Origin of the sequence: Vibrio wakamikoensis, from assembly GCF_050337275.1 — a bacterium.
GTDB classification, from domain to species: domain Bacteria; phylum Pseudomonadota; class Gammaproteobacteria; order Enterobacterales; family Vibrionaceae; genus Vibrio; species Vibrio chaetopteri.
Window position 1 is genome coordinate 1 of the sequence record NZ_JAKJST010000035.1, and the last position, 57,671, is coordinate 57,671.

Sequence of the window (57,671 nt, forward strand, 5' to 3'; positions counted from 1 at the left end):
GGGGTGAAAACCTTGAGCGAATGAGCGTCATACTCGCCTTTGTTGCCACAAGATTACTTCAACTACGCTTTATGAAATATGTTGAGCCAAAAGGTGATGTGATGAGTTGTGAAGTGGTGTTAGGTCATAAAGCGTGGAAGCTATTATGGTTCAAAACCGTAGGGAAGCCACTGCCAACCCAAGTACCAGATACCCATTGGGCTTATGAAAGCCTTGCTAGGTTGGGAGGGTGGAAAAACACCAAGCGAACAGGGCGAGCATCAGTCCAAGTGTTATGGGAAGGATGGTTCAAATTACAAACCATCCTTGAAGGCTATGAACTAGCGATGTCTCTTGAACGAGCAGACTTGTGATCAAGAGACAGGCACTTGGCTTCCTTTCTTAATTGTTTGGCGACTATTGATGAGAGGAGTGCTCTGCTAAGTACTTTGTCGCTTTTTGCTGCGCAACCGCAAGTTCAGCTTCACTCAGCTTTTGGGCTAAATCATCACGAAGTTTTTCAGCAGTCTTATAGCCATTTGTTGAAGCGACCGATGCCCAAGCATAGGCTTCAACATTATCAAGCCCTACTCCTTCACCAAGTGAGTATTTATAGGCGAGGTTTCGTTGTCCATAAGCGTAGCCATTTTCAGCCGAACGGCGATACCATTTTACCGCTTCCTCATCGTTCTTCTCAATGCCGAGCCCTTTTGCGTACATCACACCTAGGCTGTTTTGAGCAACATCAAAACCCTTCTCTGCCGCTAAGCGATAGTACTCGACTGCTTTTTCATTACTTTTGGGAACACCACGTCCCCATTTGTACATACCAGCCAAGTAGTACTGCGCTGTTACGCTGCCTTTTTGCGACGCTTTTTCGAACCAAGTTGCTGCTTCTTTCGCATCATAAGGAACACCGTGACCGTTATCGTACATCATGCCAAGCTTGTACATCGCCGTTTCGCTTTTTTGCGCTGCGGCCTTTCGGTACCATTCAACCGCAGTGATGTCGTCTTCTTCTACGCCATTGCCGGTCGCATAGCGGTCGCCCAACTCGATCTGAGCAAACAGGTCGCCGCGCTTGGCTTCCGTTGTCACTTCTTGGTTGCTTCGCTTTGACCAATCCTGAACAAACGCAAAGCTGCTTGCACTAAAACACAGACCACATAGTGAAACCGCTAACAGTGTTTTTCGCATTATCTTTTCCCATCCTTAAAGAATTCGTCAAATTCTGCCATATGATTATTAATGATCTCAGCAAATTATTGATAATTGTCGTTACTCTGACACAGAATCCCGACCAGATCACAAAATCTCTCCCTAAAGGTTACATTATAGACAGCACAATATGTCTCTATTGATTGTAAATCTTAGTAACACGAACACCGCATCTAAAACTGTAATCGTTTACAAATAGCACTCGTTTTCATTGTCGTTATTTTGTAGACTTAAACGCAATAACAACACGACCAAGCACACAACAAACACTGGAGTAATTATGGCGTCTAAATGGGCAAAACGATTTATTCAAATGGCTGAATTAGTTGGCTCATGGAGTAAAGATCCATCAACACAAGTAGGCGCAGTCATTACCAAGCAAAACCGTATCGTTTCTGTTGGCTTTAATGGCTATCCACATGGTATTTCCGATAGTGCTGAAGTGGACGAGCGAGAGACTAAATACCTGAAGACATTGCACGCTGAAGAAAATGCGATTCTATTTGCAAAGCGAGATCTTGGCGGTTGTGAGATTTGGGTAACACATTTTCCGTGCCCAAATTGTGCCGCAAAAATCATTCAAACAGGCATTTCTGTTGTCCACTGCCCTGCGCAAACTGACGATTTTCTATCACGTTGGGGCGAAAAAATTTCACTAAGCCAAGATATGTTCGATCAAGCTGGAGTAACCGTGGACTGGTTACCAATAGAAGATTAGCATTACCTCATTTATGAAACTGCATGCTTTACCAATAGTTTATTTTACCATCAACTTTGAACTTATTTGATTTTGGTGCCGTAAGCCTCTTTGCGAATAACATGAGCATAGAGGCTTACCATGAATATTATAAAAACATCCGTTATCGCAGCCGCAGCAATCACCATCGTCGGCTGTGGCAGCGATTCCGATCACCCTTCTAACCCAACCACTCAAGTTCGCGTGACACACGCCAGCGCTGATGCACCACTGGTAAACATCAAAGCGAATGGCGCTATTTTGAGTGGGTTAACAGACGTCGACTACCAGCAGGGTAGCGGATTGATAACTGTCGACTCAGGTACGTATGACCTGTCAGTCGAGGCTATCGGCACCGACGGTAGCGCTAGCGAAGTGCTTCCCGTACCTGGCGTAAACTTTGCTCCTGACATGCAGTATGATGTTTTTGCTCTCAACAAAACATCGGCACTGCAGGGAGTTATATTGGCACGTTCTGGAATCAAACCCGATAGTAATTCAGTCCGCATTGATGTTTTACATGCACACCCTGACGTTGGTGCGGTTGATATTCACCTGACCACCGATGCCAGTATCAGTACTGCTACAGTTGGCGTTTCGGGTTTAGCATTTGCGATAGATTCGGCCGACCTACCGATTACAGTCCCAGCCAGCACCTATCGAATACGCATAACTCCGACCGGCCAAAATACTGATGCAGACGTCGTATTCGACAGTGGTGAGTTAGATTTACCCGGCGGCACAGATTTGATGGTCACCGCTGTACCCAACGTAGTGAACAGTGCTATGGGTGACTCACCTGTGAATCTGTTAGTCGCAGACGGAAGTTCTGTCACAGTACTCAGAGACACTGATGAAAAAGCCATCGTGCGTGCCGGCCATGCCATTGAAGACGCGCCACCTGTAGATATTCTAGCAAATGGCGCAGCCGTTGCCGGACTGACCAATCTGACGTATGAGAACGTTGCTGGGACAGCGATTGCACCTGGAACGGTCGATGTTGCCGTTGCACCTACTGGTACAACTTCACCACAAGTCATCACCGTCCCGGGCGCCACCTTCTCCGCAGGTTCGGAAACTACCATTTTCGCCGTGGGACGTTTAAATGACAGCTCTCAAGAAGCTTTAATTATTGAAGACGACCTTCGCGGCATTGCAACCTATGCGAAAATCCGAGTAGTGCATGCTAACCCGACTGCAGCGGCAGCGCTCGTGGACATCCATGCGGTTGCTGACGGCGGTGCATTTTCAGCGGATACAGCAGTCCTTAAAGGCGTATCATTTAAAGATACTGCCGTTCTCAAAGTCGCGGCAGGAACTTATGATTTAGCGGTGGCAGAGGCAGGTACAACCAACATACTGCTTACCAACACAAACGTTCCGGCGCTAGCCAACGGTAATGTTGTTACGGCGTTCGCCACAGAAGATTCTATTGCGTTGAACATCGATAAATAACAGACGCCCTATGGTCAAAAGGTCGTGGTTTTAACCACGACCTTTTTTATGGTTAAAACTTCTTTCCATCAAGACTTTGCTCATCTACAATCCGCCAACCTATAATCTTGATGTATATCTTCAACCATTTTAAGTAGACACCCCTATGACATTTAATGCCAAATTTTCCCTAAAAGCGCTCTCATTGGCGGCGCTGTTGCTACCTAGCCTAGCTTCAGCGATAGAGCTACCACTATTCAAGAAAGAAGCTGAAGAACGAGGCTACACCCTGCCTGAAGCTTTTGGGTTAAGTCTTGGTTATATGAATGTGTCTCAAGGTATCAATGTCAACTCGATTGCTCTTACCGGTTTGCCTTCCCAAGTACAAAATTTGGAAATAGGCACACAAGGAGGTTATCAAGAATCCGAAGTTCTGACATTGAAAGCCGACGTTTGGGTTCTACCGTTTCTGAATTTCTACGCTATTGGCGGTAAACTCAATGGTTATTCAGAAACGACTATCACCTCCGTTAAAGGTGAGCTCGACCTCTTGCCTCCTCTGCCTGCTATCCCGATTGAAGTCGATAATTTGAACGAACCGTTTCGATTGGATCTTGACGGTTATACCTATGGTATAGGTACTGTGATTGCAGGTGGGTACGAAAGCTTTTTCGCGCTTGTAGATGCAAGTTACACGAAAACCAGTCTCACCGTAATTGATGGTGAAATTGACTCGATAGTTGTGTCACCGCGAATCGGATGGGATTTCTCCCGAAACAGTGATTGGCCAATTAGAGCTTGGGTAGGTGCGCAGTACCAAAACATAGAACAAACCCTAACAGGTAATGTCAAAGACTTACCGCTAGGCTCTATCGGTGCCTTGCCTATGTTAGATGACGCGAAGTTCACTGTGACGCAAAGCCTCGCCAACAACTGGAATAGTCTAGTCGGCGCGCAATATGAGTTCACCCCAAACTGGGTATTAATAAGTGAGCTTGGCTTCGGTCAACGTAAGAGCTTCTTCGTCACCCTAGATGCTCGTTTCTAACCCTTAAAGAGTTATCAAGCCCATTATTCAATGGGCTTTTTCTTTGTCACTTCTAGCAATAGTGGCAATAGCGTTAAACTAAACACCAAAATACAGCTCAATGCGATAGTAAGTACCAGCCCGATGGAATGCATCCCTTGGTGATCAGCAACGATCAAAGCACCAAATGTTGCTAGCGTGGTTAAACAACTTACTAGTGACGCCTTCGGTGTCGAGGTTTTAAAGAATGCCGCCAAGCTTCTCACCGCACGAAAACGCTTCACGATGTGTATGCCATTATCCACACCCAGACCAAAGATCAGCGGGATCACTATGATGTTGGCCATGTTCATCGATAACCCGAGCCAGTGCATCAACCCTAAAGTCGATAGTGACGCCAACGTCAGTGGAATAAAGATAAGTAACACATCACGTTTTTTCTCAACCGACCAAATGAGAATCAGTGCAATCCCAAACACCGACATCATGATTGCCGCTTGAAACGCATTCACAATAATGCTGCCCACTTCTTTTTCAGCAACAGCTCTACCTGTAGCATTCGGTGCGATTTGCTTAGACTCGGTAATAAACTTATCCAAAGCATCGACATTAGTCATATCTTCACTTGGAGAGATCACCACTAGCCACTCACCCTGCTGACTGATATAGCGCTCACTTAAATCGGTTGGCAGCGACTCAATAGTCACGGGTTCAAACTGCGTCAGTGTATTCAAGCTAGTTGATAGACCAGCAAATAGAAGCTCCGAGACAGAAGCGCTATCTATCGTATCAGGTAAGCGCTCGCTATCCTGCCAACGTTGAGTTTTCGCCATCTCCACAAATTCTGGATAGCTCATTGGCGTCGCTATGTCTGACTGCGTGAACAACGCTTGCAGCTGCTCGGTTCTCTTCTCAAGATCTTTAGGCAAAAAATCACTCACGACCCTAACCGAAGCCACCGAAGGTTGCTTTATCAAACTAGCCTGCCACTGCTCAGCTTGCTGCTGGTTTTTAGCAATGGCAAACAGCTGATAGCTTGAGCCCAATCCCTCTTGTTGCAATTGATTTAGAGCCAACACAGACTCTGACTGAGGGTTTTTCAAAACCAACGTTGAGAAATCAAACTTAAACTGTGTCGCGCCGTATCCCATGACGACCGTCAATGCTATCGCTACGCTAAACACCGTGCCTTTAAAGCGCATCAGTTGCTCTCCGAACCAAGCGAAACGGTGCGTATCTCGTTGATGACGAACTTTCGGATAGCCAAACAAAGTAAAGAACAGTGGGATAATGATAAAGGTTGCAGCAAGGCCAAGCACCATACCTAGAGCAGACACAACGCCCAATTCACCAAGCCCTGTATAAGCGGTTGGATAGAAACTTAAAAAGCCCAGTGCCGAAGAAAGCGCACACAGTGACAAAGGTCGAACCGAATGAGAAATCGCATCGCGCATCGCTAACGAGTCATTCTCTCCTTTTACCCTAAACTCTTGAATATGAAGACATAAGTGAATGGAAAAATCGACTGCAAGGCCAATAAACATCACCATAAATACAATAGAGATCGTGTTGTAGTGCCCAATAACAGCCAGACCTGCCGCAAATGTCCAAGCTAGACCAACTAATACCGTCAAGTAACATGCGACTATCACTCGAAGTGAGCGGATACCAATCGCCAAAATCAAAATAAGACCGACTAATGAAGCACTACCGGCTATAGCGATGCTGTTGTTGGCATCAGCAATTTCATCAAAATCGAGTGCCGCCTGACCAGTAACTTTAATGTCCACGTTTGATGGTAAATCCGCCGCTATAATGCTCTGGTGAATGGCCTCCATAATAGCGCGATTCGGTTCCGTCGCTGATGCGTCTGGTTCTGCAACTAACGTGATGGCATACGCCGTGGGCTTTGTCAGATTTTTCTGAGCCAGTTTTGCCCAGTCAACTGATTGGTTGTTTATTGCCTCTAAAAGCGGTGTTAAGTTCGGTTGTTCGCTTTGGGCGAGTTCGGCCAAATAAAGATCAAGACTGCCTGATTGAGCAGCAAGTGCAGCAGGCTTGATTGTGTCGCGGGTAAAGGCTTCGATACGTTCAAACTCGTCTTGAGTCACAAACCCTAACGGGTGCTCTTCAAACCAAGCCAATAATTGCGGAGCAAAGATCTCTTTAAAGATCTTTTGGTTACGCAGTTGTTTTTCTATTGAGACGACGTGCTCTTTTAGGTCTGAACCATCGGTAATAGTGACCAATACAGTGACATTACCGGATTCAGGAAACGTGTCGTTTAAATAGTTAAGATCGTCAACCCAAGCTCCATTTTGTTCTACTAATGAAGATAAATCGGCATTCATCCTAAAATGCTGCTGCCCATACCAGATAGCTACACTGGTAATGAGAGTGACAAAAAGAAGGACAAGCTTAGGAAAGCGCTGAATAAGAGAGAATAGACGGTTCACGAGGTTGACGTTAGATACAGAACAATAAAGTAATCATAACCTAATTTTGGGGTAACTATAGTTAGATTCCTGTTAGCAAGACATAAAAAAGGGGCATTTAGCCCCCTAATTGCAAAGCTGGATAGACTGAGTCAATTACTCTTGGTCAATCATCCACTTGCGAAATTCCTTGCGTTCAGTTTTCGACGCCTTTAAGTACAACGCTTGTAACTGTTCCATATTGCTGGATCTAGCATCACCCTTCACTGCTTGAGGTTTTTCAACCGCCTTCGGAGTAGATGCTGCAACAGCCGTTGTTGCTGTCGCCGCCACAGTAGCGGTTACTGAAGCCACTTCAGAAGCAGACTCACCGCCGAAAGTAATACCACGCTGCTCGTTGTAATCGGCAATCAGCTCATTCATACCAGAGTAAGGAAGTACACCTTCGCGTCCTTTCAGTTTTTCTGTCGTATAAGGTAGTGAATTTCCATCTTGAGTGATACGCCACTCTGGCTCTGGTAAACGAAATGCAGCGCTCGCTTCTTGCTTGCTTCGAGCGACTGGGTGGTTAATCTTCACCTCATCACCGGTGATATTAAATGTGATGACATAAGGTGCAGAAGTATAAACCGACTGGCTGCTGCCACGGCCTACTTTTTTATCCATGCGTACCACAACCTGAGTGGTTCCGGATTCGACATCGTTGGAACGTATTTTTGATTCAGACTCTTGGCCATTCACATACAGCAATGACACACCATTCATTGGCGTTAACGTGGCAGCACTTGCAGCGAAAGCAGAACTTGCTGCCAATAAAATCGTGATAACAGACTTCTTCACGTTATTAACTCTCCTTAATTAGGCCTTTACACCTATAAACACTCGGTACGCGTTCAATCATGCCACAGCAATTAGTTAACAAAAGCTTTTTTTACTTTTATTGAGACATAATTTGATCGAACGATCAAAAAAGCCACCCGATTGGGTGGCTTAAATAACCTATATCAAAGCTAGATTAGAATTCAGCTTTAAGGCCTACAGCAAAACCAGTTTGAGAGTCATCACCGTTGTTACCACCAACTTCAGCGTAAGCTGTTGTAGATGGAGCCAATGCGTAACCCGCATTTAGGAACCAGTTAACAACCTTGTCGCCTTCGTCTGGGTTAGTTTGGCTAACACCAGTTGCGAACTTCCAAGAGTTTAGAGTGTAATCTGCCGCAGCTGCAATAGAGCCGTCAGTTTGAGAATCAGCATCTTTAGGGTCAGCACCTAAGCTGTAGTAACCTAGTTCTAGGTTTAGGTTCTCTACGCCAGCGTAACGAGCTTCAAGAGCCCAGATAGTTTCTTTCAAACCATCGATAGCAACACCATCAGCGTCTGTTAGGCCTGCTTCTTTAAACTCTGCTTGACCAACAAAACCAGTGAAGTCAAAGTCAGCAACGCGAGCGCCAAGTTTAGCATCAAAGAAATTGCCGTTTTTGCCTAGGCCGTTATAACCTTGCTTGTCTTGCATGTAAGCTACAGTACCGTAGAAGTTACCTTTGTCTAACTCATACTTAACTACTTCGTGACCTGCGAAAGGAGTACCGTTGCTGAAGAAAGAAGAAACACCAAATTGGTAATCAGAACCGATACCAGCATCATCAAGAGCAGTAGCTGTCTTACCGAACTTGATTGAACCTACAGATTGAGAATAAAGACCCATGTATACGTCGCCAACAGATGCATCAGCATTTGTGTCAGCACCTGAGAATTCCCAAAACGCACCAACTTGTACGTCATCGTTCACTGCATAACGAGTGTCGAAGCCGAAGTCAGCATCTTGAATTTCTTGTTGGAACTCATCACCGTCAGTTGTACCTTTAACATAAACGATTTCTACGTCGCCAGTCATGTTAACAGTAACTTTGTCTTGGTTGTATAGTTCGATTGCTTGCGCAGAACCAGCTGCCGCTAGTACTGATAGCGCTACTAGAGTTTTTTTCATGATAATCCACTGCCTTTTCTTAGATGGGAATTCCTTTTCGGTTCCCTTTTTTAATATATGTGACGTCTAAATCTTCCAGAAGAACGACAACCTTTTGTCCTTTGGGTGACTTAGCGTCTTTAAATCTCGAAACCAAGAATGCAAAAGTTATAAGGACTTGTCAAACACTCTAAATAAAAAACTCAAAATTATATAAATACAACAAAATCAACAAGTTAAGGAAATGCGCGTGATGGAGTGCAAGTTTTTCGAACAGCATTCAATTGTAACTACAGAATCCTTTTCCAAGCCCAAACCTACACAAACCACCCCTAAACACACAATAACCAACCAATACACAGAATAAATAACTAGCAACATATATTTTTTGGAGTTTTATATTTTTTACAAAATAAAAAATATCCACTTAAGTAAAAGTTCACTCGGATTTTGTGATTTTGATCTAAATAACAGCTGTAAACGTGCGCTTATTTGCCGATATTTTTCACACCTTGAAGTGTGGTACACTCCCCGCTCGTCTAAGTAGGGCCCATCATGCTGACCAGTAAAATCCAAAAATCCATTCGCCAGAGTTATCAAAACCTTCAAACCCAACTCGATAACTTTGTTCCTAGGCGTGCTCAGAACTACCTTGTTTCAGAGATTGCTAAAACTCTGTGTGGTCAATATCACAAGTCAACACGCATGATCGTGGCAGAAGCAGGAACCGGAATTGGCAAAAGTCTTTCTTATTTAATGGCAACCATTCCTGTGGCGGTGCAAAACAATCGCAAAGTGGTGATTTCAACCGCAACCGTTGCCCTTCAAGAGCAGCTATTGAATAAAGATTTGCCGCTATTTAGGCGTATCACGGACCAAAGCTTCTCTTTTATCATTGCAAAAGGCAGACAGCGTTACTGCTGCACCGAAAAACTGGCCGTCGCTTGCGGCGCAGACGGCGGGCAAATGGCGATGTTTGAAACCAAGCCAAAAGCAGCGGATATCGCTCAATTGCAACTGATGTACGAGAAATTGGCTCAGGGTAAATGGGATGGTGATAGAGATTCTTGGCCAAAGCCTATTGATGACGCTATCTGGCAAACCATTGTCAGTGAAAAGCATAGTTGTAATAACAGTTTGCCTGCTCACAGGGGATGCCCATTTTCTAAGGCACGTTCAGAGCTGGATAAAAACGACGTCATTATTGCCAATCACAGCTTAGTAATGGCAGATGCCGATCTTGGTGGTGGCGTCATTCTTCCCGAACCAGAAAATACCATCTTTATCTTTGATGAAGCGCATCACCTTCCACATGTCGCTAGAGACCATGCCTCTGCTTCAGCGACATTAAAAGGTGCGGGTACTTGGCTAGAAAGGCTCAACCAATCAGCAAGTAAATTCTCAGGGTTAGCCGATGAAAAGCGTGTCGGTCGTTTTCGAAATGAACTACAAGACGCTATCCAGCAATTAATCCCCCTGCTTGGAGAGGTAAACACCTATTGCACAGGCCTCGCCTTTGAAGAAGATAGCTGTCGATTCGAAAACGGAGAGCTCCCTTCATGGCTGGAAGAGCAAGCTAAGGTACTCAAGCAATACTCACAGAAAGGAGCTCAGGCATCGGCAAAGATTGCAGACCTCATCTCTGAGCGATTAAAAGATGGTGAAATCGGTGCCAAGCTCGCAGAGCCTGCTTTGGCCGAGCTGGGCTTTTATATCCAGAGATTCGACAATCTAGCGGCCGTTTGGCGTCTAATGGCAGAGCCGCAAAAAGAGAAAGGTGCACCCCTCGCCAGATGGATTGAGAAAAGCAAAGAGCGTGAAGGTGACCACTTGGTCAGTGTTGCCCCTCTAGAAGTGGGCTGGCAGTTAGATCAACAGCTTTGGTCACGTTGTGTCGGTGCCGTACTCGTTTCAGCAACCATGCGCGCGCTCAACTCTTTCTCTTTTTTCTGCCACCAATCGGGGATCAGCCAAAAAGAGGATGATGGCGTTCAGTTCTTAGCACTCGCTTCACCATTTAATTACGCGGAACAAGCAGAACTAATCGTGCCAAAGATGAAAAACGAGCCACAAGCCCCGCAATTTACTGATGAGCTTATCGAGAAAATTCCAAACATTATCGAACAGGATAAAAGCAATCTGGTACTTTTCTCTTCCTATTGGCAAATGAACAAAGTGGCCGATGAACTGAGAACAAAATTTGCACTCAAAGGCTGGCACTTGCAGATTCAAGGCGAAAAATCACGCTCAGAAATTCTAAATAAACATAAAACCTTGACTCAAGGTGGAAAAACTAGCGTTCTTTTTGGTACAGGCAGCTTTTCTGAAGGATTGGATTTGCCAGGTGAACTGCTTGAAAACTTAGTGATTACCAAAATCCCTTTCGCAGTTCCAACATCGCCGATTGAGCAAGCGCATGCAGAATACATCGAGAGTAAAGGTGGCAATGCATTTCTCCAGATTACAGTTCCAGAAGCCAGTAAAAAGCTGATACAATCGGCTGGCCGTTTGCTGAGGAAAGAAAGGGACTGTGGCACCCTCTATATTCTGGATAGGCGAATCGTCACTAAAAGGTATGGCAAATCTTTGCTTGATTCCCTACCCCCATTTAAAAGAAAAATAGAATACTAAGGGTCATTCGTCTCGATGGAATTTATCGAACCAAGTATGTTGGTTATCTTGGCAATCGTGGCTTTTGCTGCGGGCTTTATTGATGCTGTTGCCGGCGGTGGTGGCATGTTGACCGTGCCAGCACTACTGTCATTAGGGCTTCCTCCTCATATTGCTCTTGGCACCAATAAACTTGCTGCGACCTTTGCTTCGTCGACGGCGGCTTTTACCTATTATCGAAAAAGACTGTTTAAGCCTGAATGTTGGCGCCGAGCTTTCGTAGCGACGTTATTTGGAGCGACACTCGGCACACTAGTTGTCGATATGATCAGCACCGAGTGGCTAGAAAAAGTGCTACCGCTGGTGATTCTAGCCGCGGCGCTTTACACCGTATTCCATCGCTCTCCTCAAGGAGAGCACAGCAAAGTTAACGTTGGCTGTCCTAAATTCAACCGCAAGCAGTATCTTCAAGGATTATCGCTTGGCTTTTACGACGGGGTAGCGGGACCTGGTACTGGTGCGTTTTGGACAGTAAGCTCAATGGCACTGTATCGCTTAAACATCTTGTTTGCTTCTGGCCTATCCAAAGCGATGAACTTCACCAGTAACTTTACCTCGCTGATAACCTTTGCGGTGCTCGGCCATATTAACTGGGTACTTGGTTTGACCATGGGCGTCTGTTTGATGGCTGGTGCGTATATTGGAGCGCATTCGGCAATTCGATTTGGTGCTAAGTTTATTAGACCTATCTTTGTAACGGTAGTGAGTATCCTAGCAATCAAACTTGCCTATGACGCATGGCTATAGGCCACGGCATTAGAGTATACGGCTGATGAAACTCGAGCAACTCAAGTCACGATTACGAATTCTCAAGCAAAAAGCCAAAGCGTTTGATGATTCAAATAAGCAGGAAAAAGTACGACTGTTTGATGAGCATCTGTTTCAATCAGGCGGCTTTCGTACCCTGCCTTGTGTCATTGAAACGACGTCCTTGCTCAACAAAATCGTAACACTCAGTCAGCACTCAACAAACCAAGGTACGTCTGAAGCACTGGTAGAGAAGTTTTCATGTCAGTTGGAAGCGCTCGAGAGAGTGCTCGCAGCGCCTCTCAACATTAAACAAGATCCCACTCAGCAGAAATCACTGGCTGAACTTAAAGCGTCACTTGCTCAGCATAAGGTTTGGGAGCAAAAACTGTGTCAGTTAGTTCGCGACAAAGAACAAAACCCGCATGATGAGCAATCACTCATAGAAACAGAGCAAAGATTGCAACGGTGCCGCAGCGCTATGAACCAGATTCAATACACGATCAATCAAAGGATGAAATTTATCTAATGTCGAATGAAACAGGCTTAGACAGTGCTCCAGAGGAAATCAAACTCGCCGTGGATCTGATTTTCTTATTCGAGAGCAATGAGATCGACCCAAAAGTCGCCTTAGAGGCACTTGAAATTGTGAAAGGCGATCTCCTCAAAAAGATCGACAGTGAGTAGGCCTCTAGGTAAAAACCGAAGCACCTTCGCTTCGGTTTTTCTTTATCACACCTTAGTGATTGGGAAACGCTCCATTGGATCCACCAACTCTTCCTGCGCCGCAATGGTTTGCAGCTCCCATTCATCTCTTTGCTGCGTTTCCTTAAGTACCGCATAACTCGCGTTATTGGCATGCTCAAATGCCCGCTCGGCCGACCAGCCTTTCAAAAGTCCGGCGGTGAATAGCGCAGAAATCAGATCCCCTACTCCCACTGGCTGCTTAGCAAACTTAAGATGAGGACGCTGCGCAATAAAGCACCCCGCTTCTGTCGCCAGCATCATGGTAAACTGGTCATCAGAAACACTATGTAGATGTTTTACCAACACCATTTTCGGTCCACGCGATAAAGCCTCATGGCAGGCAGCTACCGCAGTCTCTAAGTCAGTGATGTCCATATTGGTAAACTAAGCCAGCTCGAATTGATTCGGTACAATCACATCGGCACTTGGCATCACATCGTTGACTAGGTATTCAGTCGTCCCTTGTGGAACAATGCAACCCTTCTCCGGGTCGCCCATGACAGGGTCACACACATAAATTGCGTCAGGGTTTTTAGCTTTAACTTGTCGCACTGCATCAAGTACCGCAAGGCACTGATCCGCGCTTCCCTGATAACCTGACAGTAACGCTTGGCAGTTTTTAAGCTGCTCTATATTGGTAATGCCTGAGACTAACTCAGATATATCATCTGCGGAGAATGCCTTACCCTTCCAGCCTTGCTGATATTGAGTGTGATTCGAAAATTGAACCGTATGAATAGGCCAAACCTCAAACCCCATTCGTTGCATTGGGAAAACGGCCGAACTGTTGCCTGCATGCCCATACACGACATGAGACTGGATAGAGATGATACCTTTCATGAATGCTCCTCACAGCAGGATAGAATATTCTTATCACCCCTTAAATATGGGGTGGGTCTGACATGCAGACAAGTTTCAGATTAAAAACAAATTGAGTACTACAGATCCAAAAAATCCGATATTGGACACCAATATCGGATTTTGCTTACTGAATTAGAATCTAATCACTAAACCGTTGCTTGCTCAACGAGCTGTTCAGCATCTTCTAATCGCTTGTTCTCACCAAAGCCACGCAGACCCACTACATGTACATGCTCATGGTCTTTAAACACTTTACGCACAAGCTTATAGGTGGTGCCTTTTTCTGGGCTGATGTTTTCTGGCGCTGCAATCAATAGCTGCATACCCTGACGGTCACATAGCTCAAACAACGTCGCAATCGACTTAGCATCCAGACGCGCGGCCTCATCTAGGAACAGCAGGCGACACGGCAGAATGTCCTTGCTACGCAGACGACGAGACTCTTCTTCCCAGCTCTGCACTACCATCAACAGAATTGACTGGCCGGTACCGATCGCTTCACCTGTTGATAACGCGCCAGATTCCGCTTGCAGCCAACCGTCAGAGCCACGATTTACTTCAACGCTTAGCTCTAAGTAGTTACGATAATCAAGCAGCTCTTCACCCAATATTTGCGGCGAGCGCTGACCCATATCGATATGCGGGTTGACGCGTTGGAATAGCTTAGCCATCGCTTCCGAGAAGGTATAACGCGAGGTTTCAAACAGATCTTTGTGCTCACCCGTTAGCGCCACCAGCAACTGCTCATGACTTTCGCGGATCTTCACATTCAAACGAACGCCTTTAACCTGACCAAAGTGAATGTTCGACAAGCCTTGGTTTAGCATACGAATACGGTTCTGTTCACGCTGAATCGTCTTCTTAATGATGCTCGACACTGACTCAGAACTGATCGCAAGACGGTTTTCACGCTGAGTTAGCTCTTCTGTTAGGCGCGCTAGCTCCACTTCCATCTCTTCAATTGCTTCTACCGGATCGTCAGTACGGATGATGTCTTGACGAATACGCTCGCGAAGGTGTTGATAGACGGCAATGTAGAACAGAACTTTACGCTCTGGCTTCGAAGTATCTTCAGACTGACGAAGTGAATCGCGAAGATCTTCGTTATCTGCGACAGCAAGACGCAATGCACCCAAAGACTTATCCGACATAGAGCGAAGCTCGCCCGCGCTCATGTACGCCAGTTCGCGCTTATGCAGGCGGCGCTCAACATCGTTCGCTTTCGCCAGACGAAGTACGCTACACCAACCCGCTTTTGCGGCAACCACGTAGGTGCGCAGTTCAATGTATTCTTTCTGAACCTTCTTAAGACGCTTAGCCAGACCCTTCATCTCAAGCTCTGTCGACGTCATCGTCTTCTCATACTCAGACTTGCGAGTGCGAGAGGTTTGCAGTGCTAGGTGTAGCTCATCACGACGCTTCTCGGCACGTTCAAGCGCTGATTCGTCAGGGACAATGCCATACTCTTGAAGCTCAGCTTTGAACTCTTGAACCGTCTCTAACTTAGCTTGGTGCGAGCTCTTAAGTGACGCCAATACTTGGTTGTACTGGTTCGCTTGTTCTTGAACCTGCTTTAGCCCTTCACGTAGACGTGCACGACTAGCTTCCGCTTGCACCAGTTTCGCTTTGAGCTGCTCGCTCAATTCACTGCTTTGGTTGAGCATGTCCATTGAGTCTGCATAAGCAAAGTAAGGACGACGCTCAGCAAGATCCGCAACGGCAAAGATCTGTGCTTTTAGCGTTTGCAGGGCTTTATCGGCATTTTGATATTGGCTAGTCAGCGCATCAAATTGCTCTGGATCGCTGTCGAGAACATTGACTACCGCAGCCAGTTTTTCAGCCGCCGCGCCATGTTGCTGAATGTAGCTCTTAGCGCCATTGAGATCTTCAATTTGAGCTTGAAGCTCTTGATGACGCTCAACCAGAGTCTCATCAAATAGCACGTTCGCGCTGATAGATAGACGATCCAGCAAGGTCACACACTGCTTCGATTTCGACAGCTGCGCACTCGCTTGTTGCTCACGCTGTTTGTTGTCATTCAGCTCTCGTGCTACCTGACTGCGAAGCTCGCGTAAACGTGCCAGTTCCACTTCAGGATCCGCTTCAAACGCCAGCTGCATGTGCTCTGCTGCGAACGCATTGAACGCTTGGTATAGGCGCTGCATTTTTTGTGCATCAAACGCCGCTTTTGCGTGTTTTTCTACCGTTTCTTCACGTTGTTCACGTAGTAGCTCTAAGCGCTGTTCACGTGCTGCACGGCCAAACAATGGGATCTTAGGGAAGCGTGAATAACGTAGTTGACGTTCGTTAAGCTGAACACACACCGCACCATCAAGCTCATCCGCATCGAAAGAGCTGTCATCAAAGGCATCGATGTCACCTTCAATGATGTAAAGATCTTCTGGGCAATCATCAAGCTCAACCAGCTTTTCTTTGATGCCGTCGAGATTTGATACCACGATGGCATGACGCGCAGGGCCGTACATCGCGCTGAAGTAAGGTGCATCACCGATAGTGATATCATCATAAATCTCAGACAGCAGAACGCCACCAAGCGTGTCGGCAAGACCTTTCAAGCGAGGATCGTTCGAACCACCAGGGGAGGCAAGGCGTTCAATCTCAAGTTCTAGCTCTTCACGGCGTTTCGCCAGCGAGTCACGTTCGAAAGAGGTCTTACGCTCATTGTCATTAGTGGTTTGCATTGAGCTGATGACATCTGCACGATCCACCAGCTCCATGCCGCTTTGCTCGCGAAGATCTTCAAGCGCATTAAAAGACTTGATCCATTTCGGCGCATAACCTTCTAGCTTGCTGATCTCAGACACAAACTCTTGTTCGCGCTGCTTTGTTTCGCCAGATGCTTCACGAATCGCTTCAAGCTGCTGTTCACACTCAAGCACGCGCTCGCGTTGGCTCTCCGCTTCCATTTCGAGATCCGCTTCGCTATCAACACGGATTCCTGCATCACCAAGTTCGCTTGCAAGCTTCTGCGCTTGCTGCTGACGCTCAATGTTTTTCTCAAGTTCACGATATTGCGCGCGAAGCTGAGATTCACTTTTCAGTAGCTGACGATGCTCATCCGCTTGCTTGATCGCCGATTTCGCAACTTGGCTCGCTTCACTGCGCCCTACATCGCCCGCAATCTGCTTAACAAGCGACAGTGCTTGTTCAAACTGCTGTGCAGCGGCCGATGACATGTCAAGGCGGTGTTTAAGCTCAAGAAGCTCAGTAGTACTTTGTGATTCTTGCGATTTTAGTTGGCTCAGTGTTTCTGCTGCGCCATCTTGATTCAATGATTCGTTCTCAAGCAGGTTACGTGCTTTCTCAAGGGCTTGTACCGCTTGCTGATATTGCAGTGCACGCGTCTGCTGAACATCCAGCGCTTGCTGATAATCAGCGAGCTGAGTCTTAAGGCTATCCACCTCTTCTTCAGCAAATGTCGCTTGCTCTTCAGCGGTAAGCTTACGCTCAGTCGCTTCTTCTACGACCATCATCTGCTCTTCAAGACGCTCATTCAGCTCTTCAAGATCTTCTTGGTAGCGTTCAATCTTCTCTTGCTGACGAAGCGCGTTTTGTACCAACAATAGGTGGTCTTGCGCCGCTTGATGATCTTGCTCTAGACCCGATTCATTCTCAACTAACAGCGTCAGCTCTTGCTGAACTTTGTTGAGCAATTCGTTTTGCGCGATAAGCGTTTGACGAGAACCAAACAGCTCGCCACGAAGCTTCATCGTTGTCTCAAGCTTGTTACGACGCTCGTTAGCATGGCGCATATAGTCAGCTGCCACGTAATTGGTCGACTCGGTGATCAGATGCTTAAACAGATCACGGTCAGCTTGGGTGGTCTTGATCGCTTCTAGCGTTAAACGGTTTTCACGAAGCGCAGATTCCATATCTTGGAACGCTTTCTTCACGCCGCCGTTTTGTGGCAGTAGGTAGTCACGAAGTGAACGAGTAATTGCACTCGAGATACCACCGTAGAGCGAGGCTTCAATCAGACGATAGAACTTAGAACGATCGCTGCTGTTACGCAGTTTCTTTGGCAGCACACCAAACTCAAACATCTGCGCGTGGTAATCCACAATCGAGTTAAAGGCTTTAAAATGCACGCCTTCCATTGCGCTTACAGCGTCTTTGACTTCATTGATTGGACGCACGCGAGCGTGATTATCCGATACCGCTTCAATCAGAATGTCGGTCGGTTTTACGCTACTCGGCAAACCTTGAACAATAAATGGCTTAATATCCACTTTCTTATCACGACCTGCGACTTGTTGTAGCTTAACCACGAACAAAACGCGTTGGTTGCGTGAGTTCACCACATCCAGCGCAGAATAACAGGTACCAGGCTGAAGCTTACCGTACAAGCCCTTGTCGCGAGACGCCTGAGAGCTACCCGCTTCCGTGGTATTTCTAAAGTGCAGAAGGCTTTGGTCTGGAATCAGCGCCGTAATGAACGATGCCATAGTGGTGGATTTACCCGCACCATTACCACCAGAAAGCGTGGTGACTAGAGTGTCGATGTCAAAGGTACGCGCAAAGAAGCCGTTCCAGTTGACCATCGTCATCGATTGATACTTACCTCTTTCAATCATGCGTCCGCCTCCTGTTGATTGTTCTCTGTATCGTTGTCATTTGACTCAACCGAGTCGCTGCTTTCATCCGTTGGGATCAAGCTGCCTTGCGATGGTGCTTGTGTATGCACCACGGCTTCACCATCACGGATGAGACGAAGCTGCGCATCACGCATATCGTCACCAACACGAACGTCAGCGCCAAAGCGGAATACCGCTTCGCTGATACGGAATTTATCGGTATCACCAATGGAAATGGTCATCCCTAGACGACGTAAACGACGAAGTGAGGTACGTACTTTGTCAAACAGTTTCTCTTTGTCGAGATCCGAACCAGTCGCACGGTTAGTCACTAGGCGCATCAGCTTCTTTTCATCCGCAAGCGCTAGGATTTCTTCATAAAGCTCTTGGTTAGTAAAGATACCTTCATGCGCAAGACGTTCAGGGCTTAGGTAAAGGAAACACAGTACCTTACCTACCAGCATATCAAGTTCTGAAAGAACGCTTCGACCGATCAATGTCGTCGAGCGTGGGCGCAGATAGAAAAAGCCTTCCGGCGCTTTCACTAACTCGGTGTTGTAGCGCTGATAGAAACTGGCCAGCTCAACCTCAAAATCACAAAGTAGTGCGTGATTATCCAAGTCTTCAGATGAGATGTGCCTTCCCGCACGCAATGCACTATCCAGTGCTGGAAATAGCGGGTTGGTGATCGCTTTTGCCAGTTTCTCTGGCATGTATTCGTCAATATTTGTCGATAACATTTGCTTGTACCTTTGCGCCAAAATCGTTGATAGCTTGCCAGTCTGGCTGAATAGCCGAGTAATCGGACTGGGAGTAACCCAGTCGAACGGCTTGGTCTACAACAATTCTTGCGAGATCAAAATGGTGAGTATGTGGATGTGACGCGAGGTAGTCGCGTAGCACCAAGCCAAGATCGATTGGAGTGCCTTGTTCTTTATGTACTTTAAGCATGTCTCCAATGCGCTCAGCGAGCTCATCATTTACTTGTTCAAATTCTTCGTATTCCACTTCAAGTGGCACCGCACCCGTCACTTCTGCATTGCGAAGTACAAGGGCTTCGTCACGAAGATCGGTGAGCTTCTCGGCATCTGCATAAGTGAGATACCAAGGAGCGTCAAAATAATCTGTGACCGATTGGCGCAACCTTTGGCTAAAGGCGCGGTTTTGATCCATATCGATCGCAGTACGGATAAACTTATGCACGTGGCGGTCATAGCCGATCCACAAATCAATCGCTTGCTGACCCCAGCTAATTATGCGATCGAGTTTCATCTGCAAGCCGAACAAAGCTTCACCAACGAACTCGAGATCATCATCGCCATAGACGATTTCTTGAATGTCCAAAATCTGGGTTTGAAGCTCATCGCCCGCCGCTTGCAAAGTATCTTGCAGCTCACGTAGCGTTGCTGAAGTTTCCGAGAGCAGAGTCTCACAGTTGTTAATCGCTTCGCGCCAATCTTTGTTAAGCAGCTCTGCAATCTGAAGTTTCACCGACTGCTGCTGTTCATCCATTACGCGTTGGTTAAGATCGATTTGATCGAAAATCTCGCCAACCGAGTATTTCAACACGCCAAATACATTCTTACGCCAATGAGCAACCGTCCCGCCTTCTTGCGCGGCTTCAATGGCTTTTGCCATCTCACCTGCCACCATTGAAAGCTGGATTGAGAGTCGTAACTTGGAGAATTCGCGATGTCTGACGTAATAATCGGTGATACCGATGGCAAGAGGGCTGAGCCTATAAATGCTCGCCCCATCGTTGACTTCACTGGTAAAGCGGCTTAATAGGCGCTGCTTGACCAGTTCATTAATCGCATTGTTCGCACGAAACGCGGTGGCTTCGCCTGTTTGCTCAAACTGCCCGGTGACGATCTTAAATGCATCATGCAACTCGCCCTCGCCCAGCTCTTCATCAAATCTTTCATTACTCAACACCGCGATGGAGATGAGAAATGCCAACCGTTCAGTGGAAAGATTCAACGCAAAATCATGCTGTTTGACCCATCCGACTAGCTCGTCTATCGGTCGGTCATCAGCATTTAGAGTGTTATCACTCATGGTCTTTCCTGTTATTGTTTTTTCCTAGCCCATACATGTATGTATCGACCCATGGAGAGATAAGGCTCTTGGCGACACAGCTGTTGTTCCAGTTTTAGAACATCTTCAGCGGTGTAATCTCCCATGTATTGCATATTGCCAATATAATCACTGAATGAACGAATGCCAGATTTGCCACATATTTCAAACCCGGCTTCTTCAACCCACTGATACACGTCCTCAGGCTTCAACCCTTTTTGTGGCTGAAGCTTAAATCTTTTTCTATGCGGCATTCCATCTAATACATGAGGAATATTGCCACAAATGACATTCTTAAATACCAATCCATGATGATTGTAAAACATGACAGAAGCGATACCGCCAGGTTTCACTTGTTGTAATACCGCTTCGAGGGCCGGCCTTGGGTCAGCCAACCACTCCATCACTGCATGGAACAAAGTTAGGTCAACTTGCTGTTCCATGTGCTCAGCAATACGCTGTACTGGACTGTGGATCCAGTGATATTGCGAGAGTAACCCGTTTTTTTCAACCTCTGCTTTGGCTAACTTAAGCATTTCCGAAGAAAGGTCACACAAGGTGATATGGTGTCCGCGCTCAGCGATACGCTGCGAAACTTGACCTAATCCACCCCCCGCATCTAATACTTTGAGTGTTTTTTTAGTATCATCCAGCACGGCAAGAGCCTGGGTTAAATCTTCCCAAACAATAGTTTGGCGGATTTCTCCCTTCTCGGAGCCGTAAATATTTTTTGCAAATTTGTGGGCGATATCGTCGAAATTACGGTCTTGCATCACGGTTTATTGAGTTAAGATAACCAGTCGTACAGCTATTCTGTCATATAAGTGACAGGAATAAAGGGGCAAGTCCCTTTTTTAGCGTTAAGTGGTGTTTTTTCGGACTATTATTCTATGTTTGAGCTGAAAAAGCTGGTGTCTGCATTACTAATGCCTTTACCTGCTATGCTAATCCTTGGTTTCTTGGGATTGCTTCTTATCATGTTTACCGCAAGACGTAAGTTTGGAAGCTTGCTGGTTCTCGTATCGCTGTGTGGGACATTTCTTATTGCATTCCAGCCCCTCTCTAGCCGTTTATTGATGCCGCTTGAGCGTGAATACAGCGCTTTTTTACCCATTAATGAATCTATTGACTATGTGATGGTGCTTGGCGGTGGTCACGTGGTGGATGACGATATTCCTCCAACGTCAGCGTTATCTCGCACTTCTTTGATGCGCTTAACCGAAGGCATTCGCGTCATGCGCATGTATCCTGGAAGCAAACTGATTTTGTCCGGCTATGCCGGTGGCACTGATGTCAGTCATGCCAGAGTCATGGCGAAAGTAGCGCTCGCACTTGGCGTAGCAAAGCCCGATATTATTTTGCTTGAAGCTGCCAAAGACACGTGGGAAGAAGCAAGACAAGCATCGGCGTTTGTACAAAGCAAAAAGCTGGTCTTAGTAACATCAGCCAGTCATATGCAGCGAGCAATGTATGAGTTTGAGGCCGCCGGCCTTAACCCATATCCTGCGCCTACAAACTTTTTGGCTCAAGAGAACGTAGAGCAGGCTTGGAGTCGCTACACACCTCAAGCTCGTTATCTTGAACAGACTGAGCGCTATTGGCATGAAACCTTAGGTCAACTATGGCAGCGCCTACGAGATTGGGTTGCTAATGAGAGCATGCAAGATTTGTCATTTTCGGTCTCTGAGTTTGAAACCGAATCAGCAGAACCCGCGCAATTAGAACAGCAAGAAATTGAACAACAGCTTGCGCCAAATGACGAGTCCGAGAGCGATGAAGCAGCGGCTACCAGTCAGTAAGTTTTAAAAGTTCCCCTAAAAATAAAGAGCCTCATTGCGAGGCTCTTTTACTATGTCAAACTCACATATGTAGCCACCATTGGTGATTATCGTGCGTTCAATTGATCCAACTTCGCCTTCACCGGAACAGAGAAGTTGAAACCGTCGTGCTGATCCCAGTTGATCGACCAAGTCATAACACCGCCAAAGTTAGGCGAGGTTTTTGTAGGTACTATCGTTCCACAGCGATTCAGCGAGATCATACAGTCGAGCGCCGCTTCGATATTGGCAATTGGCGCTTGCCCTGAATTCGCACTGCTCGGTCCAGACGGCAATCCAATAGCGACTTGATCATCTCGAAGTGGCAGGAATTGGCTGCCATCTGCAAGCTCAAAACCTTCGGTGAGCATTCTCGATGCTGCTACCATCATATCTACAGACCCTTCAGGTGCGGCTCCTGTCGTATAAGGGTTAGCAAGCCCACCGTTATTGTAAAGTTGAACATGTAATAGATCGAGCGTGTCACGCACTTCATTGATAAGCGGAATATACGCGCCCCATATCCCTGAGTAAGCAACCATTCCACCTTGCACATAAGGATGCTCTGGCGCCATTGTCAGATACATATCACCGCCAATGTTCGTCTCAATCGCTTTTAATGCACGCGGCAAGCGAGTTTGGATCTGGCTACCATGAACAAGGTTCGAGCCACTTTCATAATCGACATCTAAACCATCAAACCCCCACTCTTTGATAATGGCCGTTAGACTCTCCACAAACGCTGCTTCATCAGTATCTGTATTTAGTGTAATAGTCCCCTCAGCCCCGCCAAGTGACAGAACAAAGATCTTACCCTCTGCTTGTAGCACCTTGATGTCTTGCTTGAACTGAACAGGATCTATTGGTGCACAACTCGAGCGAATATCGCCATTGTATAGGTTGAAATGGACTCTGCCGGTACTGTTGCGATCGTTGTCAGCAAACGCGATATCAATGATGTCCCAATCTTTCGACATTTGATTCAGTGGGATCGGACAGCCCGCGCCATTAACAAAGTTATGCCAGTAGCCAATCAGTTTGTGCCTAGGCTGCACCACGGATTTAGCTGATACCGTTACACTGGTTGAAGATGCTGAGTTATCCTGTGTATCTTTACCTGTCACACTGAGCTGATAAGAGCCTATAGCTGCTGGTGTCCAGCTAAATTGATAAGGAGCCGTATTATCCGTTGCAACTAACAAGCCATTGACGAAGAGCTCAGCACTGGAGACATCACTTTGTAGCGCGCTGACATCAGCAGTCACCGTGACCGCTTTGCCTACCGCGACAACGTCGCCTGAAGCCGGTGAAGTGATCTCGGTAACCAAAGGCTGGTCTGTTATTGACACAGTACGGTTAACTTGGCTGGTATTGCCTTCATCATCTGTCGCCACAACCGTAACGGTTGTTTCTCCAGAGCCGATTGCATTCCACGTCCATTGATAAGGCGCAGCGGAAAGTAGCCCTAATGAAGCGCCATTAACGCTCGCTTCGGCACTGACTACAGTACCATCAGCATCATTTATGCTAGCTTGAATGTTTACATCTGCACCTAGCAATAATGTTTGACCTTCACTTGGCGAGACAAGCGTAATTTCTGGAGCGGTTGCACAAGCCCCAAGGCTGTTCCACGCATCTTCCCAGTACAGGCCAGTTCCAGGCTCATACGCCCATGCCGAGTCGGATGAACACCATCCAGCCACCGAACATTGATACAAGCTGCCGTTATTAGTGACATTCTGTCCACTCTGATAACTAGTGCCAGCAATATAGGCCGCGGCATCAGCACATTTACCACCAGCAAATTCAATGGCTGATACGGTGACTGACGATGACTGAGAGCGAGCTCCGGCATTGTCGGTCGCGACAGCCTCGATAACATAGTCGCCGGCAGAAGCTGCACTCCAAACCGTTTGCCATGGTGGTGTGGTGACAGAATCAACGACGGCTCCACTTACCACAAAATCGACCTGAGTAATGGTGCCATCACTATCCGAAGGTGAAGCGGTCAAAGTCACTTGATCGCCTACGTTGACCTGAGAGTTAGAGGTTTGAAGCGTTACGCTTGGTGGCTGGTTAGTGGCATCAGCAACACTAAATGACTGAGAAGCTGCAGTCGTTGCGCCTTTATCGTCTGTTGCCGTTACCGTTAACTGGTAACTACCCAATTCTGTCAGCCAGTCAGTCGTATAAGGGGCACTTGTTAGCGTTGCCAAAGCAACCCCACCTAAAGCAAACACGACCTCAGTTACCGTGCCATCAGTATCCCCTGCCGTGGCAGAGAAGGTCACGACATTACCAACCGCTAGCTGTGCATTATTTTCTGGTGAGAGAATTGAAACAGACGGAGCGATATTCGCGCCGCCGCTGGAGCAATCACCAAGCTTCGACCACTCTTGGTAAGGCGCTGAATTTTGCTCGGGATCGACATTCACATTCCACCAATTGGCCTTATAAGCCGCAGACTGCCATTGAACCTCGTTGCCACCGTTGTACGTCGCAGAGGGATCCCAAACCGCCAACGCGCTGCATTGAAAAGCCATTGCAGGGGCTGTGTAAAGTGAACTTGCAGCTAACAAGGCCACTGCGGGTAATGCTGCAAACCTAAATCCCGCCGCTGGTTTGTGCGCAGCAGTAAGCTTGGGTTGAGAAATCACATTGGTCATAGAACATCCTTTTATTGAACCAAGTTTTAATGAAGTTGAGTTAGGTTCGATAAGACGCGCCAACCGTACACCAGCCCGACATTATCAAAGCAACCCTCTTCAAATTAGTTCAACAAATCCGTCAACTCGGGTTGCGAAAAAGGAAGAGAAACACTACGCGAGTCATCTAACAAAAAAATCGGCAACGGAGCAACATATCGCGGCAGAAGGCAAACTTGCTCCCATAAAAAAAGCTCCAGTTACCTTTTTGGTAACTGGAGCTAATACAAGGTGTTAACTGTCTATTAATGTTAATCGCCAGCGAACATGTACCCTTCACCATGAACGGTAATAAAAATCTGTGGATTCTTAGGATCCATTTCCATTTTCGCTCTCATGCGACGAATTAACACATCAATCGTTCGATCGTTTGGCGCATCTACTCGGTGGCTGATCATATTTAAAATCCGCTCACGGCTCAGCACTTGATTCGGATACGTCGAGAGTGCGACCAGAAGCTCATATTCCGCCTTCGTCAATTTAACCGGATCACCGTTATTGCTTAAAGAACGACGCTGCTTATCAAACGCCCATTCACCAAAGTGAATGACATGCTCATTTTGAGTGGATGACTCCAACACCGGCTGCTTACGCGCTAGCGCAATGCGCCACAGCAGGTTCTTCACTCGTACCAGCAGCTCACGCAGCTCAAACGGTTTGGTGACGTAATCATCCGCGCCCATTTCAAGACCAACGATTCTATCAATGCTGTCAGTGCGACCGGTCACCAAAATAATACCAATATCAGACTGACTTCTCAGTTCTCTAGTCAGCATTAAGCCATCTTCTTTCGGAAGATTGATATCAAGCATCACCAAGTCGATGCTCGACTCTTGCAGAACCTGACGCATTTCATTGCCATCTTGGGCTTCACTGACCAAATAGCCTTCATTTTCGAAATAGCCAGCGAGCTTACTGCGAGTGACTACGTCATCTTCTACAACCAAAACGTGATATTTCATATCTGTACTATCTCAATCTGTAATGACCGTGTCATTCTATTCATAACCATTCACAATTCTAGTCTACTACAGCATCGAACAGCACAAACCTACTTTTTTTTGATTCAAGACAACCAAAACCGTCGAATAGCATATGCAACAAAAACCAAATCGCACAAACATCTGACAAAGCACTATTTTTCATATTTTTTAATAAATTAACTTATTTATTCACACAACACGTTATTGCTATTCATCTTTATTAGCTAAAATAGAAGTATCATTTTTGGAGACAATACAAATGCAAGAAATCAAAGCATTTAATGAGCAACGTGCGGAAATCTATTGGTGGCTATCAAGCTTGTTTGCTTCTGAGCTGACCGACGATGAGCTAAGCAAATACCACAGCCCAGAAATACGTTCGTTTCTAACCGGACTTGGTGAAAACCCATCGCTGTCGGAGCCAATCAAAACCTTCACTGATTCGCTCAATAGATTGCAAGTACGTGAAGATGCTCAATTGGAGCTCTCTGCCGATTTTTGTGATCTGTTTTTAAAGACCGACAAGCATGGCGCACTGCCTTATGCCTCAATGTACATTGGTACTTCTGGCCTACTCAACGACCAACCTGCGCAAGAAATGGCAGATCTACTCGCCAAGTACGGTATTGCAGTAAATAAAGATCTCAATGAGCCAGCGGATCACCTTGCCATCGAACTCGATTTTCTAGGTAACCTTATCATCCGTTCGAACGAACTGGAGAACGACGCGCATATGAATGACGCACTGCACGAACAAGCGGACTTCATCAATACTCATCTCATGAGTTGGTTGCCTCAGTTTGTTAAAAAGTGCCAACAGTTTGATGAATTTGGCTTCTACTCTGCTGCTGCAAGCCTCTTGCACGCCTTCTGTCTGTTAGACCTGACCTACCTTGCGGATGAAAACGACTAACTCCGATTTCAACTGATAGGTGCGACACATACTAAAGGCGCAAACGTGGTTTTCAGTCATCTGAGTCAATTTTGCGCCTTAGTTATAAATTTGTGGGATAAATGATTGCCAGCTCACTAAGCTGCGACTACAATTCGCCGTTTAAATGCAATCGCCCATTGGTATTACAGAAAATCATCTCCACTTAGGTGGCAATATCGAGCTTTGAGCTCAATTTGTTGATTCTGCCTAGGCTTGCATACACTTGCCGGTTTCCGCTTTTACATCCGTTTATTCACAAAAGCGCTGGAACCACTAAAATTAAAGCGGCACAAACGTTTACTCACTAATTCAATAAGCCGCGACTAATAGGATATCACTATGGCAACCATTAAAGATGTCGCCCGACTTGCTGGCGTTTCCACGACCACAGTATCCCATGTAATTAATAAAACTCGTTTTGTTGCAGAAGCAACGCAAGAAAAAGTGATGGCGGCGGTCGATGAACTCAACTACGCGCCTAGTGCTGTTGCTCGTAGCCTGAAGTGCAATTCGACTAAAACCATTGGTATGTTGGTCACCCAATCGACCAACTTATTTTTCTCAGAAGTTATCGATGGCGTTGAAAGTTACTGCTATCGCCAAGGCTATACACTGATTTTGTGTAACACAGGTGGTGTTTACGAGAAGCAGCGTGACTACATTCGCATGCTGGCAGAAAAACGCGTCGATGGTATTTTGGTGATGTGTTCCGACTTGACTGAAGAGCTTCTTGAGATGCTTGACCGTCACGCAGACATTCCAAAAGTGATCATGGATTGGGGTCCAGAGAGCTCTCAAGCCGATAAGATCATCGATAATTCAGAGGAAGGTGGCTATCTAGCGACTAAGTTTTTGATTGAGAAAGGTCATACCGATATTGCCTGTCTAAGTGGTCACCTAGAAAAAGCGGTATGCCAAGAACGCATCATCGGCTATAAACGTGCACTGGCGGAAGCCGGCATTGAGATGAAAGAAGATCGTATTCTTGAAGGTAACTTTGAATGTGATACTGCGGTAATCGCCGCTAACCGCATCGCCGCAATGGAAGAGAGACCAACGGCCGTGTTCTGTTTTAATGACACAATGGCATTTGGACTTATGAGTCGCCTTCAACAGCTTGGTGTAAACGTACCTGAAGATATCTCTGTTATCGGTTATGACAATATTGAACTGGCTGAATACTTTTCGCCACCGCTGACAACGGTTCACCAACCGAAGCGACGTGTTGGTAAAAATGCCTTTGAGATTCTACTAGAACGAATCAAAGATAAAGGTCACGAAAAACGCATTTTTGAAATGCACCCAGAAATTGTAGAACGTGACTCTGTCAAAGCCCTAACCTAACGCTGACAAAAGTGCCGATTTCGGCACTTTTTTTTGATCTCTATTCAAAATTCCCCCCTACTGCTGTCAATTTTTTATTCACCTTGAAGCACAAATAACCAAACATTATTTGAACTAAGATCACATTTCCAAAGATCACATATCAATAACTTACGTAGTTTTCCTATATGCTATATGTGTCACGCACAGGGCAAACCATCTGAAAGGGTGGGACGCAAAGCCACCGGCCTAAACCAATTTTTATTGATAGGTAGCGGGGTTGCCGATGGCAAGGGCAAAGACTCAGTTATAGCAGTGGCTTAACAGAGCTCTGACACCCGTTTGCTATACTCTCGGACCTGATTTTGGTGACACAATCAATAACACCGAGAAAAGAATAAGCATGGATAATCCTATACTAAAAGATTCAATGCAGTTATTCGCTCAGCTTGGAAGAGTAAAGTCTCGATCCATGTTCGGCGGATTTGGCATCTTCGTAGACGATACGATGTTTGCATTAGCAGTGAATAACAAATTACATATCAGAACTGACCGTCAGACCATTTCCACCTTTAAAAAGCTAGGTTACAAACCATACGTTTATAAAAAGCGTGGATTTCCCGTGGTAACCAAGTACTTCGCACTACCAGACGATTGTTGGCAAGATCAAGACGCTATCTTGACTCATGCTAAACAGGCGCTCGCGTTTGCAAAAACTGAAAAAGAGCAGCAGTCTGAAGCGAAGCCAAACCGATTAAAGGATCTTCCTAATTTACGACTGGCAACTGAGCGTATGCTTAAAAAAGCCGGTATCGAATCTGTGGGCGATCTACAGCAGCACGGCGCTGTTGAGGCATTTAAAGCCATCCAAAGAACCCACTCTAGCTCAGTTGGGCTCGAGTTACTATGGGCACTAGAAGGCGCCATCAACGGCACTCACTGGTCTGTGATACCACAAACCAAACGAGAAGAGCTTGCTAGCTTAATCAACTAACCCTTGGTTTTCCCAATAAAAAATCAGCCTTATGGCTGATTTTTTTCGTATTAGATGAAAGGAAAAGGTCACACTCCCTTTCTACTACACTAATACTAAGACATTACAAAGGATATCGTCATGAGCAAGAAGCTAATACTTGGATTAGTACTGGTTGCCATCATCGTATTTTTAGGCGTTAATTTTGGTCAACATCTTACGCTCGAAAACGCCAAAGCGCAGCAAGCCGCACTGGCTGAGTACATCGATGCCAATTTTGTTACTGCGGCACTCACTTACTTTTTTGCCTACATCGCGATTACTGCGTTTTCGATTCCAGGCGCTGCAGTGGTTACCTTGCTAGGTGCTGCATTGTTTGGTTTTTGGACAAGTCTATTACTGGTTTCTTTCGCGAGCACTATTGGCGCGACATTGGCGTTTTTGAGCAGTCGATTCCTACTTCGCGACTGGGTGCAGAGTAAATTTGGTTCTAAACTCGATACCATTAATAAAGGGGTCGAAAAAGACGGTGCCTTTTACCTGTTCTCACTTAGGCTCATCCCAGTATTCCCGTTCTTTTTGATTAACCTATTGATGGGTCTGACGCCAATCCGCGCATCAAAATACTACTTGGTGAGTCAACTTGGTATGCTGCCTGGTACGGCCGTGTACTTAAACGCAGGTACGCAACTTGCCAACATTGATCGCCTGTCTGGCATTGTATCACCGACAGTATTGGCTTCCTTTGCACTACTTGGTTTGTTCCCGCTCATCGCTAAATGGATCATGGCGCGACTGTCTCGCTCACCGCAGGTACAAGAATAGATGAAGATTTTTATCGGCAACAACCCACCAGAAACTCACATCGTGCAGCAGCAACTGGCTTCAGAGGGCATACATTGCGAAGTGCGCGGAGAGGGAGTATTTGGGCTAAGAGGTGAAGTGCCTTTTGACGAAAGCTCACTGCCTTATGTTTGGCTGTTCGATACTGAGCAATCAATGATGGCAAAAGCCATTATCAAGCAGTGGCAGTTAAAAACCCAATATGCCAATCACGCAGATTGGCATTGCTTTGCATGTAATGAGCTCAATGAGGGACAGTTTGAGGTTTGCTGGAACTGTCAAACCCCAAAACAAGTTAAGATGCCACTGACTTGATGAAATCTATCGAGTGCTTATTGAACTCGTCTGGCCTTTCAACATTGCACACATGACCACAATCTTTAATCTCTAAAAGTCGGCTGGACTTGTGTTCAGCCACCATCTCTTTGACCGGCTTGATAAACATATAATCTTTATCACCCATCAAATACAAAGTTGGGATCGGCAACTCTCGATCTTTGAAGTAACGGTTAAGCGGATTCACTTCTGTTGTCAGTTGATACCAGCGCTTAAACTCTTTCTGACACAACTTCTTCGCTTCACGTACGAATAAGTGACGAGATTCTTTTTGACCCGGCTGTGGCATCACAATGTAAGCAAATAGGCTGTATAACCACATGTAAGGGATCATGTGCTTACTCCAGTTGCCTATCTTCACCAAGATCTGCGAACGCGTGTTAAAACGCGTTACAGCGCCACCTAGCACCATAGAGCGAACTCTTGAGTGCGCGAGCTCCGCAATATTGCGAACGATGATAGTTCCTAGAGACATGCCAACGAAATGTGCTGACTGAATTTTCAAATGATCCAATACGCGCACAATGTCCATTGTCACCTCTTTAAAGGTGTACTTATTGGACATGATGTCTTTTAGAAACTGATTCGACTTACCGTGGCCACGAAGGTCTATAAACAACAGATTGAAATGTTCACGATAAGCACGGATTTGTTTGAACCAGATATTTGAACTACCGCCGGCGCCATGCACAAAAACCACCCACTCGTTACTGGTAGGGTGTTGATACGTTTTATGAAACAGCAAACTCTCTGACATAGTACTCAATATTCTTGATGCAATTGGAAGTAAGTTACCATAATTCGCCTAACGACAGGCAAAAACTATCGATGAATTTGGTAAAAATGATTAATAAGTGTAGCTAAAAATGAAAAAAAGCGGCGATTGCCGCTTTTTAAAGTGAGCTTACTGCTGACTGAGTGCCAAGTCATACATCTTAATGTATTCCTTCGCTGATTCAGTCCAGCTAAAGTCCTTACGCATTGAACGTAGCTGCATTTCATGCATTTGTTCAGGGTGCTGCAGATAAAATAGCAGTGCACGTTGCAGAACAATCAGCAATGCATCATGGCAGGGTTCATCAAAACCAAAACCCGTTGCATTCACTGGATCGTCATCAAAATCAATCACTGTATCTTTAAGCCCGCCCACCTTACGTACGATAGGCAAAGTGCCATAAGCCATACTGTAGATCTGATTAAGACCGCACGCTTCAAACTCCGAAGGCATCAAGAAGAAATCCGAGGCAGCCTCAACTAAGTGAGCAAAGCGGTTGCTATAAGCTTCAACAAACTTGAGCTTGTCTGAAAACTCTTCAGCAAGGTCGTTCAAATGAGACGCGATTTGTGGCTCACCGGTACCGATAATCACTACCTGAACATCATTCTTTAGGAACTTGTCCAAAATTGGCAAGATATAGTGGAAACCTTTTTGGTGCGTTAATCGGCATACCATGCCCACCATAGGAACGTTGCGTTCAGGCAGTCCTAACTCTTGCTGAAGTGCTGTCTTAGAAGCGAGCTTCCCAGACAACATGCTTTCTAGCTCATCACCGTAGTTGGCAGGCAAGAACGCATCATGTTTTGGGTTCCACTCAGAGTAGTCACACCCGTTCACTATGCCATGCAAATCTTTAGAGCGATGAACAAAATCGTCAACAAGGCCATGAGAGCCTAGCGGCGTCACTAGCTCAGCGGCATAGTTTGGGCTAACCGCATTGATTTTGTCCGCAAAGGCAATACCCGCACGCAGCGTACTCACCCAACCTTCACCATATTGCAGAAACTCCATTCCAGAGAGATGGAGCTCTGGAATGATTTCCAGCTGGCTGTATGAAAAGATGCCTTTAAAGATGGCATTGTGAACCGTCAGTACCGATTTCGTACCATCAAAGCGCGTGTCTTCGCCATAACGCGTTCTTAGCAGAAATGGGATGAGGGCTGTATGCCAGTCGTTAGCATGCACAACTGCAGGTTTGATACCAAGCTTTGGTAGAACGTCTAAACTCGCAGCAGCGAAAAAACCAAAGCGCTCGCCGTTATCTGCGTATGCTCGGTTGTGCTCAGCGTAAAGCTCTGGGCGGTCGAAATAGCGATCGCACTCGATCACGTATACTTCTACCCCATCGAGATAGGTTTTTTTAACTTGATAAGGCGTATGAGGCCAATGCTCCAGCTCAGTGGCAAGCACAAACTCATACTGATCCTTATTAGGTAATTTCTGATAGCCAGGTAGCGTAATCGCTACCTCCTTGCCAAGTTCTTGAAGCGCTTTCGGCAGAGCCTTGGCGACATCCGCCAAGCCTCCACTTTTAATCAGCCCTTGAACTTCTGAAACTGGAAACCATACGTCTATGTTTCTCATTCTAGAATCCAACTTTTGTCCCTTTTTTGATGACAACAATGCCACCTGGAGACACATGGAAACGCTTCGCGTCTAGCTCGAGATCCTCGCCGATCACAGTTCCAGGGGCAATTTCAACATTTTTGTCTATGATTGCGCGCTTGATTGTACAACCCACACCAATCTTAACGTCACCTAGAATAACAGATTCACTCACTACAGAACCAGCAGCAATATTACTTCTAAAACCCAGTACCGATTTGTAGATAGAAGAACCACGAACGTAACTACCACCAGCAATTAAGCTGTCCGTCACTTTGATTTTTTGGTGCTCAGCATCGACAAACGTCGCAGGTGGCAAAGGCGGGTAATAAGTATGTAGAGGCCACTTACGGTTATAAAGCGAGAACTCCGGGTCTTCGTGGAGTAGATCCATGTGAGCTGCCCAGTAAGAGTCGATGGTACCTACATCGCGCCAATAAGTAGTATCCTTCTCACCACTAATTTTATTCGTAGAGAAATCATACACATAAACACTGCCTTCAGGGAACATCTTAGGAATGATGTCTTTACCGAAGTCATGACTTGAGTTTTCATTCTCCGCATCAATGCGAAGCTCATTACACAAACTCTCTGCTTCGAAAATGTAGTTACCCATAGACACAAGCGCCATGTCAGGGTGACCTGGTATCGATTTAGGGTTCTCTGGTTTCTCTTCAAAGCCGATCATTTTGCCATTTTCGTCCACTTCGATAACGCCAAACTCAGAGGCCTCGGCGAGTGGCATACGCAGAGCAGAAACGGTCAGCTTAGCTTCGGTACGTTTGTGGAAGTCCAACATCTGACGAATATCCATTTTATAGATATGATCAGAGCCGAAGATGCAGACATGCTCAGGGTTAGCCAGTTCAATGAATCGAACGTTTTGGTAGATAGCGTCGGCAGTCCCTTCGTACCAGCGCTTTCCGTCACGCATTTGCGCTGGGATTGGGTCAATAAATCTGTCGGTAATCCCCGTCAGATTCCAGCCTTTACGCATGTGTTGATAGAGAGATTGGGATTTAAATTGGGTAAGAACATAAATTCTCATCAAGTCCGCGTTAATGAAATTATTGAGCGCAAAGTCGATAAGACGGTAACTGCCTCCAAAAGGTACTGCAGGCTTACTGCGAGATTCCGTAAGAGGACGAAGGCGAGAACCCTCGCCACCAGCAAGGATCATTCCTAAAACACCAGCCATTGATTTCTCCGTTTTTATTTCAGCTTTCCATGTTGCTAGATACTTAGGTTATATATTGGGGGGTATCTAGCGTCGTTTTTAACGGATGACAATGTCGATTACTACACCGATCATTCAAACGTTGAATCTTGTATACAATTCGTTTGAGAGGCCTTATTTTGCTTGTTTTTTGGCCTTATTAGCTCCATAACTTTCGTATGGTTTTTCACTAAATTATCGTTTTGCGGCGAGATTACAATGGACTATCGCTCAATATTAAGCATTGAACCCAATTGCATTGAAACTCTTGTGCTTCGTCACAGAATGCCATACCGAGATTACCCGTTCAACACATAGAGTTAACATTGATTTTACCAAATCGCGTAAATTGATAAAACTTAATAAAAATCAGAGGGCTAAAGTGATATGACCAGTTAAAAAGTTTGAAAAGTGTTACATTTGATTAAAAAGCGGACTGGAGTTAATAAATTATGTATGAAATCAATACAAAAAAGCCCCAAGCGTTAATTGATACGCAAGGGGCTTTTTAAAGCGCAAAGCGCTTAATTTGTTACTCGTTGATTAACGAATGACTTCAAGATTAATGTACTTACCTAAATCTCGTTTCTTGCAGCCAGGTACATAAGGAATTTCACCCAGTTTCGGTGCGCCCATCGAGCTTTCCAGCATCTCAATGATCTCAGCATAATGCTCAACGCCTGGGTTAACACGATTCGCAACCCAACCAACCAGCTCAAGTCCATCCGCTTTGATGGCTTCAGCAGTTAACATCGCGTGGCTCAAGCAACCCAGCTTGATACCCACAACAAGCACGACTGGTAACTTCTCTTGCTTAACCCAAGTCGACAAGCAATCGTCTTTTGATACCGGTACGCGCCAACCACCTGCGCCTTCTACCAGCACAAAATCACTGTTTTGTTTATGTTGCTCTAGCACGTTAGAGAGTACTTGGTAATCCACTTCAACGTCATCAGCAATCGCCGCGATATGAGGTGATGCTGGTAGAGACAATGCATACGGGTTGACGAGATCGTAATCAACATTCAGATTCGCTGCCTGCTGGAGATGCAACGCATCCGAGTTACGTAACCCCTGCTCGGTCTTCTCACACCCTGCTGCTAACGGCTTATACCCTATCGTCGTTTTTCCTTGTGCACCAACAGCACTTAATATCGCTTTTGATACAACGGTTTTCCCAACTTCAGTATCCGTACCTGCAATAAATAGTGCTTTCATCATAATGCAACTGATCCTAAACAAATTTGATAACTGGCGGGTAATAGGCCGTTTTGATTTGCGTACTGCTTGTATTCCAGTTCGAGCATCTTCAATGCACCTCGACTGGTAAACCCTTTGGAGCGACCTTCAACATGCGTTGCTCCAATTCCTTTTAGGTCTTTCATCAAACCAAAAGCGGTTTCATACCACATAACTATTTTCGGCAAGTCTAGTTGATGGTGGATGCACTCAGATTGCGCTAACGCAATTTTTACCTGATTGAGAGAGGTAAAGTCGTTGACATGTTGATATGCATCAATTTTGCCCCATGAACGCTTCAGCTCCAGTAAAGAGCCATCAAGAAGCGTTGAAAAATGTAGGCTTCCACCGGGTTTTGTCACTCGCTTCATCTCACTAAGCGGCACAGCTAAATCACTGCACCACTGTAATGCAAGGCTTGATATCACGATATCAAAACGATTGTCTTCAAATGGCAGCGCCTCTGCGTCAGCGACTTGGTAGTGAACTCGCTCGACACCGCAGCGCTGTTCGGCAACAGCAAGCATCTCACTGGACAAGTCAGCACATACAACGTTCGCTCCCCGCTCCAACAACGCTTTAGAACAATACCCAGTACCACAGCCTAAATCGAGAACACGATATCTTGTCAAATCGTTTGGTAGCAAAGCCAATAAACGATCAGCGACCAAACGCTGAAGCTCGGCGTGCTGGTCATAAAATCTAGCAGCGCGGCTAAACGACTCCGATATCGCAGCTTTATTGGTCTGATAATTCACAAGATTTGCTAATACCTCTGACATTTAGCATCCCTCCGAATGTCGTTTTAAATTGAAAGCAAGTTTTTGAACGGCCTTCGCTTCATGGGCGGCTGATAGCGTAATCCTGAGTCGCGCCGAGCCTTTGGGTACCGTTGGCGGTCGAATGGCCGTCGTCCAACTCTGCTCACGCTTTAACGCAGCGCAAAGTGCTAAAACATCACTTTCTTCGCCAACCAGCCAAGGTTTAATTGGCGTTTTAGTGGCAACAAAACCTGCCGTTCCATTTAACGTTTCATCATAGATAGCGCCGAGTTCAATCAGCATTTCTCGACGCCATTGCTGCGTTTGAATCATCGCGACTGCTCTGGTAATCGCCACAGCATGGGCGGCTGAAAACGCTGTTGAGTAAACGTAGTGACGCGCAAATTGAGTTAGGTAATCTTTCATTTCTCGTGAGCACAATACAGCGGCACCATTAAGGCCAAATGCCTTACCAAATGTCACGACCAGAATATCTGCGCGTTTACTTGTCATTCCGACTGCGCCATTGCCCTGCTCGCCAATCACGCCGATACCATGAGCATCATCAATCATGGACAACGCACCCGCTTGCTTGCACAGAGAGACAAAGCCATCAAGATCGGCAATATCGCCATCCATACTAAACACACTTTCTGTTACTGCCATCATGGGCTTATCGGCCTGCAGCAACTGAGCAAGGTGCCCTTGATTGCAGTGACGATAGCGTTTCATTTCAGCGTCACACAGCATCCCTGCTTCCATCAATGATGCATGGTTTAGTTTATCTTGAAGCAGCAAATCGCCCTTTTGCAGCAATGCAAAAACAACGGCTTGATTAGCGGAAAATCCGGAAGAAAAGAACAGCGCACTGTCATACCCTAGCCATTCCGTTAATGCAGACTCGAGGCTTTGATGCTGATTTGAGTAACCCGTCACCAGCGGTGATGCTGCGCTGCCAACGCCATAGTCACTTACGGCTTGCTGATAGCAAAGTTTGAGCTCATCACTCGCCGCTAAACCGAGGTAGTCATTGGACGAGAAATTATCAAACCACTTACCATTGTTTTGAAAAACCGCTTGGTTACCCCTTTCTAAGGCGATGACAGAGCGTACTAAGTCGCTCTGCTTTCTCTCTTCCAGCGCCTTATGAATGCGCTGATTAAACGCTAGCGTCATAAAATAGGTCGTCTTTGGTAGGACGCGCAGCGACTCGGCTCACTACTTGGTCAAGAAGATCGTTTTCTTGCACCTCATCCGGTTTTTGTGAGGTTTCTTCACGGTTGATCCCGAGCTTTTTAAACAGCTGAAGATCTTTATCTTCATCTGGGTTTGGTGTGGTAAGTAGCTTACAACCATAGAACACAGAATTAGCGCCAGCCAAAAAGCATAACGCCTGCATTTGCTCGTTCATGTCTTCACGTCCTGCAGAGAGACGAACCGCTGAGTTCGGCATCATGATTCGTGCAATCGCGATAAGACGAATAAAGTCAAAAGGCTCGACATCATCCACTTCTTCAAGCGGTGTTCCCTTAACTTTAACCAGCATGTTGATTGGAACACTTTCTGGCTGAACAGGAAGGTTGGCAAGTTCCATAAGCAAGCCCGCGCGGTCATTGGCGCTCTCACCCATGCCAATAATTCCGCCTGAGCAGATTTTCATACCGGCATCACGCACGTGGCTGAGCGTATCTAAACGGTCTTGGTAAGTTCGGGTCGTGATGATATTGCCGTAAAACTCAGGAGAAGTGTCAAGGTTGTGGTTGTAGTAATCAAGACCAGCATCTGCAAGGTGCGTTGCCTGATCGGGCGTCAACATGCCTAGCGTCATACAGGTTTCTAGACCCATCTCTTTGACGCCTTTAATCATATCGGTGAGCAAAGGCATATCACGCTCTTTGGGGTTCTTCCACGCCGCCCCCATACAGAAACGTGTCGAGCCTGCATTTTTGGCTTTTTGCGCAGCATCAAGTACGCGCTCAACTTCCATCAAACGCTCTGCTTCAACATCGGTTTTGTAGCGTGCGCTTTGTGGGCAGTACTTACAATCTTCAGGGCAAGCACCGGTTTTAATCGATAACAGGGTGCTAACTTGAACATGGTTGGTTTGCTGATGTTGACGGTGTACAGTTTGCGCTTCGAACAATAGATCCATAAATGGCTTGTTCATCAGCTCTTGCACTTCGGCATGCGTCCAATCGTGTCGTACTTCCACAGTTAAATCCTTTGCTCTCATTGTTTTTAGTCTTGGCTAGTGTACCGACAAGCGATACACTGTCAACACCGACCACAAGCACAAGTTTACACTTGGTTAAAAGTTAAGCGACCGAATTTCATGGATTTAGATTTCGACAAAAAACACATTTGGCACCCCTACACTTCCACACTCAATCCCCTTAGTTGTTATCCCGTAGTATCCGCTAAAGGCGTTCATCTGACTTTGGAGGATGGAACAGAGCTCGTCGATGGGATGTCATCTTGGTGGTCGACCATTCATGGCTACAATCACCCTAAGCTCAATGCAGCACTGCAATCTCAGAGTGAACAAATGTCCCACGTGATGTTTGGCGGTATCACCCACCAGCCTGCCATTGACGTCAGTAAGAAGCTGCTTCAGCTTGCACCCGATAATATGGAGCACATCTTCTTGGCCGATTCGGGTTCGGTAGCGGTTGAAGTGTCACTGAAGATGGCGCTGCAATATTGGCACGCTCGTGGTGAGCGCAGGCCAAAGTTCCTCACTCTCTCCCACGGCTACCATGGCGACACGTTTGCTGCCATGTCAGTGACCGATCCGAATAATTCCATGCATAGCTTGTACAAAGGATTTTTGCCTGAGCATATCTTCGCTGACTCTCCAGAGATTGGTTTTTGGGACGAATGGATAGAAGCGGACATCAGTGATTTCAAATGCAAAATGGATACTCATCACTCTGAAGTCGCTGCGGTGATCCTTGAACCTATTGTGCAAGGGGCTGGCGGAATGCGTTTGTACCACCCTACTTTCCTGCAGCGTGTGAGAGAGCTCTGCGATAAGCATGGTGTCCTACTTATTCTTGATGAGATCGCGACTGGCTTTGGCCGCACCGGGAAACTGTTTGCCAGCGAACACGCCAACATCCAGCCAGACATCATGTGCGTCGGCAAGGCTCTCACCGGCGGTTACATGACACTGTCAGCCACGTTAACCAGTAAACACGTAGCAGACACAGTATGTGGCGGCGAAGCTGGCTGCTTTATGCACGGCCCGACCTTCATGGGTAACCCGCTGGCTTGCGCCGTGGCAAGCGCGAGTTTAGATATTGTTGCGAGCAATGAATGGCAGTCTCAAGTGAGCAGTATTGAATCCCTGTTTGCAGAATTACTGCCTAAACTAACACGCTATTCGAATGTAAAAGATGTGCGTTGGTTGGGCGCAATCGGTGTGGTCGAAACCCATAAAGCGGTGAATATGGAAGTGATTCAGAAACACTTTGTTGAGCAAGGAGTTTGGATACGACCATTTGGTAAGCTCATTTACATGATGCCTCCCTACATTAGTCAGCCAGAGCATATTGAAAGGTTGGTGGCAGCAATCGAGACGGCTCTTAAGAATGAAGAGTGTTTCAACTAACAGCAAAAAAGCGGCTGCTAACGCAACCGCTTTTCAATGCTTCTCCCAGACAAGCACTGCCTGAGCTGGCTGTCCTTGCTTCCTCTACGATTAAACAGAGCCTGTCGGTAACGATGATGTTCTTGGTTTGACTGACACTCAATACAGAGTCTCACACCTTTGATAGCGGTTCGCCTTGCTAGTGGAATAGGTTCCCCACATTCATCACAAAACTCGGCACTCACACCCTGGCTTGAAAGACTGCGAACCCTTGAAATTTCATCGTCTATGGTATTTTGAATTTGTTGGCTGACACTATCGTCATTTGCCCACCCTACGGCCATAACATCCCCTCCTCATTATGTGAGAAACAAACACGCTCCGCAGCAGAGGTGGGTATTATAGTTGTTTAAGCTGACTTGATAATCACATCAAATACATAAAGACTATTACAAATTGGTAATAATCCTATTGGTGATAGTCGAGAGATAAGAATCACAAGGCAAAAAAAAGCTCGGCAATGCCGAGCTTAGAAACTTGTGTATCGCTAACATTAGCCGATGTGCGTAGCGCCGCCCATGTACTTCTGTAGCGCAGTTGGGATAGCAATACGGCCGTCCGCTTCTTGGTTATTCTCAAGAATAGCTACCATAGTACGACCCACTGCAAGACCAGAGCCGTTTAGTGTGTGAACAAGCTCAGGCTTCTTCTCACCTTTACGACGGAAGCGAGCTTGCATACGACGTGCTTGGAAATCCCACATGTTTGAGCAAGAAGAGATCTCACGGTATGTCTCTTGCGCTGGAACCCAAACTTCTAGGTCGTAAGTTTTACGAGCACCGAAGCCCATGTCACCAGTACAAAGAACCACTTTACGGTATGGAAGCTCTAGCAGTTGTAGAACTTTCTCTGCGTGACCGGTTAGCTCTTCAAGCGCATTCATTGAATCTTCTGGCTTAGTGATTTGAACCAGTTCAACTTTGTCGAACTGGTGCATACGGATAAGACCACGAGTGTCACGACCATAAGAGCCTGCTTCAGAGCGGAAACATGGTGTGTGAGCCGTCATCTTAAGTGGCAGATCAGCCTCTTCAGAGATGGTATCGCGTACTAGGTTAGTTACCGGCACTTCAGCAGTTGGGATTAGAGACAGTTTACGTGGCTCTTCATCGCTTGCTTTTTCAGTCAGTGGCTCTGTATGGAACAGATCTTTACCAAACTTAGGTAGCTGACCTGTGCCAAATAGGCTGTCAGCGTTTACTAGATACGGTACGTACATCTCTGTGTAGCCGTGCTCTTCAGTATGAAGATCAAGCATGAACTGTGCGATAGCACGGTGCAGACGAGCGAACTGACCTTTCATGACGATAAAGCGAGCACCAGTGATCTTCGTTGCGCTGGCAAAATCTAGACCGCCACCCATTTCACCTAGGTCAACGTGGTCCTTTACTTCAAAGTCGTAAGTCTTAGGCTCACCCCAACGAGAAATTTCTACGTTGTCGTTTTCATCTTTACCTTGTGGTACATCGTCCGCTGGCAAGTTAGGCACAGAAAGTGTGATGTCTTCAAGTTGAGCCATTACCGCTGCTAGCTCTTCTTTCTTCGCTTCAAGATCGCTACCTAGTGTACCGATCTGCTTTTTGATCTCTTCAGCGCCTTCTTTGTCGCCAGCAGCCATCTTCTGACCGATCTGCTTAGAAATGGAGTTACGCGTGGATTGTAAATTCTCAACTTCTACTTGAATCGACTTACGTTGATCTTCAAGTTTACGGATAGTTTCTACGTCTAGCGCGAAGCCGCGACGTGCTAATTTTTCAGCTGTTTCATCCAGCTCTGTACGAAGTAATTTAGAATCCAGCATTGCCAATCCTATGCTTTATAGTTGTGAAGAACTCTGTCCCTGGTCAATTCCTAACCAAGGACAGATATTGATTTGTTAACCGAGTAAAGATAACGAAAAGCCACTACTTTTCATAGCGCTTTTGTGGGCTTTTTGCGTCTAAATCCGCCAGATAATCTAACTTTTCGCCAATTTTGGTTTCGAGCCCGCGATTTGTAGGCTCATAGTAACGGGTACCCGCCATTTCAGGAGGCAAGTAACGCTCTCCAGCGGCATACGCACCCGGCTCATCGTGTGCATAACGATACTCTGCACCATAGCCCATGTCTTTCATCAAAGACGTAGGGGCGTTTCTTAAGTGATGTGGTACTTCATACTCTGGGAGATTGTGGGCATCTCGCAGTGCTTGCTTCCACGCAGTGTAAACTGCATTACTCTTTGGTGCGCACGCAAGATAGACAATCGCTTGTGCAATCGCCCGCTCACCTTCAGCAGGACCTACACGAGTGAAACAGTCCCATGCGGATAAAGCAACTTGCATCGCTCTTGGGTCAGCATTTCCGACATCCTCTGACGCTATCGCCAATAAACGCCTCGCGATGTACAAAGGATCGCAACCTGCTGCTATCATTCTTGCTGACCAATACAGAGCGGCATCTGGGTTTGAGCCACGAATCGATTTGTGCACAGCAGAAATCAGGTCGTACCAAATGTCACCTTTGTTATCGAAACGATTAACCTTCTCTCCGGCGACTTCAGCAAGTAACGGCAGTGTAATGTCTTTCTCACCAGCCTCGTTCTCCTCCGCCATATCGTACAGAAGTTCAAGGTAGTTCAATGACATCCTTGCATCACCGTTTACCAACTCGGCAAGGCGATCAAGCACATTGTCATGGAACTTCGCGGCGATTGCGCCTAGGCCACGCCGCTCATCATTTTTTGCTTGTTCAAGTACCAGCAAAATATCAGCAGTATCGAGCGAGGTGAGCTTATACACCCTTGCGCGTGAAAGCAGTGCGTTATTGAGTTCAAATGACGGGTTTTCAGTGGTAGCACCAATAAAGGTGACCGTGCCGTCTTCGATGTGTGGCAAGAAAGCATCTTGCTGGCTTTTATTGAAGCGATGTACCTCATCGACGAACAAAATGGTGCGTTTGCCAGCGAGTTTGTTTTCTCGAGCACGCTCGATTGCCGCACGGATCTCTTTAACGCCGGAAGTCACCGCAGACACACGTTCCACTTCTGCGTTGGCATAATTAGCAGCAACCTCCGCGAGCGTTGTCTTACCGGTGCCAGGTGGTCCCCACAAAATCATTGAGTGCAGTTGCCCAGCCTCAAGCGCTCGTCTTAGCGGTTTCCCCACACTCAAAATATGCTGCTGACCAATATATTGCTCAACGGTTTCTGGGCGCATTCTAGCAGCAAGGGGACGAAAATCTTCGTCCCCTGAAAAATCAAAACTGAAATTACTCACGATAACGTCCTAGCTACCTAGTTCCGTTGGTCATCAATTTCGACACCATCCGGAACTACAAAGGTAAATCGGTCTGAGGCAGGTTTGCCCACTTTTATGTTATCGAAAACAAAGCGGCCTTTTTGGCCATCTTGCTCAATCACATTAAAGCCATGAACAATGCCTTTGCTATCGATATTGATTTGAAATTGGCCTTGCGTTGAGTCGACGGCCGTTGGGACTAAAGTAAATACATCGCCTTTTTGGTTGACGCTGTAGTTGTCCCAATCGCTAGCACGATTGCGTGTCAGTAACACGAATGGCGTCTGCTCTGTTGCTTGCTCTTGATTGTAAATACTGACCTGCTCGATAAATGGGCTGTAGTACCACAGGTTTTGTCCATCGGATACCAGAACGTTTTCATCAGGCAGTGTCGTCACCCAGCGAAACATGCTTGGGCGTAAAATATCGACATTGCCTTCCCCTTCCATAACAACATCCCCATCAGGACTGGTCACTTCTTGAGTAAAAGTCGCGCTAAAACCATCATTCAATTGAAGCCTTTCACTAAGCTCCTTTTGCGGCGTTGCAAAAGCCAGGGCTGAAAAACCTATTGCTGAAGCACTTAACATCGCGGCATTAAACCATTTCTTCATTTGATTTCCTCTTACCTCTTAAGGCGAATCGAAATTATTCTTTTGGTGGCGCTGGCGCGAGGACTTCGCGGTTACCGTTATGACCCGGTGCGCTTACGATACCTTGAGCCTCTAGCTGCTCGACAATACGCGCAGCGCGGTTATAACCAATCTTAAATCGGCGCTGCACACCTGAGACAGAACCTCGACGTGACTGAACAACATGTTCGACAACTTGATCGAACAGTGGATCCATGTCTTCGTCACCTTCCATCTTTTCACCTGGTAGCAACGTCTCTGGAGACTGCTCGCCATTGGTGATTTCATCAATATAGTTCGGCTTACCGCGTGCTTTCCAGTTATTCACCACGGCATGCACATCATCATCAGACGCAAATGCACCGTGTACACGAGTTGTATGACTAGAGCCCGGTGGCAGATACAACATATCACCCATACCAAGCAGGGATTCTGCGCCGCCTTGGTCGAGAATAGTGCGTGAATCGGTCTTGGTCGAAACCGTAAAGGCGACACGAGTCGGAATGTTGGCTTTAATCAAACCGGTGATCACGTCTACCGACGGTCGCTGAGTTGCGAGTATCAAGTGAATACCGGCAGCACGTGCTTTTTGTGCCAAACGCGCAATGAGCTCTTCTACTTTCTTACCCACGACCATCATTAGGTCGGCAAACTCATCGACAACAACAATGATGTATGGCAGTTTCTCAAGCAATGGCGGCTCTGGATCCATGCTGTCGCCTTCTTGCCACAAAGGATCATGAATAGGATGACCTGCGTCTGCTGCCATTTTCAATTTGTCATTGAAGCCCTTGATGTTACGAACGCCAAGCGCTGACATCAACTTGTAACGGCGCTCCATCTCACCCACACACCAACGAAGTGCATTCGAGGCATCTTTCATGTCGGTTACCACCTCAGAAAGAAGATGAGGAATACCTTCGTAGATGGAAAGCTCCAACATTTTCGGGTCAATCATGATAAAGCGTACGTCTTCAGGCGTTGCTTTATAAAGCATACTCAAGATCATGACGTTAACACCCACGGACTTACCTGAACCGGTTGTACCCGCGACAAGCACGTGTGGCATTTTCGATAGATCCGCCACCACTGCTTCACCTGCAATATCTTGACCGAGTACTACGGTAGTTGGTGATTTGGAATCGATAAACGCTTGGCTACCAACCACATCTGAGAAGAAAACGGTTTGACGTGTCATGTTTGGCAGCTCAAGACCAACATACGGCTTGCCCGGAATGACTTCCACTACACGAACCGCCATCGCCGACAGTGAGCGTGCTAAGTCCATTGAAAGGCCAGAAATTCGACTTACCTTTACACCAGGAGCAAGATCCAGCTCAAAGCGGGTAATCACTGGGCCTGGGAAAATATCCACCACTTCCGCTTTGATTTTGTAATCCGCCAACTTAGATTCAACCAAGCGAGCAATGTTTTCCAGCGCTTCTCGGTCAATAAAGTTCTCTCGCTTCTCTGGGTGGTAGAGAAGTTCTAGCGTTGGCATCGGCTCTACTGGTCTAGGTAAATTCTGATCCCGCTGAACCAAGAATGGATTCATTTTTGCCACTTGCGCTTTTTGCGCCTCGGCCACTATGTTTTGGAACGCCTCGACATCTTGATCAACAGGTTCGTTTTCGGCTTCTGCATCGATAGCATCGAAATCTACTGTCGGTTCAATATGTGATGTTGAAGACTCAACATCTATATCAGCAGTATCAACCCATGGAGGCGTAAAATCCTCTACCTCTTCAACTTCTTCATATATCGAAGGCTGAGGGTGCACCTGCTGCGTGGCTTCATCCATTGCATAGGCTGATGACTCTACTTGTTGGTTAATTGGCTGTTCACTAGCCAAAGGTTCAGGTTGAGGCTCATGAGCAAACATGGTCTGGTGATTACCTGGCTCTTCAAATGTTGGAGCCGCTGTTTGTTCTGCATTTGCCATTGCCGCAGCTGGAGCTGTTGCCGCCACTGACGCAGTAACACTCGACGCTGGCGACTCAGGCTCTTCTCCCTGATTCGCATAGTCATCACTAGAGCGAGCAGCATTTTCCAACTCTTCAATAGTCGCACCAAGCTGACGAGTGCGTTCTACCTGAGGTGGCTGAGATTGAAGAGAACCCGACACTACCGGTTCAACAGGTTGTACTGTTTCAACCGCGCTCACTTCTGATGGCGCTGACGTTACTTGCGGTGCGATTGATTCTTGTGAAGCAGTGTCGTCTTCTGGTTTTGCAAACAGTGGGTCATAGGCTGGTTCAGGCTCTGTCGCAACCGAAGGCGTCGACTCTGGAACATGAATATTGTATTGCTTCTTGCTGGTAGCCGGAGCCTCTTGTACTGCACTGTCTGCGCTAAAGCGTGGGAGCTCCTCTGTGTCATCGGACTCTTGGTCGTCAAGCACAGGCTCATATACTTCTTCTTTGGTACCACGAACCTTGTTGACCAATGCGGCACTCATCGATAGCACGCTATCACCGATCCACTCGACGACTCTTAGCCAAGAGATGCCAGTAAGTAGTGTAAAGCCCGCTCCCCAAAGAAATAGCAGCACCAAAGTCGTACCAAGCACATTCAGCGTTGGTAAAGACAGGCTGGTTAAAACATCTCCAATTACGCCACCTGAGGAGAAGTACCAGATATCATCAAAGTTGATGTCAGCAAGGCCACAGCTCGTCAGAATAAGAACGGTTAGTCCAAGTAAACGCGTACCCCAGATCATCAAATCAATCGGATCATCTTCGTCACGATTGCGGAAAAAGACCCAAGCACTCAACGCTATGATGAAAGGGATTGGGTATGCCAAAGAGCCGAAAACAAAAAATAGAGTATCCGCTAGCCACGCACCAACAAAGCCGCCAGCGTTTTGAATGTCACCACCCCATGCAGTCTGTGACCATGAGGGATCCGCCGGACTAAAGGTGAATAAGGCTACAGCGAGTAGAATAGAGGTAAGTACAGCTAAGATGAAACAGCATTCTCTTAACCGCTGAAATCCGTTTAGACGAGTCGCCTGAGGCTCTTCACTCGTCTTGATAATCGTTTCGACTCTTTTTTTGTCCTGTTTGAACATAACCAACATCTAATTATTGAAAACAGTCCGAGCGGCAAAAGCCGCTCGGTGTATTCATTGATTTAACCACAATGAGGATTAAAACCCAATCTGACTCGAGAATAAAGCATGCTTTATCATAACTTTAGTCAACTTCTTGTCAGACTTGGAAACGCCGTCTCTAGCGCGTTTTAATCACAAGCTGGTTAGTTTGTTTCACTTCTTCCATAACCACATAGGTTCGCGTGTCATTCACACCAGGAAGGCGAAGCAAAGTATCCCCTAAGAGTTTACGATATGCGCCCATATCCGACACCCTTGTTTTCAAAAGATAGTCGAAATCACCTGATACTAGGTGACATTCTTGAATATCGTCTAACTTCTGTACCGCTGTATTGAACTGTTCAAATACATCTGGCGCTCCACGGTTCAATGTAATCTCTACGAATACAAGTAGTGAAGCATCTAAGTACTGCGGATTTAAGAGTGCGGTGTAGCCCGTAATATAACCCTGTCTCTCCAAACGACGTACACGCTCTAGACATGGTGTAGGCGATAACCCTACACGTTTTGAGAGTTCGACGTTTGAAATACGACCATCTTTTTGCAACTCATTGAGGATGTTGCGATCGATACGGTCTAGTTCCTTGGACGGCTTCTTATAGTTGTCTGCCATTTTTTATTCCACCTTGTTACTTCCTTGCAAAAAAATATACTACAACTCTGTAATATACAGTATCAAATTTTGTGTATTAGCTTCTATACTAGACATTAATTCGACAATAACACCCTACAAACAGTTAATACAACCACATTATAATGAGGAGTCAGGATGATAATTGGCGTACCTAAAGAGATTAAAAACCACGAGTACCGAGTTGGTATGGTTCCGGCGAGCGTTAGAGAACTAATCTCACACGGCCACGAAGTTTACATTGAAACTCAAGCTGGCACCGGTATCGGTTTTTCAGACGATGATTACATCGCTGTAGGCGCATCCATTCTTCCTACCGCTGCAGACGTCTTCGCGAAAGCAGAGATGATTGTAAAGGTCAAAGAACCCCAAGCTGTCGAGCGTGCTATGCTACGTGAAGGACAAATTTTATTCACGTATCTCCATCTAGCACCAGATTTTCCACAAACTGAAGAGCTAATCAAAAGCAAAGCTGTCTGCATTGCCTATGAGACTGTAACAGATAATATGGGTCGTTTGCCACTACTAGCACCAATGTCAGAGGTCGCTGGGCGAATGTCTATACAGGCTGGTGCACAAACACTCGAAAAGTCCAATGGTGGACGTGGTCTACTACTTGGTGGTGTACCAGGTGTTGAACCGGCGAAAGTCGTCGTCGTTGGTGGCGGTGTAGTTGGCTCTAACGCTGCTCGCATGGCTGTTGGTATGCGTGCAGACGTCACAATCCTCGACCGCAATATTGATACATTACGCGTTTTGGATGAAGAATTCCAGGGTCGCGCAAAAGTTGTTTATTCTACAGAAGACGCACTTGAGAAGCATGTTCTAGAAGCAGATCTCGTAATCGGCGCTGTTTTAGTCCCAGGTGCTGCTGCACCTAAGCTCGTCACCAAAGAACACATCGCGAAGATGAAGCCAGGTGCGGCAGTGGTTGACGTTGCTATCGACCAAGGCGGTTGCTTCGAAACTTCTCACGCGACAACTCACGCAGAGCCAACTTACATTGTTGATGAAGTGGTTCACTACTGTGTCGCTAACATGCCTGGTGCGGTTGCTCGTACTTCTACGTTTGCACTGAACAACGCGACGCTACCTTACATCATCAAGCTCGCGAACAAAGGCTACCAGCAAGCACTTACTGAAGATAAAGGCTTCCTAGATGGTCTAAACGTGATTCACGGTAAAGTAACGTGTAAAGAAGTGGCTGAAAGCTTTGACCTTGAATACGTTGAGCCAGCAACGGCTATTGCGATGTTCAACTAATAGGTCTTTAACCACAAAGAACGACATCCAAATTGAAAAACGGGCTTATTGCCCGTTTTTTTGTGCCTGCGTTTTACGCTTAACTTATCTGACGCTATGACTTAAACGCGTGCAGCAGTATGTTACGCGGAGTAGTGGCAGTATCGCAAAAAGTCGACAAGCTCACCTGATAGCCGTGAGACTTCAAATACAAGGCTTTGTCCAGCGCTAGCCACACCTCAAGCGGACGACGAAACACACTTTGCACCAAGCTCAGCGCTTCCATCTTCCAAAAACGCGCCTGCCCAACCCGCTCAAAATGCTCGAAATCAACCTGGGGTATAGTGAGTGACTTCTGCGCTGCTGCCCAATGACAAAAATGCTCAAATCCATCAGAAAGCTGCGACTTTTTGATACTCGGTACCGGCTCATATCCCTCAGTAACCTGATTTTGCTGACAGAGCGCATCAAAGCCAAGCCTAAACACCATCTCTTGCTCTCTGTGACGTTTCACGCGTTCACCACCTGTGACGGTTTCCTGAAGGGGAATACGTAGCTCTTGCTTTGTTAATGACAGTTCGGCTTGCCTACCTAGCTCAGATAGAGGTTGGTATTGTTCGTCTTGAATTAAGTGATAGCAACAAGGTGACAAAGTGAGTGCTGGAAGCCTAGCACCTATAGCATGATGAATCAGCGTGACATGCAGATCACCACACGCATGCAATGCAACCGCATGTTGATTGGCATTGAATACCTGCTTAGAACTCTCATCAAATGCATCACCTTGTACGAACTGCATGCTTAAACCACGTCTGTTAGCTTCATGCTGCCCAGCGTCACAAAGGGCTTGCTGATATTCAAAGCTCGTCACCTTCTGCTCAGTTTGAGAGGAAAGAATACGCCCAAGAAAACCTTTACCAGAGCACCACTCTAACCACTCGCTACCATGATGGTTATTGATGCATGCAGAACCCATTTGGCGAATTTGTTCAAGCTTGCGCCCTGGTACGCCAGAATCGAGGCCACGGGGAAGAGTTAAATGGGAAGCTTCGCCGATCGAATCAATCACGGCAGCCTGTTGAAGCGCATGTAACTCGGGTATGAACGGGCTAAGCGCCTCTGCGCACTGTAACGGAGACTGCTTCAAGGTTTGGATGTGTTCTGGGGAGCATTCAGAAAGCCACTCAGATAAGGCTGGATGCTGTGATTGCCAAGGAAGCTGACCACTGACTATTTGAATAAAGGGATCATGCCGCCAATAATCTTGGTAGGCTTTGAGTATGGCGGTAAGTTGGTCAAATTGCTGGCGCACATTTCCCCCTATTCTTCAGGCAATGCGAAACTGCATGGATTGTAGGGGGAAGTGAGTACTAACAAAAGTACTTTGTGTTATCGAATCGGCAATTCGATATCTCTGAACATCTCTTCAATTTCGGTGTTCGACTTAAGTGATATCGCCTGTTCCACCACTGGACGGGTTAAATGAGGCGCAAATCGCTCCATAAAGTCGTACATGTACGAGCGCAAGAAGGTGCCTTTTCTAAACCCAATGCTAGTGGTGCTCGCTCCAAAGATATGGCTAGCGTCAATAGCAACAAGGTCCGTATCTTGAGAGTCATCCATCGCCATACTGGCAATAACGCCAACACCGATACCCATACGTACATACGTCTTGATTACATCGGCATCCGTTGCTGTAAAGACAACTTTTGGTGTCAGTCCTACTTTGTTAAATGCCGTATCTAGCTCTGAACGTCCAGTAAAGCCAAACACGTAGGTCACCAAAGAATAGGCCGCGAGATCTTCAATCGTTACGCGGTCTTTTAGTGCAAGTGGATGGTCTTTGGGTACCACAATAGAGCGGTTCCAGTGATAACAGGGTAGCATGATCGCGTCTTGGTAAAGGTGCAGCGCTTCCGTTGCGATAGCAAAGTTTGCAGTGCCTTTCGCAATGGCTTCTGACATTTGCGATGGCGTGCCCTGATGCATGTGCAGCGATACTTTCGGGTAACGAGCTGTAAACCCTTTGATGACTTCAGGGAGCGCGTAGCGCGCCTGCGTGTGCGTGGTTGAAATGTTCAATGTACCCATTTCAGGATGAGTATGTTCCCCTGCTACGGCTTTGATACTTTCAACTCGAGACAGAATTTCTTGAGAGATTCGAACGATATCTTCGCCGGCATTGGTCACCTGAGTTAAATGCTTACCGCTGCGCTCAAAGATTTGGATCCCTAATTCGTCCTCCAACAAGCGGACTTGTTTACTGATACCAGGCTGAGAGGTATAGAGACTTTCTGCGGTCGCGGACACATTTAGATTATGGTTCACCACCTCGACAATGTACTTTAACTGCTGTAACTTCATCTGCTCGTCTTCATCCTTGTCAAAATTCGGCTCAGCTCACCACCGCCAGCCTAAGCATATAATCAATAGTTATAACGAATTACTAAACAGATTAACAGTTTTTTTGGATAGGAATTGTTCTACCTCTCAAACCCGCTCAGAAAGTTTCCACGTTTTCCTCGGATTATGACCAATTCAACAACTTTGCAGTGTTGGTCAGTTAGCCTTTGGTGTATCCTGTCCCATTAGACTGTAGGGAAACTCACTGTAGATACAAAACGTTATGAATATTGGTTTAATTATTGCGCTCGTCGCCCTTTTGCTGGTTTTGGTACTGGGCTACAACATCATGCTGCAATACAAACTAAAAGCCGAAGCCACTAGAAGGCAAGAGTCGGCCAGATATGTTGCCTTGATTGATGCCACTGAAGAACTGATCAGTGGTGCGAGCTACTTGCCATACAGCAAAGAACTAATGCTATGTCTTCATAACCGCATTTTAGATGCCGTTACGAATATGCATGAGTTGGATCCTAAGAACAAACACTTAGTGCAACGCGTCGAGGCCGCAAAGACACAAATTCAGCAACTGCAAGAAAACTACGAAGGCAGTGAAGCCACATCGTTCAAAGTGCCAACCAGCGACAAGCAAGCGATCATTATGTTGAAACTGGTCAAACGCCTGCGCGATACCGTTCGCACTGAACACAACAAAGGACGTATGGATACCCAATCTTATATGGTTGAAAATGCGCGCCTTGAAACGATCCAGATCCGCATCAACATTGAGAACGTCGTCAAACGTGCTCATGATTCTATGGCCAAAGGACAGCCTGGTACGGCGGCACAGCTGCTGAAAAAAGGGATCGATGCGCTAAGCTCGAAGAACGACAACTACTCCATTCAAGCCAAAGAGAAGCTCACCGAGATGCTCGACAAGCTGCAAAACTCTCGCCAAGCCAAGGCTGAGGAGAAACAGCAACAAGCCAACAGCGAGCGAGACGACGACATCAATGCTCTGTTTGGTGAGAAGAAAAAGTGGTAGAGTTAACCAAGGTCGCAAGCGCGGCCTTTTTTAATTCAACAACAACGAAATTAGCCATGATCAGTCCCTCTCAAATCGACACCATTTTAGAACCCATCAATCAATTTCTGCACTGCTCGACTCCAGATGCTTGGGTGCAAGAGGCTAAACGCCCAGAAAACCTACCAGTGATCCTTATTGATCACCTATTGTGTGAGCTTAAAGCCGGCCAATCCGCAATGTACTTAATTCGCAAGTATGCCGTTGATAAACAGAGCAGCTCAGCACTGTTTGAATGGTTCAAGCCCTATGAAGACTTTGCGTATCGCCGTATTGGTGACATGGCTTCTTTGAAGGGCAAAAGTAATATTTCTAAGTCGATCATTGCTAAGTCTGATTCACCTTATAGCCAAGATTTGATCGACAAAATGGTTCTACTGATCAAAGAAGAGTTGCATCACTTCTATCAAGTGTTGGAAATCATGGAAAAGAAAGGTATTGCCTATGAGCCAATACCGGCAAGTCGCTATGCTAAGGGGCTGCTTAGCCACATGATAACGCATGAACCCAACACACTTATCGACAAACTGATCATTGGGGCTTATATCGAAGCACGCTCTTGTGAGCGTTTTGCCAAACTTGCGCCGTTTATGGACGATGATATCGCGAAGTTTTACGTGTCCCTGCTTCGCTCTGAAGCTCGTCACTATCAAGACTACTTGACGTTGGCAGAGCAAGTGGCAGGCAAAGACATCAGTGAAAGAGTTGCTTACTTAGGTAAGGTGGAAGCTGAGCTGATTTCCTCGCCAGATACCGACTTTAAGTTTCACAGCGGTATACCCGCTTAATACAACAATGCCAGAGCTGTTAAGCTCTGGCATTTTTAGTTTTACTCTATCGATTAACGTAGAGAGGCATTTAACCTAGAGAGGCGATTAGCTTAAAGAAGCATTGATCTCAGCAAGAACCTTAGCAGGATCCTCAGCTTGAGTGATTGGGCGGCCAATCACGAGATAGTCAGAACCGGCTTGGATTGCCATATCTGGCGTCATGATACGCTTTTGATCGCCCACTGCAGCGCCTGCAGGGCGAATACCTGGCGTCACCAACTTGAACTCTGTACCTAGCTCTGTTTTAAGCATGCTTGCTTCTTGCGCCGAACAAACCACACCATCAAGGCCGGCATTCTTTGTTAGATTCGCTAAGCGAAGTACTTGTTCTTGAGGTGCTACATCAATACCGATACCCGCTAGATCAGACTGCTCCATGCTAGTCAGCACCGTTACACCAATCAGTAACGGACGATCTTTACCGTAAGGCTCTAAGATCTCGCAAGATGCTGTCATCATGCGCTCGCCGCCACCAGCGTGAACGTTTACCATCCAAACACCCATTTCCGCTGCAGCGCGAACGGCTTTCGAGCAGGTGTTAGGAATGTCATGAAACTTAAGATCTAGAAATACTGAGAAGCCACGCTTGTGTAGCTCTCGAACGAACTCAGGACCAAATAGTGTGAACATCTCTTTGCCCACCTTCAGTCGGCAAGAACTTGGGTCAATTCTATCGACAAAAGCTAATGCATCGGCTTGGTTATCATAATCCAGTGCAACAATCACTTTTTGGTCAATCATTTTCGCTCCTCGTTTTACTCAAAAAAAGCAGCACCTAAGTGCTGCATTACAAATCTGTTTTGGTCTTGGCTACTCGCCGTCCAACCCTCGAATGGGCTTGATCGTACCCCATCCCTTACATGAAGGACAATGCCAATATAATGAATGCGTCGAGAAACCACATTTACGACATCGATAATGCGGCTTTGTCTTTAGCTGCTCACCTACCAGAGATTGCAACGTCGTCAAACTCTCTTTCGCTCTGCCTTCTTCAGCGTTGGCAAGGTGATAATCCATCAAACGATAGAAGCCCTTCATTGTAGGGCTGCGCACCAACTGCCTCGTTAATAGCGCTTGTGCGGCCTCTGTGCCGTCATGCTGGGCAACAAGCTGAGCAAGCATCAATTCTGCAGAGACCCCTGCCCCTTTATCGATGCTGGCTCTTAGAAACTCGACCAAACCTTGTTCTTGGCCAAGGTGGTGATAACACTCTGCTAAAGTAGGTAAAACTTCACTAATAAAATCTTTATCTTGCTCGAGCACCGACTCCATGTAGGAAATGGTTTTTGGATAATCTTCGTCTTCAAGACAGAGTTTACCCAATGAAATACTCGCTCGAGTACAACGAGGATCCACGGCCAGTGCTTTCTTAAAGTTCTGAATAGCCTTGTTGGTATTGCCATCGGCCTTCTCGATCATGGCAAGCTCACACCAAAAGTGGGCGATACTGTTTCTAATACGCTTTTTGCCCATTTTCAGCAGCGCATTCGCAACCTCGATCGCCTTATGCCACTCACTCGTTTGCTGATAGATAGCAAGCAGCTGAGTTAATGCTGCTTCGCGATGTTCGGGCTCATCGACCAGTTGAACAAAGATCTTCTCTGCTCGGTCTAGAAAACCAGACACCATGTAGTCTTTTGCTAGCTGCTGCAAAGCGAGGTTTTTCTGATCGATGGTAAGTCCTGATCGAGAAATGAGGTTTTGGTGAATACGGATAGCACGGTCAACTTCACCGCGAGAACGGAATAGGTTGCCGAGAGCAAGGTGGGTATCAATCGTTTCGTTGTCGACCTGAAGAAGCTCAATAAAGTGATCGACCGCTTTGTCTGACTGATCTGACAACAATAGGTTAAGGCCCGTCATGTATTGACGAGAGATCTGATGCGATTGCTCTTGGCGATCATGCTTAGCACTGCGCTGGCCCATGTACCAACCGTAGGCCGCCGCGATAGGCAAAAGCAAGAATAATAGCTCAAGCATTAATTAAATCGACCTTAACCCTTTATCTCATTAATTGCTGGTAGTCGCGACTTCTTTTGATTCAGAAGGCGTCTGTTTAGCCAGCTGCTTCTTTAGCTTACGCACTGTCATTTGAGACTTCAGGTGTAAGCTACCAAAAATTAACCAAGCAACCACGAAGCCAACCACGAATACACTGCCTAGCAGCGTCGAGAGATGGAAGTCACCTTGCGCTAACAAGTAGTTGAAGGTTACCACTTCCTGGTTTTGAGAACCCAGAGCTAGGGTTACCAGGAACAATGCGATGAGTACAATTATTTTTAGAATCTTCATATGCTCGTGCCATAGTTATTGGATAGCTCGATTATGCAGGAATTTGCCTCAGCGCACCATGGTCTAAGGCAATTATCTTGATAATCTAAGTGATATTTAGAGCAACTAGCCTATTCTTTATCCAAGCAATTGAAGCTCATCAAAGCCGCTCGCCTAAACGTAAAACGGCACACTAAAAAAGTATGCCGTTTCATCAAGATAGAAGCTCTATAGACTTTCGTTCACACGCTCACGAAGCTCTTTACCTGGCTTAAAGTGTGGTACGTACTTACCTTCTAGCTCCACTTTATCGCCTGTTTTAGGATTACGCCCAACTCGTGGCTCACGGTAGTGAAGCGAGAAACTACCAAAACCGCGGATCTCAATACGGTCCCCACTTTCCAGTGTAGAGGCCATATGTTCCAAAATATCTTTTACCGCATCTTCAATTTCCTTTGCGGATAAGTGAGTTTGCTCCGCGCAGAGTCTTTCTATCAGTTCAGACTTAGTCATAGGTAGTTACCCTCGTTACTCTTAATCTTTAGTGTCTCTATCTTCGATGTCTCATACTACAGCGGACAGCGGTCTACATATATTCTACATCAACAATGCACTAACTGCCTGTATAAATTGATAATAGTCTAAATTTCGCAAAGATAAAAACAAAAAAAAGGAGCCTTACGGCTCCTTTTTCACTAATGGCGTAAATTATTCGCCTTTAGCAGCTTTGAATGCATCAGCCATAGCATTACCGAACGCGCCTTCTTCTTGCTTGTTCAGTGAAGCCATTGCTTCTTGCTCGTCAGCTTCATCTTTAGCTTTGATAGATAGGTTGATTACGCGGTTCTTACGGTCAACACCGGTGAACTTCGCTTCAACGCTGTCGCCAACGCTTAGGATTAGAGACGCATCTTCGATACGGTCACGTGATACTTCAGAAGCGCGGATGTAACCTTCTACACCTTCTTCTAGCTCGATAGTAGCACCTTTAGCATCAACTGCAGTAACAGTACCGTTTACTAGAGTACCTTTCTTAGTGTCTGCAACGTAAGCATTGAATGGGTCATTTTCCATTTGCTTAACGCCTAGAGAGATACGCTCACGCTCAGCGTCTACTGCTAGAACAACTGCAGAGATCTCGTCACCTTTCTTGTACTCACGAACTGCTTCTTCACCAGCAACATTCCAAGAAATGTCAGATAGGTGAACTAGACCGTCGATGCCGCCTTCTAGACCGATGAAGATACCAAAGTCAGTGATAGACTTGATCTTACCAGTAACTTTGTCGCCCTTAGCTTGCATTTCAGCGAATGACTGCCATGGGTTAGCTTTACACTGTTTCAGACCTAGAGAGATACGACGACGTTCTTCGTCGATATCAAGAACCATAACCTCAACTTCGTCGCCAACATTAACAACTTTAGATGGGTGGATGTTCTTGTTAGTCCAATCCATTTCTGAAACGTGTACTAGACCTTCAACGCCTTCTTCGATTTCAACGAAGCAGCCGTAGTCAGTTAGGTTAGTAACACGACCAGTTAGCTTGTGACCTTCTGGGTAACGCTTAGCAATTGCTACCCATGGATCTTCGCCTAGTTGCTTAAGACCTAGTGATACGCGAGTACGCTCACGGTCGAACTTAAGAACTTTAACTAGGATCTCGTCACCAACGTTAACGATCTCAGATGGGTGCTTAACGCGCTTCCACGCCATGTCAGTGATGTGTAGAAGACCATCAACACCGCCAAGGTCAACGAATGCACCGTAGTCAGTAAGGTTCTTAACGATACCTTTAACTTCAGTACCTTCTTGTAGAGTTTCAAGAAGTTCGTCACGCTCAACACTGTTTTCAGATTCGATAACAGCACGACGAGAAACAACAACGTTGTTACGCTTCTGGTCTAGCTTGATAACTTTGAACTCTAGCTCTTTGTTTTCTAGGTGAGCAGTGTCACGGATAGGACGTACGTCAACAAGAGAACCAGGAAGGAAAGCACGGATACCGTTTAGTTCAACAGTGAAACCGCCTTTAACTTTACCGTTGATGATACCAACAACAGTTTCAGCTTCTTCGTAAGCTTTCTCAAGAACGATCCAAGCTTCGTGACGCTTCGCTTTCTCACGAGAAAGTTGAGTTTCACCGAAACCGTCTTCAACAGCGTCTAGAGCTACGTCAACTTCAGCGCCAACTTCAACTTCAAGTTCGCCAGCAGCGTTCTTGAACTGTTCAGCAGGGATAGCAGACTCAGACTTAAGACCAGCGTCAACAAGAACGTAACCGTTCTCGATAGCTACTACAGTACCTTTAACGATGCTGCCTTGTTGGAATTCTGTTTCGTTTAGAAACTCTTCAAAGAGTTGAGCAAAAGATTCAGTCATTATTTAATCTTCAATAAGTAAACGTCCATGGGCATCCTACCGCATGGGGTTGATAATTTAGTCGGTCATCATCCTTGCGACCAACAGCTCAAAGCCCACCAAGTCAGTGCCTATTAAAGGCTACTTAGTGAGTTTAGATTCGATATATTGTAGCGCTTTTTCCAACACTTGCTCGATGTTTAGCGAGGTTGAATCTAGCACAAGAGCGTCATCAGCCGG

General features: G+C 46.3%; 48 protein-coding genes, 2 pseudogenes and 1 riboswitch (1 of these 51 running past the window's edge). Of the genes and pseudogenes, 18 read left to right on the forward strand and 32 right to left on the reverse strand.

Annotated features, from left to right (window positions below; all coding sequences use genetic code 11):
* Nucleotides 1–353: pseudogene (locus tag L4C42_RS19735) on the forward strand (IS4 family transposase); the annotation flags it as partial.
* A gap of 43 nt (nucleotides 354–396) precedes the next feature.
* Here the strand turns inward: L4C42_RS19735 and L4C42_RS19740 are convergent.
* Nucleotides 397–1,176: a tetratricopeptide repeat protein gene (locus L4C42_RS19740; protein WP_353498351.1), complete on the reverse strand. Its 780-nt coding sequence runs from the start codon at nucleotides 1,174–1,176 to the stop codon at nucleotides 397–399.
* 301 nt (nucleotides 1,177–1,477) lie between these two features.
* Here L4C42_RS19740 and L4C42_RS19745 point away from each other — a divergent pair, with 301 nt between their 5' ends.
* The 3 genes from L4C42_RS19745 (at nucleotide 1,478) to L4C42_RS19755 (ending at nucleotide 4,415) form a co-directional block, all read left to right on the forward strand.
* Entirely contained in the window at nucleotides 1,478–1,915 is a 438-nt protein-coding gene (locus tag L4C42_RS19745) for a dCMP deaminase family protein (RefSeq protein WP_353498350.1), read from the forward strand.
* A gap of 120 nt (nucleotides 1,916–2,035) precedes the next feature.
* Nucleotides 2,036–3,388, forward strand: coding sequence for a DUF4397 domain-containing protein (locus L4C42_RS19750; protein ID WP_353498349.1), 1,353 nt, complete (start codon nucleotides 2,036–2,038; stop codon nucleotides 3,386–3,388).
* Between the two features lie 145 nt (nucleotides 3,389–3,533).
* Nucleotides 3,534–4,415 (forward strand): TonB-dependent receptor, encoded by an 882-nt coding sequence (locus L4C42_RS19755; RefSeq protein WP_353498348.1) that lies wholly within the window; start codon nucleotides 3,534–3,536, stop codon nucleotides 4,413–4,415.
* 23 nt (nucleotides 4,416–4,438) lie between these two features.
* On the opposite strand, the gene L4C42_RS19760 is transcribed toward L4C42_RS19755, so the two are convergent.
* The 3 genes from L4C42_RS19760 to L4C42_RS19770 form a co-directional block, all read right to left on the reverse strand.
* Complete coding sequence (locus tag L4C42_RS19760; RefSeq protein ID WP_429761656.1) at nucleotides 4,439–6,850, reverse strand: MMPL family transporter; 2,412 nt, start codon at nucleotides 6,848–6,850, stop codon at nucleotides 4,439–4,441.
* A gap of 135 nt (nucleotides 6,851–6,985) precedes the next feature.
* Nucleotides 6,986–7,669 carry a DUF2057 family protein gene (locus L4C42_RS19765; RefSeq protein WP_353498346.1) on the reverse strand — a complete coding sequence of 228 codons (684 nt, stop codon included), beginning with the start codon at nucleotides 7,667–7,669 and terminating at the stop codon, nucleotides 6,986–6,988.
* Nucleotides 7,670–7,844: 175 nt separating this feature from the next.
* Nucleotides 7,845–8,816 carry a porin gene (locus L4C42_RS19770; protein WP_353498345.1) on the reverse strand — a complete coding sequence of 324 codons (972 nt, stop codon included), beginning with the start codon at nucleotides 8,814–8,816 and terminating at the stop codon, nucleotides 7,845–7,847.
* Between the two features lie 534 nt (nucleotides 8,817–9,350).
* Between L4C42_RS19770 and dinG the strand changes: the two genes are divergently transcribed.
* Genes dinG through rsmS form a run of 4 tightly spaced genes read left to right on the forward strand, consistent with a single transcriptional unit; the run spans nucleotide 9,351 to nucleotide 12,899 of the window.
* Nucleotides 9,351–11,426, forward strand: coding sequence for an ATP-dependent DNA helicase DinG (gene dinG / locus L4C42_RS19775; RefSeq protein ID WP_353498344.1), 2,076 nt, complete (start codon nucleotides 9,351–9,353; stop codon nucleotides 11,424–11,426).
* A 15-nt stretch (nucleotides 11,427–11,441) separates the two neighbouring features.
* Nucleotides 11,442–12,212, forward strand: coding sequence for a sulfite exporter TauE/SafE family protein (locus L4C42_RS19780; RefSeq protein ID WP_353498343.1), 771 nt, complete (start codon nucleotides 11,442–11,444; stop codon nucleotides 12,210–12,212).
* Nucleotides 12,213–12,237: 25 nt separating this feature from the next.
* Nucleotides 12,238–12,741, forward strand: a complete 504-nt coding sequence (gene priC / locus L4C42_RS19785; protein WP_353498342.1) for a primosomal replication protein PriC — start codon at nucleotides 12,238–12,240, stop codon at nucleotides 12,739–12,741.
* Nucleotides 12,741–12,899 carry a pleiotropic regulatory protein RsmS gene (rsmS, locus tag L4C42_RS19790; protein WP_353498341.1) on the forward strand — a complete coding sequence of 53 codons (159 nt, stop codon included), beginning with the start codon at nucleotides 12,741–12,743 and terminating at the stop codon, nucleotides 12,897–12,899. The genes priC and rsmS overlap by 1 nt, the downstream gene beginning before the upstream one ends.
* 45 nt (nucleotides 12,900–12,944) lie before the next feature.
* Here the strand turns inward: rsmS and pdxY are convergent.
* The 5 genes and pseudogenes from pdxY to cmoM form a co-directional block, all read right to left on the reverse strand.
* A pseudogene (gene pdxY / locus L4C42_RS19795) lies at nucleotides 12,945–13,799 on the reverse strand (pyridoxal kinase PdxY).
* 167 nt (nucleotides 13,800–13,966) lie between these two features.
* Entirely contained in the window at nucleotides 13,967–18,415 is a 4,449-nt protein-coding gene (mukB, locus tag L4C42_RS19800; protein ID WP_418641584.1) for a chromosome partition protein MukB, read from the reverse strand.
* On the reverse strand, nucleotides 18,412–19,155 hold the full coding sequence (gene mukE, locus L4C42_RS19805; protein WP_353498338.1) for a chromosome partition protein MukE: 744 nt from the start codon (nucleotides 19,153–19,155) through the stop codon (nucleotides 18,412–18,414). Before mukE ends, mukB begins: the two co-directional genes overlap by 4 nt.
* The gene (mukF, locus tag L4C42_RS19810; RefSeq protein WP_418641585.1) at nucleotides 19,136–20,473 is read right to left on the reverse strand and encodes a chromosome partition protein MukF; all 1,338 of its coding nucleotides are present in this window, start codon (nucleotides 20,471–20,473) and stop codon (nucleotides 19,136–19,138) included. Before mukF ends, mukE begins: the two co-directional genes overlap by 20 nt.
* A gap of 11 nt (nucleotides 20,474–20,484) precedes the next feature.
* The gene (gene cmoM / locus L4C42_RS19815) at nucleotides 20,485–21,267 is read right to left on the reverse strand and encodes a tRNA uridine 5-oxyacetic acid(34) methyltransferase CmoM (protein WP_353498336.1); all 783 of its coding nucleotides are present in this window, start codon (nucleotides 21,265–21,267) and stop codon (nucleotides 20,485–20,487) included.
* Nucleotides 21,268–21,381: 114 nt separating this feature from the next.
* On the opposite strand from cmoM, the gene elyC reads away from it, so the two are divergent.
* Nucleotides 21,382–22,290, forward strand: coding sequence for an envelope biogenesis factor ElyC (elyC, locus tag L4C42_RS19820; RefSeq protein WP_353498335.1), 909 nt, complete (start codon nucleotides 21,382–21,384; stop codon nucleotides 22,288–22,290).
* An 86-nt stretch (nucleotides 22,291–22,376) separates the two neighbouring features.
* Here the strand turns inward: elyC and L4C42_RS19825 are convergent, their stop codons facing one another.
* Together L4C42_RS19825 and torR are read right to left on the reverse strand one after the other, a co-directional pair.
* A complete protein-coding gene (locus L4C42_RS19825; protein WP_353498672.1) occupies nucleotides 22,377–24,851 on the reverse strand; it encodes an Ig-like domain-containing protein in 2,475 nt (824 codons plus the stop codon).
* Between the two features lie 413 nt (nucleotides 24,852–25,264).
* Entirely contained in the window at nucleotides 25,265–25,975 is a 711-nt protein-coding gene (torR, locus tag L4C42_RS19830; RefSeq protein WP_353498334.1) for a two-component system response regulator TorR, read from the reverse strand.
* A 280-nt stretch (nucleotides 25,976–26,255) separates the two neighbouring features.
* Here torR and torD point away from each other — a divergent pair, with 280 nt between their 5' ends.
* The 5 genes from torD (at nucleotide 26,256) to L4C42_RS19855 (ending at nucleotide 30,384) form a co-directional block, all read left to right on the forward strand.
* On the forward strand, nucleotides 26,256–26,909 hold the full coding sequence (gene torD / locus L4C42_RS19835; protein ID WP_418641586.1) for a molecular chaperone TorD: 654 nt from the start codon (nucleotides 26,256–26,258) through the stop codon (nucleotides 26,907–26,909).
* A 360-nt stretch (nucleotides 26,910–27,269) separates the two neighbouring features.
* On the forward strand, nucleotides 27,270–28,274 hold the full coding sequence (purR, locus tag L4C42_RS19840; RefSeq protein ID WP_353498332.1) for an HTH-type transcriptional repressor PurR: 1,005 nt from the start codon (nucleotides 27,270–27,272) through the stop codon (nucleotides 28,272–28,274).
* A gap of 179 nt (nucleotides 28,275–28,453) precedes the next feature.
* Nucleotides 28,454–28,541, forward strand: a riboswitch (cyclic di-GMP riboswitch).
* A gap of 115 nt (nucleotides 28,542–28,656) precedes the next feature.
* The gene (locus tag L4C42_RS19845) at nucleotides 28,657–29,247 is read left to right on the forward strand and encodes a TfoX/Sxy family DNA transformation protein (RefSeq protein WP_353498331.1); all 591 of its coding nucleotides are present in this window, start codon (nucleotides 28,657–28,659) and stop codon (nucleotides 29,245–29,247) included.
* Nucleotides 29,248–29,367: 120 nt separating this feature from the next.
* Nucleotides 29,368–30,051: a TVP38/TMEM64 family protein gene (locus tag L4C42_RS19850; protein ID WP_418641587.1), complete on the forward strand. Its 684-nt coding sequence runs from the start codon at nucleotides 29,368–29,370 to the stop codon at nucleotides 30,049–30,051.
* Nucleotides 30,052–30,384 (forward strand): putative signal transducing protein, encoded by a 333-nt coding sequence (locus tag L4C42_RS19855; protein ID WP_353498330.1) that lies wholly within the window; start codon nucleotides 30,052–30,054, stop codon nucleotides 30,382–30,384.
* Here L4C42_RS19855 and L4C42_RS19860 read toward each other — a convergent pair.
* The 7 genes from L4C42_RS19860 to bioB all read right to left on the reverse strand — a co-directional run bounded on the left by L4C42_RS19860 (nucleotide 30,365) and on the right by bioB (nucleotide 38,216).
* Nucleotides 30,365–31,162, reverse strand: coding sequence for an alpha/beta fold hydrolase (locus tag L4C42_RS19860; RefSeq protein ID WP_112462002.1), 798 nt, complete (start codon nucleotides 31,160–31,162; stop codon nucleotides 30,365–30,367). The two genes, L4C42_RS19855 and L4C42_RS19860, sit on opposite strands and share 20 nt — an antisense overlap.
* Before the next feature lie 147 nt (nucleotides 31,163–31,309).
* A complete protein-coding gene (glgA, locus tag L4C42_RS19865; RefSeq protein ID WP_353498329.1) occupies nucleotides 31,310–32,767 on the reverse strand; it encodes a glycogen synthase GlgA in 1,458 nt (485 codons plus the stop codon).
* Nucleotide 32,768: 1 nt separating this feature from the next.
* Nucleotides 32,769–33,986, reverse strand: a complete 1,218-nt coding sequence (gene glgC / locus L4C42_RS19870) for a glucose-1-phosphate adenylyltransferase (RefSeq protein ID WP_418641588.1) — start codon at nucleotides 33,984–33,986, stop codon at nucleotides 32,769–32,771.
* Nucleotides 33,987–34,547: 561 nt separating this feature from the next.
* Nucleotides 34,548–35,225, reverse strand: a complete 678-nt coding sequence (gene bioD / locus L4C42_RS19875; protein ID WP_353498328.1) for a dethiobiotin synthase — start codon at nucleotides 35,223–35,225, stop codon at nucleotides 34,548–34,550.
* Complete coding sequence (gene bioC / locus L4C42_RS19880) at nucleotides 35,222–36,025, reverse strand: malonyl-ACP O-methyltransferase BioC (RefSeq protein ID WP_353498327.1); 804 nt, start codon at nucleotides 36,023–36,025, stop codon at nucleotides 35,222–35,224. The genes bioD and bioC overlap by 4 nt, the downstream gene beginning before the upstream one ends.
* Nucleotides 36,026–37,180 (reverse strand): 8-amino-7-oxononanoate synthase, encoded by a 1,155-nt coding sequence (locus tag L4C42_RS19885; RefSeq protein ID WP_429761657.1) that lies wholly within the window; start codon nucleotides 37,178–37,180, stop codon nucleotides 36,026–36,028.
* Nucleotides 37,164–38,216, reverse strand: coding sequence for a biotin synthase BioB (gene bioB / locus L4C42_RS19890; protein ID WP_418641590.1), 1,053 nt, complete (start codon nucleotides 38,214–38,216; stop codon nucleotides 37,164–37,166). The genes L4C42_RS19885 and bioB overlap by 17 nt, the downstream gene beginning before the upstream one ends.
* Before the next feature lie 120 nt (nucleotides 38,217–38,336).
* On the opposite strand from bioB, the gene bioA reads away from it, so the two are divergent.
* The gene (gene bioA / locus L4C42_RS19895; protein WP_353498324.1) at nucleotides 38,337–39,614 is read left to right on the forward strand and encodes an adenosylmethionine--8-amino-7-oxononanoate transaminase; all 1,278 of its coding nucleotides are present in this window, start codon (nucleotides 38,337–38,339) and stop codon (nucleotides 39,612–39,614) included.
* A 17-nt stretch (nucleotides 39,615–39,631) separates the two neighbouring features.
* Here the strand turns inward: bioA and L4C42_RS19900 are convergent, their stop codons facing one another.
* The 6 genes from L4C42_RS19900 to lrp form a co-directional block, all read right to left on the reverse strand.
* Nucleotides 39,632–39,937 (reverse strand): DksA/TraR family C4-type zinc finger protein, encoded by a 306-nt coding sequence (locus L4C42_RS19900; protein WP_429761658.1) that lies wholly within the window; start codon nucleotides 39,935–39,937, stop codon nucleotides 39,632–39,634.
* A 209-nt stretch (nucleotides 39,938–40,146) separates the two neighbouring features.
* On the reverse strand, nucleotides 40,147–41,454 hold the full coding sequence (gene serS / locus L4C42_RS19905; RefSeq protein WP_353498322.1) for a serine--tRNA ligase: 1,308 nt from the start codon (nucleotides 41,452–41,454) through the stop codon (nucleotides 40,147–40,149).
* A gap of 103 nt (nucleotides 41,455–41,557) precedes the next feature.
* Nucleotides 41,558–42,847, reverse strand: coding sequence for a replication-associated recombination protein A (locus L4C42_RS19910; RefSeq protein ID WP_418642290.1), 1,290 nt, complete (start codon nucleotides 42,845–42,847; stop codon nucleotides 41,558–41,560).
* Between the two features lie 77 nt (nucleotides 42,848–42,924).
* Nucleotides 42,925–43,542 carry an outer membrane lipoprotein periplasmic chaperone LolA gene (gene lolA, locus L4C42_RS19915; RefSeq protein WP_418641591.1) on the reverse strand — a complete coding sequence of 206 codons (618 nt, stop codon included), beginning with the start codon at nucleotides 43,540–43,542 and terminating at the stop codon, nucleotides 42,925–42,927.
* Nucleotides 43,543–43,576: 34 nt separating this feature from the next.
* Nucleotides 43,577–46,630, reverse strand: coding sequence for a DNA translocase FtsK 4TM domain-containing protein (locus L4C42_RS19920; protein WP_353498319.1), 3,054 nt, complete (start codon nucleotides 46,628–46,630; stop codon nucleotides 43,577–43,579).
* A gap of 160 nt (nucleotides 46,631–46,790) precedes the next feature.
* Nucleotides 46,791–47,285, reverse strand: coding sequence for a leucine-responsive transcriptional regulator Lrp (lrp, locus tag L4C42_RS19925; RefSeq protein WP_004734558.1), 495 nt, complete (start codon nucleotides 47,283–47,285; stop codon nucleotides 46,791–46,793).
* A gap of 156 nt (nucleotides 47,286–47,441) precedes the next feature.
* On the opposite strand from lrp, the gene ald reads away from it, so the two are divergent.
* Nucleotides 47,442–48,566, forward strand: coding sequence for an alanine dehydrogenase (ald, locus tag L4C42_RS19930; RefSeq protein WP_353498318.1), 1,125 nt, complete (start codon nucleotides 47,442–47,444; stop codon nucleotides 48,564–48,566).
* A gap of 94 nt (nucleotides 48,567–48,660) precedes the next feature.
* On the opposite strand, the gene L4C42_RS19935 is transcribed toward ald, so the two are convergent.
* On the reverse strand, nucleotides 48,661–49,857 hold the full coding sequence (locus L4C42_RS19935; protein ID WP_418641592.1) for a methyltransferase: 1,197 nt from the start codon (nucleotides 49,855–49,857) through the stop codon (nucleotides 48,661–48,663).
* A 77-nt stretch (nucleotides 49,858–49,934) separates the two neighbouring features.
* The gene (gene cysB / locus L4C42_RS19940; RefSeq protein WP_353498316.1) at nucleotides 49,935–50,909 is read right to left on the reverse strand and encodes an HTH-type transcriptional regulator CysB; all 975 of its coding nucleotides are present in this window, start codon (nucleotides 50,907–50,909) and stop codon (nucleotides 49,935–49,937) included.
* A 262-nt stretch (nucleotides 50,910–51,171) separates the two neighbouring features.
* Between cysB and L4C42_RS19945 the strand changes: the two genes are divergently transcribed.
* Nucleotides 51,172–51,933 (forward strand): DNA repair protein, encoded by a 762-nt coding sequence (locus L4C42_RS19945; RefSeq protein ID WP_353498315.1) that lies wholly within the window; start codon nucleotides 51,172–51,174, stop codon nucleotides 51,931–51,933.
* A 56-nt stretch (nucleotides 51,934–51,989) separates the two neighbouring features.
* On the forward strand, nucleotides 51,990–52,760 hold the full coding sequence (miaE, locus tag L4C42_RS19950; protein WP_418641593.1) for a tRNA isopentenyl-2-thiomethyl-A-37 hydroxylase MiaE: 771 nt from the start codon (nucleotides 51,990–51,992) through the stop codon (nucleotides 52,758–52,760).
* An 87-nt stretch (nucleotides 52,761–52,847) separates the two neighbouring features.
* On the opposite strand, the gene pyrF is transcribed toward miaE, so the two are convergent.
* The 6 genes from pyrF to cmk form a co-directional block, all read right to left on the reverse strand.
* On the reverse strand, nucleotides 52,848–53,543 hold the full coding sequence (pyrF, locus tag L4C42_RS19955) for an orotidine-5'-phosphate decarboxylase (protein ID WP_429761659.1): 696 nt from the start codon (nucleotides 53,541–53,543) through the stop codon (nucleotides 52,848–52,850).
* Between the two features lie 69 nt (nucleotides 53,544–53,612).
* Nucleotides 53,613–54,782, reverse strand: a complete 1,170-nt coding sequence (gene lapB / locus L4C42_RS19960) for a lipopolysaccharide assembly protein LapB (protein WP_353498313.1) — start codon at nucleotides 54,780–54,782, stop codon at nucleotides 53,613–53,615.
* Between the two features lie 30 nt (nucleotides 54,783–54,812).
* Nucleotides 54,813–55,094: a LapA family protein gene (locus tag L4C42_RS19965; RefSeq protein ID WP_112461991.1), complete on the reverse strand. Its 282-nt coding sequence runs from the start codon at nucleotides 55,092–55,094 to the stop codon at nucleotides 54,813–54,815.
* 207 nt (nucleotides 55,095–55,301) lie between these two features.
* Complete coding sequence (ihfB, locus tag L4C42_RS19970; RefSeq protein WP_237484779.1) at nucleotides 55,302–55,586, reverse strand: integration host factor subunit beta; 285 nt, start codon at nucleotides 55,584–55,586, stop codon at nucleotides 55,302–55,304.
* 195 nt (nucleotides 55,587–55,781) lie between these two features.
* On the reverse strand, nucleotides 55,782–57,452 hold the full coding sequence (gene rpsA, locus L4C42_RS19975; protein WP_353498312.1) for a 30S ribosomal protein S1: 1,671 nt from the start codon (nucleotides 57,450–57,452) through the stop codon (nucleotides 55,782–55,784).
* 120 nt (nucleotides 57,453–57,572) lie between these two features.
* On the reverse strand, nucleotides 57,573–57,671 hold the 3' end of the coding sequence (cmk, locus tag L4C42_RS19980; RefSeq protein ID WP_112478152.1) for a (d)CMP kinase. It continues 582 nt past the right edge of the window; 99 of the gene's 681 nt are visible here — the last part of the coding sequence; the start codon falls outside the window, past its right edge; it ends in the stop codon at nucleotides 57,573–57,575.

Bases quoted from the DNA above. Each gene is read 5' to 3' on its own strand.
- L4C42_RS19740 (WP_353498351.1), bottom strand. From the start codon at position 1,176: ATGCGAAAAACACTGTTAGCGGTTTCACTATGTGGTCTGTGTTTTAGT.
- L4C42_RS19745 (WP_353498350.1), top strand. From the start codon at position 1,478: ATGGCGTCTAAATGGGCAAAACGATTTATTCAAATGGCTGAATTAGTT.
- L4C42_RS19750 (WP_353498349.1), top strand. From the start codon at position 2,036: ATGAATATTATAAAAACATCCGTTATCGCAGCCGCAGCAATCACCATC.
- L4C42_RS19755 (WP_353498348.1), top strand. From the start codon at position 3,534: ATGACATTTAATGCCAAATTTTCCCTAAAAGCGCTCTCATTGGCGGCG.
- L4C42_RS19770 (WP_353498345.1), bottom strand. From the start codon at position 8,816: ATGAAAAAAACTCTAGTAGCGCTATCAGTACTAGCGGCAGCTGGTTCT.
- dinG (WP_353498344.1), top strand. From the start codon at position 9,351: ATGCTGACCAGTAAAATCCAAAAATCCATTCGCCAGAGTTATCAAAAC.
- L4C42_RS19780 (WP_353498343.1), top strand. From the start codon at position 11,442: ATGGAATTTATCGAACCAAGTATGTTGGTTATCTTGGCAATCGTGGCT.
- priC (WP_353498342.1), top strand. From the start codon at position 12,238: ATGAAACTCGAGCAACTCAAGTCACGATTACGAATTCTCAAGCAAAAA.
- rsmS (WP_353498341.1), top strand. From the start codon at position 12,741: ATGTCGAATGAAACAGGCTTAGACAGTGCTCCAGAGGAAATCAAACTC.
- mukB (WP_418641584.1), bottom strand. From the start codon at position 18,415: ATGATTGAAAGAGGTAAGTATCAATCGATGACGATGGTCAACTGGAAC.
- mukE (WP_353498338.1), bottom strand. From the start codon at position 19,155: ATGTTATCGACAAATATTGACGAATACATGCCAGAGAAACTGGCAAAA.
- mukF (WP_418641585.1), bottom strand. From the start codon at position 20,473: ATGAGTGATAACACTCTAAATGCTGATGACCGACCGATAGACGAGCTA.
- elyC (WP_353498335.1), top strand. From the start codon at position 21,382: ATGTTTGAGCTGAAAAAGCTGGTGTCTGCATTACTAATGCCTTTACCT.
- L4C42_RS19825 (WP_353498672.1), bottom strand. From the start codon at position 24,851: ATGGCTTTTCAATGCAGCGCGTTGGCGGTTTGGGATCCCTCTGCGACG.
- torR (WP_353498334.1), bottom strand. From the start codon at position 25,975: ATGAAATATCACGTTTTGGTTGTAGAAGATGACGTAGTCACTCGCAGT.
- torD (WP_418641586.1), top strand. From the start codon at position 26,256: ATGCAAGAAATCAAAGCATTTAATGAGCAACGTGCGGAAATCTATTGG.
- purR (WP_353498332.1), top strand. From the start codon at position 27,270: ATGGCAACCATTAAAGATGTCGCCCGACTTGCTGGCGTTTCCACGACC.
- L4C42_RS19845 (WP_353498331.1), top strand. From the start codon at position 28,657: ATGGATAATCCTATACTAAAAGATTCAATGCAGTTATTCGCTCAGCTT.
- L4C42_RS19850 (WP_418641587.1), top strand. From the start codon at position 29,368: ATGAGCAAGAAGCTAATACTTGGATTAGTACTGGTTGCCATCATCGTA.
- L4C42_RS19855 (WP_353498330.1), top strand. From the start codon at position 30,052: ATGAAGATTTTTATCGGCAACAACCCACCAGAAACTCACATCGTGCAG.
- L4C42_RS19860 (WP_112462002.1), bottom strand. From the start codon at position 31,162: ATGTCAGAGAGTTTGCTGTTTCATAAAACGTATCAACACCCTACCAGT.
- glgA (WP_353498329.1), bottom strand. From the start codon at position 32,767: ATGAGAAACATAGACGTATGGTTTCCAGTTTCAGAAGTTCAAGGGCTG.
- glgC (WP_418641588.1), bottom strand. From the start codon at position 33,986: ATGGCTGGTGTTTTAGGAATGATCCTTGCTGGTGGCGAGGGTTCTCGC.
- bioD (WP_353498328.1), bottom strand. From the start codon at position 35,225: ATGATGAAAGCACTATTTATTGCAGGTACGGATACTGAAGTTGGGAAA.
- bioC (WP_353498327.1), bottom strand. From the start codon at position 36,025: ATGTCAGAGGTATTAGCAAATCTTGTGAATTATCAGACCAATAAAGCT.
- L4C42_RS19885 (WP_429761657.1), bottom strand. From the start codon at position 37,180: ATGACGCTAGCGTTTAATCAGCGCATTCATAAGGCGCTGGAAGAGAGA.
- bioA (WP_353498324.1), top strand. From the start codon at position 38,337: ATGGATTTAGATTTCGACAAAAAACACATTTGGCACCCCTACACTTCC.
- L4C42_RS19900 (WP_429761658.1), bottom strand. From the start codon at position 39,937: ATGGCCGTAGGGTGGGCAAATGACGATAGTGTCAGCCAACAAATTCAA.
- serS (WP_353498322.1), bottom strand. From the start codon at position 41,454: ATGCTGGATTCTAAATTACTTCGTACAGAGCTGGATGAAACAGCTGAA.
- L4C42_RS19910 (WP_418642290.1), bottom strand. From the start codon at position 42,847: ATGCGCCCAGAAACCGTTGAGCAATATATTGGTCAGCAGCATATTTTG.
- lolA (WP_418641591.1), bottom strand. From the start codon at position 43,542: ATGAAGAAATGGTTTAATGCCGCGATGTTAAGTGCTTCAGCAATAGGT.
- L4C42_RS19920 (WP_353498319.1), bottom strand. From the start codon at position 46,630: ATGTTCAAACAGGACAAAAAAAGAGTCGAAACGATTATCAAGACGAGT.
- lrp (WP_004734558.1), bottom strand. From the start codon at position 47,285: ATGGCAGACAACTATAAGAAGCCGTCCAAGGAACTAGACCGTATCGAT.
- ald (WP_353498318.1), top strand. From the start codon at position 47,442: ATGATAATTGGCGTACCTAAAGAGATTAAAAACCACGAGTACCGAGTT.
- cysB (WP_353498316.1), bottom strand. From the start codon at position 50,909: ATGAAGTTACAGCAGTTAAAGTACATTGTCGAGGTGGTGAACCATAAT.
- L4C42_RS19945 (WP_353498315.1), top strand. From the start codon at position 51,172: ATGAATATTGGTTTAATTATTGCGCTCGTCGCCCTTTTGCTGGTTTTG.
- miaE (WP_418641593.1), top strand. From the start codon at position 51,990: ATGATCAGTCCCTCTCAAATCGACACCATTTTAGAACCCATCAATCAA.
- pyrF (WP_429761659.1), bottom strand. From the start codon at position 53,543: ATGATTGACCAAAAAGTGATTGTTGCACTGGATTATGATAACCAAGCC.
- lapB (WP_353498313.1), bottom strand. From the start codon at position 54,782: ATGCTTGAGCTATTATTCTTGCTTTTGCCTATCGCGGCGGCCTACGGT.
- L4C42_RS19965 (WP_112461991.1), bottom strand. From the start codon at position 55,094: ATGAAGATTCTAAAAATAATTGTACTCATCGCATTGTTCCTGGTAACC.
- ihfB (WP_237484779.1), bottom strand. From the start codon at position 55,586: ATGACTAAGTCTGAACTGATAGAAAGACTCTGCGCGGAGCAAACTCAC.
- rpsA (WP_353498312.1), bottom strand. From the start codon at position 57,452: ATGACTGAATCTTTTGCTCAACTCTTTGAAGAGTTTCTAAACGAAACA.